Origin of the sequence: Halopseudomonas pertucinogena (genome assembly GCF_014646575.1) — a bacterium.
Taxonomy (GTDB): domain Bacteria; phylum Pseudomonadota; class Gammaproteobacteria; order Pseudomonadales; family Pseudomonadaceae; genus Halopseudomonas; species Halopseudomonas pertucinogena.
The window spans coordinates 113,786-169,828 of record NZ_BMNN01000004.1 but is presented as its reverse complement, the minus strand read 5'-3'; the positions used below and the strand labels follow the sequence as shown (position 1 = coordinate 169,828).

Below are 56,043 nucleotides of genomic sequence, written 5' to 3'. Positions count from 1 at the left end.
ATGAAGACCTGGTGGGATTCCTTGTCGGCAAACCGGTGGATCTTGTCCTCAATCGACGGGCAATAGCGCGGCCCGACCCCCTCGATCACCCCGGTATACATGGGCGAGCGGTCCAGGTTGTTGCGAATGATCTCGTGGGTGCGCTCGTTGGTATGGGTGATCCAGCAGTTGACCTGCTCGGGGTGCTCGTCGGCCCGACCCAGGAAGGACATCACCGGCACCGGGGTGTCGCCCGGCTGAGCCAGCATCTTCGAGAAATCCACGCTGCGTCCGTCGATCCGCGGAGGAGTGCCGGTCTTCAGCCGATCTACCCGCAGCGGCAGTTCGCGCAGGCGGTGAGCGAGCGCAATGGCTGGCGGATCACCGGCCCGGCCGCCGGAGAAATTGTCCAGGCCGATATGGATCTGCCCGCCGAGGAAGGTGCCGGCAGTCAGCACCACGTTGTCGGCAAGAAAACGCAGCCCCATCTGGGTCACCACACCGCGGACCTGATCCTGCTCGACCACCAGGTCATCGCAGGCCTGCTGGAATATCCACAGGTTCGGTTGATTCTCCAGCATGTAGCGGATCGCCGCCTTGTACAGCACCCGGTCGGCCTGCGCCCGTGTGGCCCGCACCGCCGGACCCTTGCGGCTGTTGAGCACGCGGAACTGGATGCCGGCACGATCCGTTGCCCGGGCCATGGCGCCGCCCAGTGCATCGATCTCCTTCACCAGATGGCTTTTGCCGATACCACCGATGGCCGGGTTGCAGCTCATCTGGCCCAGCGTTTCGACGTTATGGCTGAGCAGCAGGGTTTTGACTCCCATGCGCGCAGCCGCCAGCGCGGCTTCGGTACCCGCATGGCCGCCACCTACCACAATCACGTCAAAACGATCTGGAAATTCCACCGTACACCTCGTTGCCCGGCATCAGCCGGACGTTCGGGAAAAGGGGCTGATTATAGGGCCGGAGCAGAAAAATTGCAGCTGTGGCTGAACATTTTTTGATCAGCCGTGCCGGCGGTCATCCAGCTGATCATCATCAGAATAAAAGATAAGAAATATATAAAAGATAAATACTGATGTTATGTATGGGCAGGTGCTTTTCTGTGGATAACACAATAAAAGCTACATTCCACAATGGTTTACCGGAATGATAACTCTGTGGTCAGGCTGGGGCTGAATGGCTCCGCTTCCTCTGCACTTGCTGTGTATAACTGGTATGGTTATCCACAGGCAGGTTTCGCACACCCTTATCCATGGGGTTATGAGCAGGGCTCAGTGGTGGTTGTCCACAGGGCTCAGCGAAGCGACCACGCCTCCTTTCACAGCCCCAGTGGCTCATCCTTTCGATTTCATTGCTTCGGCAAACCATATTCAGACAGGAGGGACGAATATGCCCGGTTATGAAACCCGGAAACTCGACGTGCGCGTCGGCGCAAGGGAATACAGGCTCCGTGCGCTCAGTGATCATATGCAATACGCTGACCCGGACGGTGAAGCCAGGCGCGCGGGCATCTGTTCGGCGAGCTGGAGCCTGTTCGGTCAGCTCTGGCCTGCCAGCCGTGCACTGGCCCAGGCGGTCAAGCACATCGACATTGCCAATCGGCGGATCATCGAGCTGGGCTGCGGGCTGGCCTTGCCCAGCCTGCTGCTCAAATCCCGCGGCGCCGATGTCACTGCCAGTGACCATCATCCCCTCAGTGAACGTTTCCTGGACTACAACGCAGTGCTGAACAGTCTGCCCCCGATCCCCTACCGGGACCTGCCGTGGACGAAGAAGATCAGGAAACCGCGCCAGTACGACCTGATCGTTGGAAGTGACGTGCTGTATGAGCGCAACCACCCGGGCATGCTGGCACTGTTGATCGAACAACTGGCCGCCCCGGTGGCCAAGGTGATGATCACCTGCCCCGGTCGTGGCTACCGCAATCGGTTCAGCCGGCTGATGGAGGAGATGGGATTCGAACTGACGGCCACTCCCATGGCCTTCAGCGAAGACGAACCGGCCCCGTATCGCGGGCGGCTGCTGAGTTACAGGCGGGGTCTGTAACGGCGGTTACTTGCCGATACAGAAACTCGAGAAGATCCGCCCCAGCAGATCATCCGGGCTGAACTCCCCGGTAATCTCCGCCAGCGCCTGCTGTGCCATGCGCAGGTCTTCTGCAAGCAGTTCACCGGCCCCCAGCAAGGTCAGCTGCTGGTGGCCGTGATCGAGGAATCCCGCTGCCCGTTGCAGGGCGTCAAGGTGGCGGCGCCGGGCGCTGAACAGACCCTCGGCGGTCTGTTCGAAGCCCATGCAGGATTTCAGGTGCTCACGCAGCAGCGCTATACCGTCGCCGCTGCGGGCGCTGAGGTGAAGACTGGCACTGCCATCTGCGGCTTCGCGAATGCCCACCGGCTCGCCGCTGATGTCCACCTTGTTGTAGATGAGCGTGACCTTGCCGGGCTCGGGATGCCGATCAAGAAATTCCGGCCACAGCGCGTCGGGGTTGCCGGCTTCCGGCTGGCTGGCATCCACTACCAGCAGAATGCGATCAGCTTCGGCAATCACCGCTACCGCGCGCTCCACGCCGATCCGCTCGACCACATCATCGGTATCCCGCAGCCCAGCTGTGTCGATGATATGCAGTGGCATACCGTCGATATGGATATGCTCGCGCAGGATGTCCCGGGTGGTTCCGGCAATATCGGTGACAATGGCGCTTTCCTTGCCGGCCAGGGCATTCAGCAGGCTGGACTTGCCGGCGTTGGGCCGACCGGCGATCACCACGTTCATGCCGTCGCGCAGCAGCGCGCCCTGGCCGGCCTCCCTCTGAACCTGGCGCAGGTCGGCCTGCACCTGCTGCAGTTGCGCAAGAACGTGGCCGTCGGCGAGAAAGTCGATCTCCTCCTCGGGAAAGTCGATCGCGGCTTCGACATAGATGCGCAACTGGATGAGCGCTTCAGTCAGCGCCTGCACCCGGTGGGAGAAGGCGCCCTGCAGCGATTGCACCGCATTGCGCGCGGCCTGCTCCGAGCTCGCCTCGATCAGGTCGGCAATGGCCTCGGCCTGGGCCAGATCCAGCTTGTCGTTGAGAAACGCCCGCTCACTGAATTCCCCCGGCCTGGCCAACCGGGCACCGCAATCCAGGCACGCCTTGAGCAGCATATCCATGACCACCGGGCCGCCGTGACCGTGCAGCTCGAGCACATCTTCGCCGGTGAAGGAGTTCGGACCCGGGAAAAACAGGGTCAGGCCCTGATCGATGACCTGTCCTGCAGCGCTGAAGGCACCGTAATGGGCATATCGGGGGCGCGGAACGATGCCGCTGATCTGTTCAGCGACCCGCAGTGCCGCCGGTCCGGACACCCGCACGATCCCGACTCCCCCCTGCCCGGGCGGCGTGGCGATGGCGGCGATGGTGTCAGCGTGATATTGGCGGCTCATGGGGGCTCCTGTGGATCGGATCCTGGGCGGGCGTGGCGGGACATCGCGCCGCAGCGGCGCGTCTACAGCAGAACGCCCCGGAATCGGGGCGTTCTGTATTCAACATGCGGGGATCAGTCCTTCGCCGCAGCGCCTTCGATCTGGCGGGTAATGTACCACTGTTGCGCGATCGACAGGATATTGTTGACTACCCAGTACAGCACCAGACCGGCCGGGAACCACAGGAAGAAGAAGGTGAAGATGATCGGCAGCATCTTCATCACTTTGGCCTGCATCGGATCCGGCGGCGCTGGGTTCAGCTGCTGCTGGATGAACATGCTGACGCCCATCAGGATCGGCAGGATGAACAGCGGGTCCTTCAGCGACAGGTCGGTGATCCAGCCTATCCACGGCGCCTGACGCATCTCGACGCTTTCCATCAGGGTCCAGTACAGGGCGATGAACACCGGCATCTGTACCAGAATCGGCAGACAGCCGCCCAACGGATTGATCTTCTCCTTCTTGTACAGCTCCATCATGCCCTGGGACAGTTTCTGGCGATCATCACCATACTGTTCGCGCAGCGCCTGCATCTTCGGTGCGACCCGGCGCATGTTCGCCATCGAGCGGTAGCTGGTGGCCGACAGCGGGAAGAACGCCAGCTTGATCAGAATGGTCAGCAGGATGATGCTCCAGCCCCAGTTGCCCACCACGCTGTGGATCATGCTGAGAATCCAGAACAGCGGTTGGGCGATGAACCAGAGGAAGCCGTAATCCACGGTCAGATGCAGGCCGGGGGAGATCTCCTTCAGACGGTCCTGGATCTTCGGACCGGCATAGAACTGGGCACCGATGGTGGCCTGTTCACCGGCAGATACGCTGACGGACGGGCTGACAAAGCCGACCAGGTAGTTGCCCTGGCTGTCCTTGCGGGTCTGATATACATGCTGGCCGTCAGCGCTGGGAATCCAGGCGCTGACAAAATAGTGCTGCAGCCAGGCGGCCCAGCCGCCGGTGACGGTTTCCCGCAGATTGCTTCTGTCCATGTCCTTGGGCTTGAGCTTCTCGTAGGAACCGTCAGCGCTCCAGTAGGCGGCACCAAGGAAGGTCGCCATACCGGTGGCAGTGGAACTGGACGGGTCACCGCTGCCGTCGCGCTTGATCTGACCATAGAGACCGCCGTTCCAGGTCTCGCCGCTCTGGTTGTCGATCAGATAGTCGACCTTGATCAGATAATCGCCCCGCTCGAAGGTGAAGCGCTTGGTGTAATCGACGCCGTTTTCGCTGAACTGCAGGTCCACCGTCAGGCTGTCCTGCCCCTCGGCCAGTTGATAGCTGGTCTGTTCGGTCTGGTACAGCGGGCGGCCGTTGGCCCGGGCGTCCGGACCATTGCGACCGGCCAGACCGCTCTGGGCGACGTAGGTACGCTGACCGCTCTGCTCCAGCAGCTGGAAAGGAACATCAGGCCGCTTCTGGGAAACCGGATATTCCGGCAGGGACAGGGAGACGATATCGCCACCACGCGGGTCGATGGTCAACAGCAGCGTATCGGTCTGGACGCTGATCAGGCCGCCGGCGGTGGTGTTGAGCGCAGGCTGCGGGCTGGGAATATCGACACCTTCCGGATCCACCGCCTGTGGAACATCCCCGTTGCCGGCCAGCGCAGCCGGCTCACCAGTCGGTACCGAGGGTACGTCCGCAGACTGTACCTGCTGATTGCCGGTGGCCACGGAGTCCACGGTCGTATCGCCGTAGTCCCTGTTCCACTGCAGGATCATCAGGTAGGCGATGACGGCCAGCGCAGCGAGGAGGATGTTTCTTTGCATGTTCATGGTTTTTCAGCCATCTGAGACGAACAGTTGTTCTTTAGGGGTACAGGATCGTAGCCACCGGGGTTCCAGGGATGGCAGCGGGACAGCCGCCGGGCGCTGAGCAGGCCACCCTTGAGCAAGCCATGTTCTTCAATGGCTTCCTGGGCGTAGCAGGAACAGGACGGATAGAAACGACAATGACTGGCCATCAGCGGACTGATAGCGTAACGGTAAACCCTGATCAGTCCGAGCGCGATGCTACGCATTGGATGATGGTGGTCCGGAATTGCGGGAGCGGTTGTACTTGTCGGCGGCCTTGCTCAGGCGCCGCCACATGTCCTGGAAAAGGACATGCAGCGCGGCATTGTCAAGTTCACCCAGGCCCTTGCGGGCCAGGACGACGATGTCCAGATGGTCCAGATCAGCGCGATGGTGTCTGAAGGACTCCCGGGCTATGCGTTTGACCCTGTTTCGGTCTACGGCCCGCCGGACATTTTTCTTGGCAATGACCAGCCCCAACCGTGCATGTGCCTGGTCGTTGTGCCGGGACAGCAGCAGAAGGGTGGGACCTGAGGCCTTGCAGGTGGCTCCATCGAATACGTTCTTGAACTGTGCTGGCGTCAATAGCCGGTGTTCAGGACCGAACCCGAGATTCACCTGCAGATCCGGTCTTAAGCTGACAGCTTGTGACGGCCCTTGGCACGACGACGAGCCAGAACGGCGCGGCCGTTCTTGGTAGCCATACGAGCACGGAAACCGTGGTTGCGCTTGCGCTTCAGAACGCTGGGTTGGAAAGTTCTTTTCATCTTCAGATACCTGAGTAATTCACGACAGAGCCGCTAAGCCCTTTCAAGGGATCGGAGATTCTAGAGAAACAGGACCATAAGGTCAATTTGATTTGCAGGGCCGCGGTTAAATAAACAATACAGAGAATAGATTTTTAAAAGATAGAAGATGTTGATGTTAATGGGGCTTCACTTTTCTGTGGATAAACGTCTCCGACGCTGACCAACCGTTGCTTTCAGGGCAGGATGGATCGGTGAACAAGATGTTCGTCCAGCGTTGGGGAGCCTGTGTCAGGGTTGTGGATAAAAGACAAGGATATCCACAGGGGGATTTATCCCCGGTTCTGCGCCCTGGTTGCCAACAGCGCGGTACATATGTTGTCCACAGGGCTCCGGTCCCCTCGATCCCAGCGGCCTGCAGCCAGATCAGCGTCCGCTGCAGGTGGTTGGTATCCGCTTGCGCAGCGGGTTGACCAGGTCGCATCCACCCCATGTTCGTGTGGATAAGTGGGGGCCGAAGGGCTAGAATGCAGCATGTTCTGCGGGCCCGGTTCTCACCGGCTCGCGGCACCTTTTTTCATGGCCAGATCAAGCCGCACAGGCTTGGCGTCGGGGGAATTTAGTGTCTGTTGTACTCTGGCAGCAATGCATGGACTTCTTGCGCGATGAGCTTCCGTCCCAGCAGTTCAATACCTGGATTCGTCCGCTGCAGGTGGAGGATGGTCAGGGCGAGCTGCGCTTGTATGCACCGAATCGCTTTGTGATGGATTGGGTCAACGACAAGTACCTCAACCGGATCCAGGAGCTCATGGACGACCTGTCCCAGGGGCAGGCGCCGGTGGTATCCCTCCTTATAGGCAGTCGACGCGCTGCTGCACCGGCCGCAGCGGCGCCGGCACGTCAGCCGGCTCCCGAGCCTGCTGCTGCCGAACCGGCACGTCCCGCTGCGCCGGAGCCCGAAGCTGCCGGCAGCGCTGTCCGCAATCAGCGCGGACTCGGTTTTCAGCCGGAGCCGGCCAATCACCCCCGGGTCGAGGAGGATGAGCCGCAGCCGCCTCAGCGCGCCGATCAGGGCGGCGCTGTCATCAAGCACACCAGCTATCTGAACCGCAGCTTCACTTTCGAGAACTTTGTCGAGGGCAAGTCCAACCAACTGGCCCGTGCGGCGGCCTGGCAGGTGGCGGACAACCCCCGGCACGGCTACAACCCGCTGTTCCTGTATGGCGGTGTGGGTCTGGGCAAGACCCACCTGATGCATGCGGTGGGTAATCACCTGTTGAAGAAGAATCCGGCGGCGAAGATCGTCTACCTGCATTCAGAGCGCTTCGTGGCGGACATGGTCAAGGCGCTGCAGATGAACGCCATCAATGACTTCAAGCGCTATTACCGCTCGGTGGATGCTCTGCTGATCGATGATATTCAGTTCTTTGCCAAAAAAGAACGCTCCCAGGAGGAATTCTTCCATACTTTCAATGCGTTACTGGAAGGTGGTCAGCAGGTCATCCTCACCAGCGATCGCTACCCGAAGGAAATTGATGGTCTGGAAGAACGCCTCAAGTCCCGTTTCGGCTGGGGGTTGACCGTCGCGGTCGAGCCACCGGAGCTGGAGACCAGGGTGGCCATTCTCATGAAGAAGGCCGAGCAGTCGCGTATCGATCTGCCCCACGACGCCGCATTCTTCATCGCCCAGCGGATCCGTTCCAACGTCCGTGAGCTGGAGGGAGCCCTGAAGCGGGTCATCGCCAGCGCCCATTTCATGGGTCGCGATATCACCATCGAGCTGATCCGCGAGTCGCTCAAGGACCTGCTGGCCCTGCAGGACAAGCTGGTCAGTATCGACAACATCCAGCGCACGGTGGCGGAGTACTACAAGATCAAGGTGGCCGACATTCTCTCCAAGCGCCGCTCGCGCTCGGTTGCCCGGCCCCGTCAGGTAGCGATGGCGCTCTCCAAGGAGCTGACCAACCACAGCCTGCCGGAGATCGGCGATGCCTTTGGTGGACGGGATCACACTACGGTATTGCACGCCACCCGAAAGATCGCAGAATTGCGTGAAACTGACGCGGATATCCGCGAAGATTACAAGAACCTGCTGCGGACACTGACCACCTGAGTGTGTGCCAAGCAAAAACTGCCAACCTGCACGAGGTCGAAGGAAGACAATGCAATTTACCATCCAGCGCGAAGCCCTGTTGAAGCCCCTGCAACTGGTGGCGGGTGTCGTCGAACGCCGGCAGACCTTGCCGGTACTGTCCAATGTGCTCCTGGTGGTCAATGGAAATACGCTGTCACTGACCGGTACGGATCTTGAGGTCGAGCTGATCGGCCGGATCAATCTCGAAGAAGCTGCCGAAGACGGGGAAATCACCGTCCCGGCGCGCAAGCTCATGGATATCTGCAAATCGTTGCCGGATGAATCCAGCATCAATTTCCGCATCGAGGAAGGCAAGGCGATTGTTCGCGCCGGACGCAGCCGGTTCACGCTGGCCACCCTGCCGGCGGCCGACTTCCCGAATGTCGAGGACGGCGAGGGCTCGCTGAGCTTTGCGGTGAGTCAGAACAAGTTGCGCAGAATCATCGAACGCACCGGTTTTGCCATGGCGCAGCAGGACGTACGCTACTACCTGAACGGCATGCTGCTGGAGATCAATGCCGGCCAGCTCCGCGCCGTAGCGACCGACGGTCACCGTATGGCCATGTGTACGGTCGATGCCAACATCGACTACCAGGAAAAGTATCAACTGATCGTGCCGCGCAAGGGGATTCTCGAACTGGCGCGGTTGCTTGCCGAAGCGGACGATCTGATCAATGTCGTCCTGGGCTCGCACCACATCCGCGCTACTACCGGCGACTTCACCTTTACCTCCAAGCTGGTGGATGGCAAGTTTCCAGATTACGAGCGTGTATTACCCAGGGGCGGTGACAAGGTGGTAATAGCCGACCGGCAGGCTCTGCGCAACGCATTCAGTCGCACGGCGATTCTTTCGAACGAGAAATATCGGGGTATCAGACTGATGCTCAGTGATTCGCTGCTGAAGATTCAGGCCAATAACCCGGAGCAGGAAGAAGCCGAGGAAGATGCGGTAGTTGATTACTCGGGCAGCGCACTGGAAATCGGCTTCAACGTCAGCTATCTGCTGGATGTCATGAACGTATTGAACACCGAGCAGGTACGTATCACCCTGTCAGATGCGAACAGCAGTGCGCTCATCCAGGAAGCGGAGTCCGACGACAGTCTCTACGTTGTCATGCCCATGCGTCTCTGAGCCTATGCCGCTCAAGCGTCTTACCGTCACCGGCGTGCGCAACCTGCAGCCGGTGACGCTTCACCCCTCCCCCCGCATCAACATCATTCACGGCGCCAACGGCAGCGGCAAATCCAGCCTGCTTGAAGCCATCCACCTCCTCGGCCTGGCCAGATCATTTCGCAGTACTCGCCTGCAGCCGGTAATCCAGCGCGGACTGGATGCCTGCACGGTTTTTGGCGAGGTAATTCAGCCCAGTGGTGTGGTGAACTCCATTGGTATCACCCGCAGCAAACAGGCGGACTACCAGATCCGCATCGATGGTCAGACGGTTCGAAGTATTGCTGAGTTAGCTGAAACGTTACCGCTGCAACTGATTAATCCAGACAGCTTTCGGTTGCTGGAAGGCGCGCCCAAACAAAGGCGGCAGTATCTGGACTGGGGAGTGTTCCACGTGGAACATCAGTTCCTGCCGGTATGGCAGCGACTGCAAAAAGGCCTCAAGCAGAGAAATAGCCTGCTTCGACGTGGTAGAATACAACGTTCCCTGCTTGCCCCCTGGGAGTCAGAGGTGGTGAATGCTGCGGAGAAAGTCGACGAGTACCGCCGAGCCTACCTGCAGCAGCTCAAGCCGGTTTTCGAGGACATTCTGTCCCGGCTGGTTGAGCTGGATGATCTGACTCTCAGTTATTACCGTGGTTGGGACAAGGAAAAGCCGCTGAATCAGGTGCTGGATGAGCAGTTCGAGCGGGACAGTGTGCTGGGCTACACCCAGGCCGGCCCGCAGCGAGCGGACCTGCGGCTGCGCAGCGGAACGATGAACGCAGTGGATGTGCTCTCCCGAGGGCAGCAGAAACTCGTGGTATGCGCGCTCAAGATCGCCCAGGGTTCGCTGCTCAAGCGCCAGGGCGTACAGCAAGATTGTGTGTTTCTGGTGGATGATCTGCCATCCGAACTGGACGAATCTCACCGCCGAGCGCTTTGCACACTGCTAGAAGATCTCGAATGCCAGATATTCGTCAGCAGTGTTGAAGCCGAGCAGATGCGGGATTGCTGGAAGAACGATACACCTTTGTCGATGTTCCACGTGGAACATGGACGCATAGTGCAGACCGATTGACGTCTGGGAGTGAAAACAGAATGACCGAACAAAAAGCTTACGATTCATCAAGTATCAAGGTGCTGAAAGGCCTTGATGCGGTGCGTAAACGCCCCGGCATGTATATCGGCGACACGGACGACGGAACGGGTCTGCACCACATGGTATTCGAGGTGGTGGACAACTCGATCGACGAGGCGTTGGCCGGGCACTGCACCGACATTACCATTACCATCCATACCGATGAGTCGATCACCGTTCAGGACAACGGCCGCGGTATTCCGACCGATATTCACGAGGAAGGGGTGTCCGCTGCGGAAGTGATCATGACCGTGCTGCACGCCGGCGGCAAGTTCGATGACAACAGCTACAAGGTCTCCGGGGGTCTCCACGGTGTCGGAGTCTCCGTGGTCAATGCTCTTTCCGAGGAGCTGGTGATGACCATCCGCCGCGGCGGCAAGGTATGGGAGCAGACCTACCATCACGGCGTCCCGCAGGCGCCCTTGGCCATCGTCGGCGAAACCGAGACCAGTGGCACTCAGATTCACTTCAAGCCGTCCAAGGAGACGTTCTCCAGCATCAGCTTCAGCTGGGACATACTGGCCAAGCGGCTGCGGGAGCTGTCTTTCCTCAACTCCGGGGTAGGCATCAATCTGGTGGATGAGCGCACCGGAAAGCGTGAACTGTTCTGCTACGAAGGCGGGCTGAGCGCGTTTGTCGAGTACCTCAACGTCAACAAGACCACTGTGAACTCGATATTCCATTTCAATGTGCAACGTGACGACGGCATCGCCGTGGAAGTTGCGATGCAGTGGAACGACAGTTTCAATGAAAACCTGCTGTGCTTTACCAACAATATTCCCCAGCGCGACGGTGGTACCCACCTGGCTGGCTTCCGCGGCGCCCTCACCCGCAGCCTGAACAACTATATCGAGCAGGAAGGTCTGCTGAAGAAGCTCAAGGTCAGTACCTCCGGTGACGATGCTCGAGAAGGATTGACAGCGATCATCTCGGTCAAGGTACCCGATCCCAAGTTTTCCTCCCAGACGAAGGACAAGCTGGTTTCCTCTGAAGTGAAGACAGCGGTCGAACAGGAAATGAACAAGTTCTTCAGCGATTATCTGCTGGAGCGGCCCAACGAGGCCAAGGCGGTGGTGGGCAAGATGATCGATGCTGCCCGCGCCCGTGAAGCTGCACGCAAGGCTCGGGAGATGACCCGCCGCAAGGGCGCGCTGGACATCGCCGGCCTGCCCGGCAAGCTCGCCGACTGCCAGGAGAAGGACCCGGCCCTGTCGGAACTCTACATTGTGGAAGGTGACTCTGCGGGCGGTTCTGCGAAGCAGGGCCGCAACCGCAAGACCCAGGCCATCCTGCCGCTCAAGGGTAAGATCCTTAACGTTGAGAAGGCCCGGTTCGACCGCATGCTGTCGTCCCAGGAGGTCGGCACGCTGATTACCGCGCTCGGTTGCGGTATCGGCCGCGATGAATTCAATATCGACAAGCTGCGCTACCACAACATCATCATCATGACGGACGCCGACGTTGACGGTGCGCATATCCGCACCCTGCTGCTGACGTTCTTCTTCCGTCAGATGCCGGAGTTGATCGAAAAGGGGTACATCTACATCGCCCAGCCGCCGCTGTACAAGATCAAGCGCGGCAAGCAGGAGCAGTACCTCAAGGATGACGAGGCGCTGGAGGATTACCTCACCCAGTCGGCACTGGAGGATTCCTACCTGCATGTCAACGAACATGCTCCGGGGATTACCGGTGAACCACTGGAAAAGCTGGTCAACGAATACCGGGAAGTGATGAAGACCCTCAAGCGCGTCGGTCGGCTCTATCCGCAGGAGCTCATGGAGCACCTGATCTACCTGCCGCGCCTGTCCAGAGAGCTGCTGGCGGACAAGGAGTTTATGGATAACTGGTTGATTTCGTTCAATAAAATGGTTCAGGAAAACGCTCGTTCCGGCCAGGAGTATATCCTGAGTCTGCGCGAAGACAGGGAACGCCAGCTGTGGCTACCGGAAGTCGAGATCCTGAGCCATGGTCAGACCAGCTACGTCACCTTCAACCGCGACCTGTTCGCCAGTAACGACTACCGCGCGATGGCCGATCTGGGCGAAAAGCTGCAGAGTCTCCTGGAGGATGGCGCCTACATCCAACGTGGCGAGAAGCGGAAGCCGATCCGGTTCTTCAAGGAAGCGATGGAGTGGATGATGAACGAGACCGCCCGCCGCCATACCATCCAGCGCTACAAGGGACTGGGCGAGATGAACGCCGACCAGCTCTGGGAGACCACCATGGATCCGGAGAACCGTCGCATGTTGCAGGTCACCATCGATGACGCCATCGCCGCTGACCAGATCTTCAACACGCTGATGGGCGATCACGTGGAGCCACGTCGCGAATTCATCGAGCAGAATGCTCTGGCGGTATCCAATCTGGATGTTTAGATAGCAGTCGCCTTACATCCGCAATCAGAAAACCCGATAGGCAACTATCGGGTTTTCTTTATCTGCCGTGCGTGGGACGGCCGCTACCAACCAGTGAATACCCTTGCAGGGTAAACGTCATGTCTATATTCTTGGACGAATGGAAACGAGCCAGCTTACCGCCACCTTCGCCGCCCTTGCCCAGGACACCCGTCTTGAAGTCTTTCGCCTTCTGGTGCGTCATGAGCCGCAGGGGCTGGCGGCGGGAGAAATTGCCCGCCAGCTTGCGGTGCCTCACAACACCATGTCAGCGCACCTGGCGGTGCTGACACGGGCACAGCTGGCGGTTTCCCGAAGGCAGGGTCGCTCGATTATTTATCGAGCGAATCTTGACCACATGGAGAAGACGCTCCAGTTTCTGGTGCGCGATTGCTGCGCCGGCCATCCTGAGGTCTGCGAGCCTCTCATGAACACGCTCGCCGGCTGCGCTCCCTCTGAAGAGAACCGACAACGATGACCATTCAGATCTATCACAACCCGGCCTGCGGGACGTCCCGTAATACTCTCGCGATGATCCTCGCCTCGGGTGAAACTCCGGAAATCATCGAGTACCTGCGCACGCCACCGACTCGGGAGCGTCTGGTTGAGCTGATAAGCCGCCTGGGCGTTGGGCCGCGGGCGCTGTTGCGCGAAAAGGGAACGCCCTACCACGAGTTGCACCTGGACGACGCGACCCTCACCGATGATCAGCTGGTAGATGCCATGATGCTTCACCCCATTCTGATCAACAGGCCGATCGTGGTGAGCGACCGGGGTGTGAGGCTCTGCCGACCGTCCGAACTGGTACTGGATCTGCTGGAGCGTCCCGTAACAGAGTTCACCAAGGAGGATGGTGAGGTTGTGAAATACGGCGACCAGACAGCATGATCCCTGATAGCCGTTTCGAAGACATGCCCAATATCGACCCATCGCTGTTGCATCCGATCGACGTCGACATGCTTGCCCACCCGGATGACCCAAAGCACCCGCCTCGCATACTGGTGCTGTATGGGTCGCTGCGCGAGCGGTCGTTCTCGAGGCTGCTGTCCGAGGAAGCGTCCCGACTGCTCCGCTGGTACGGCTGCGAGGTACGTACCTTCAATCCGTCGGGCCTGCCCTTGCCGGACGACGCCGAGGCGGATCACCCGAAGGTCCGGGAGCTGCGCGAGCTTACCACCTGGTCGGAGGGCATGCTGTGGGTCAGTCCCGAGCGTCACGGGGCCATGACCGGCATCATGAAGATGCAGATCGACTGGATTCCCCTTGCGCTGGGCGGCGTGCGGCCGACCCAGGGCAAGACGCTGGCGGTCATGGAGGTCTCGGGCGGCAGCCAGAGTTTCAATGCGGTCAATCAGATGCGCATCCTCGGACGCTGGATGCGGATGCTCACCATACCCAACCAGTCATCCGTCCCCCGGGCCTTTACCGAGTTTGATGAGGCAGACCGCATGAAACCATCGCCACTCTACCTGCGCGTCGTGGATGTCTGTGAGGAGCTGGTGAAGTTCACCTGGCTTACCCGGGGGCGACAGGGCTATCTCACTGATCGTTACTCCGAGCGTGTTGAAACAGCCGAAGCCGTATCCCGCCGCGTCAATCAGGGCAGTCACTGACTCACAGGTTTGTTCATGCTGGCATCTGCTATTTTCGTAGTCACCCTCGTGCTTGTAATCTGGCAACCCCGAGGTCTGGGTATCGGCTGGAGCGCCCTCGGCGGGGCGCTGGTTGCGTTGCTGATGGGGGTGGTTCAGTGGACTGATCTGCAAGTGGTCTGGGACATCGTCTGGGACGCCACGTTCACCTTTGTCGCGCTGATCATCATTTCTCTGATACTGGATGCGGCCGGCTTCTTTGCCTGGGCCGCACTGCATGTCGCCCGCTGGGGCAATGGCAGGGGGCACCTGCTGTTTCCGCTGATCGTGGTGCTGGGCGCCTTTATCGCCGCCTTCTTCGCCAACGATGGAGCGGCTCTGCTGCTGACCCCCATCGTGATAGCGATTCTGCTGCGGCTGAACTTCTCTCCCCCGGCTGCCTTTGCCTTCATCATTGCCACCGGCTTTGTTGCTGATACCACCAGCCTGCCACTGGTGATATCCAACCTGGTGAACATCGTCAGCGCCAACTACTTTGATATCGGCTTCGACCGATACGCCGCGGTCATGGTGCCGGTCAATCTGGTCTCCCTGGCCGCCACCCTGCTGGTGCTCTGGCTTGTGTTTAGACGGCAGATACCGCAAAGCTATTCAGTCGCCGCGCTGGATCACCCCCACTCGGCGATCAGGGATCTGCTGGTGTTCCGTGCGGCCTTCCCCATCCTGCTGGTACTGCTCGTGGCCTATTTCCTCACCGCACCGCTGGGCGTGCCCATCTCGCTGGTGACAGGGACCGCAGCGCTGCTGTTGATGGCCGTTGCCGGGCGCTGGTGGAAGAAGGGTAACGGCGCTGTGGTCTCGGTACACAACGTCCTGCGTCACGCTCCATGGCAGATAGTGCTGTTCTCCATCGGCATGTACCTGGTGGTTTACGGCCTGGGTAATGCCGGGCTTGCCCAGCTGGGCGCGACGGCGCTCCAATGGCTGGCGCAGCAGGGCGATCTGGTGGCAACGGTAGGCACCGGCTTCCTGTCAGCCCTCGTGGCGTCAGTCATGAACAATATGCCGTCCACTCTTATAGGTGCACTGGCCATTGATCAGGCGCACCTTTCGGAGTCCACCCGCGAGCTGATGGTCTACGCCAACGTGATAGGCAATGATCTGGGCCCGAAATTCACCCCCATCGGCAGCCTGGCTACCCTGCTCTGGCTGCATGTGCTGGCGGAGAAGGGCTATCGGGTCAGCTGGGGACAGTACATGAAGATCGGCCTGCTGATCACCCCGCCGGTGCTGCTGGCGAGCCTGCTGGCCCTGGCCTGTTGGGTACCGGTGCTGGCCGGGTAGGACTCAGCGCTGCTGGATTTCCAGCATCGCCTGCTGCACCCAGGCTTCGGCCTGCTTGTGCGCCTCGACGATGGAGCGTGGATCCGAGCCTGCGGGGTGGATGGCCGGCCCGATGTGTATCTGTACCGTACCGGCGCGCTTGCCCCACCCCTTGCGCGGCCAGAACTCGCCGGCGTTGTGGGCGACCGGGACGATGGGCACGTTGTTGGCGCAGGCCAGCGCCGCACCGCCGCGGCTGAACCTGATCGGCTGGCCCGGCTCGACCCGCGTGCCTTCGGGGAAAACCAGCACCCAGAGGCCCTCACGCAGCCGCTGGCCACCGATGCGGTTGAGCTGCTGCAGCGAGCTGCGGGCCTTGCTGCGGTTGATGGCGATGGGTTTGAGCAGGGCGAAGGCCCAGCCGAAGAAGGGGACGTACAGCAGTTCCTTCTTGATCAGCTGTGTCTGCGGCTTGAAGATCAGCTGCAGGAAAAAGGTTTCCCAGGTGCTCTGGTGGTTGGCCACAATGACGCCGGGCTGTCCCGGAATGTTCTCGAGGCCGGTCACCCGATAATTGATGCCCACCAGGTGCTTCGCCAGCCATATCGCCATCCGGCACCACCACACCAGCACCACGTTGAACCGCATGCGATAGGGCATCAACGGCCCGATCAGCAGCATCGGAATGGACCAGAGGACGGCGGTGGTGGACAGGATCAGGTAGAAAAGCGTGACACGCAGGGCCATCAGGGACATGGTCAGTTTTCCAGCAGGTAGTCGGCTACGGCAGCCAGGTTGTCGAATACGCGGGTGCCTTCCGGCAGCGGTTTGCGTTCCGTCTGTGCACCCTTCCCGGTACGTACGAGATACGGCTGGCAGCCCAGCGCGGCGCCGGCCTGCAGGTCGCGCAGACTGTCGCCTACGGTAGGTACGCCATCCAGACTGAGGCCGTAATGTTCGGCTATCGAGCGGAACATGCCGGACAGCGGCTTGCGGCAGTCGCAGCCGTCATCCGGGCCATGGGGGCAGTGGCGGATCAGATCAACCTGCCCGCCCTGCTCCGCGACCAGTTCGCGCAGACGCCGGTGCATTGCTTCAAGGGTCTGCTCGCTGAAATAGCCCCTGGCAAGGCCGGACTGGTTGGTGGCCACCGCCACCGTCCAGCCGGCCTTGCACAGACGAGCTATCGCCTCGATGGATCCCGGCAGCGGAATCCATTCCTCGACCGACTTGACGAAGGCGTCGGAGTCCTCGTTGATGACTCCGTCGCGGTCCAGAATGATCAGTTTCATCCGATCAGCGAGATATCGGCCACGCCCAGGAACAGCCCGCGCAGGCGCGCCAGGAGGGCGTATCGATTGGTCTTGACCCGTTCGTCCTCGGCATTGACCAGCACCTGGTCGAAGAAGGCATCCACGGGCTCGCGCAGCGCCGCCAGACTGTTCAGCGTGGCGGTGTACTGGCGTTGTTGCGCCAGCGGCTTCACGGCGTCCTCAGCGGCGGCCACGGCCGTTGCCAGGGCCTGCTCGGCAGCCTCGGTCAGCAATTGCTGATCCACCGACCCGGGCAGCTCACCCTCGGCCTTGGCCAGGATATTGGCCACCCGCTTGTTGGCGGCGGCGAGCGCTTCGGCTTCCGGCAGGCGGCGGAAGGCCTGCACTGCCTGAACACGCTGATCGAAGTCCAGCGGTGAATCGGGATGGACCGCACGCACCGACTGGTATACGGCCACATCGATCCCCTCGTCCTCATAGCGGGCCCGCAGGCGGTCGAAGATGAAGTCCTGCACCTGATCAACCAGCCCTTCGCTCTTCACTGCGCTGCCGTACTGACTGATGGCGGTCTCGAGGGCTGCGTGCAGATCCAGCTCGAGTCTCTTCTCGATGAGGATGCGCAGCACGCCCAGCGCGGCGCGGCGCAGGGCGTAGGGGTCCTTGCTGCCGGTGGGCAGCATGCCGATGCCGAAGATGCCGGCCAGGGTATCCAGCTTGTCGGCCAGCGCCACGGCCGCCCCGGTCAGGGTGCTCGGCAGCTCTGCACCGGCACCACGGGGCATATACTGCTCATTCAGCGCCAGGGCCACCTCATCGGGCTCGCCATCGTGGCGGGCATAGTAGTAACCGGCAATGCCCTGCAGCTCCGGAAACTCCCCGACCATCTCGCTGGCCAGGTCGCACTTGCTCAGCAGACCGGCGCGGGCAGCGTTGGCCGCATCGCCCCCGATGCTGCCGGCGATGAAGGCCGCCAGGCTGGAGACCCGCAATGCCTTGTCATAGACGCTGCCCAATTCGGCTTGGAAGACCACATTGGCCAACCGTTCGTTGTTGTCCTGCAGCGGGTGCTTCAGGTCCTGCTGGTAGAAGAACTCGGCGTCGGTCAGGCGCGGACGCACGACCTTCTCGTTACCGGCAATGATCTGAGCCGGGTCCTTGCTGTCGATGTTCGACACGGTGATGAAGCGCGGCAGCAGGGTGCCCTTGCTGTCCAGCAGGCAGAAGTACTTCTGGTTGTCCTGCATGGTGGAGATCAGCGCTTCCTGGGGCACCTCGAGGAAGCGTTCCTCGAAGCTGCACACCAGCGGGACCGGCCATTCGACCAGTGCCGTCACCTCGTCGAGCAGGTCGTCCGGGACGATCGCACTGCCCTGCTGCTCGGCGGCCAGCTTGCTGACCCGATCACTGATCAGGGCGCGGCGCTCGGCAAAATCGGCAATCACATGCGCCTTGCGCAGATCGTCGGCATAGCTGGCCGGACTGCCTATCGCCACCGGATCGGGGTGGTGGAAGCGGTGACCGCGCGAGTCGCGGCCGGACTGCTGGGACAGGATCTGGCAGGGAACCACCTCATCGCCCAGCAACATGACCAGCCACTGGGTCGGGCGGACGAATTCGGTCTTGCCGGCTCCCCAGCGCATGCGCTTGGGGATCGGCAGGTCAGCCAGCGCCTGGTCGATGATGCCCGGCAGCAGTTCGCTGGCCGGCTGACCGGGAATATTCTGTACAAAGCGCAGGCGTGGACCGCTCTGGTCCAGCTCGCCCAGCTCGACCCCGCATTTGCGGGCAAAGCCCAGCGCGGCCTGGGTCGGGTTGCCGGCGGCATCGAACGCCGCCTTCAGCGGCGGACCGTCCATCTGCTGGGTGCGGTCGGGCTGTTCGGTGGCCAGCTGCTCGATCTGCACCGCCAGCCGGCGCGGTGCGGCGTAGTAACGGGCAGCCTGATAGGTGAGGCCGGCCTCGGCCAGACCCTTTTCCACACCGGTCAGGAAAGCTTCGGCGAGGGGCTTCAACGCCTTGGGGGGCAGCTCTTCGGTGCCCAGTTCAACCAGAAAGTCCTGAGCCTGCATCATTCGGCCTCCTTCAGTTTGGCCAGTACTTCATCACGCAGCTCCGGGGTGGCCATGGGGAAGCCGAGGCGGGCGCGCGCATGCAGATAGGCATGGGCAATGGCGCGGGCCAGGGTGCGCACGCGCAGAATGTAACGTTGACGCTCGGTCACCGAGATCGCCCGGCGGGCATCCAGCAGGTTGAAGGTGTGGGAGGCCTTCATCACCATTTCGTAGGCCGGCAGCGGCAGCTCGGCTTCGATAAGACGGTTGGCCTCGCTCTCGTAGAAGCTGAACAGCTCGAACAGTTTCTCGACATTGGCGTGTTCGAAGTTGTAGGTGGACTGTTCCACCTCGTTCTGGTGGAACACGTCGCCATAGGTGACCTTGCCGAACTGGCCGTCGGAGTAGACCAGGTCGTACACCGAGTCCACGCCCTGCAGGTACATGGCCAGGCGCTCCAGCCCGTAGGTGATCTCGCCGGTGACCGGGTAGCACTCGACCCCGCCGACCTGCTGGAAGTAGGTGAACTGGGTCACCTCCATGCCATTGAGCCAGACCTCCCAGCCCAGACCCCAGGCACCCAGCGTCGGCGATTCCCAGTTGTCCTCGACGAAGCGGATGTCGTGCACCAGCGGGTCGATCCCGATGTGGCGCAGGGAGTCCAGATACAGCTCCTGGATATTGTCCGGGTTCGGCTTGAGCACGACCTGGAACTGGTAGTAATGCTGCAACCGGTTGGGGTTCTCGCCGTAGCGGCCATCAGCGGGGCGGCGACTGGGCTGCACATAGGCGGCGTTCCAGATTTCCGGGCCGATGGAGCGCAGGAAGGTGGCGGTATGAAAGGTCCCCGCACCCACCTCCATGTCGTAGGGCTGCAGAATCACGCAGCCTTGCTCGGCCCAGAAGCTTTGCAGCGCAAGAATCAGGCCCTGGAAGGTCTGGGCGGCAGGGTTTGTCTGTGTCACGTTTTTCACCGGTCAACTGTGAAGAAAGGGCGAAGTATACAATGTGGCGGGGCGGCATACAGCATGGCGGGACATTTGTCGGCGGCGGGCGGCGGCATGGTTCCCTGCTCCGCCCCGCACCGCCTGTGGCCGGATGGCCTAGCTGACCACCCGGTAACAGGGTCGGTAGGCCTCGCCGTTGGGTATCTTCATCCGCTGCTGGTCGACGAAGGCCTGCAGCAGCGCGCCCAGCGGCTGCATGATCTGCGCGTCGCCGCGCAATTCGTACGGACCGTATTCCTCGATCAGACGGATACCGTGCTCCTTGACGTTGCCGGCGACGATACCGGAGAACGCACGGCGCAGGTTCGCCGCCAGCAGATGCGGCGGGGTGTCCCGGCGCAGTTCCAGCGCGGCCATGTTTTCATGGGTAGGGTCGAAGGGCAGCTGGAAGTCCTGCTCCACCCGCAGCAGCCAGTTGAAGTGGAATGCGTCGTTGCGTTCGCGACGGAAATGCTCGACCTCGGCCAGCCCCTGTTTCATCCGGCGGGCTACCCGCACCGGATCCTCGATGATGATCTCGTAACGGGTCTGCGCCTGCTCGCCCAGCGTGGCGCCGACGAACTCATGCAGCTGCTGGATATAATTGGCGGACGAGCGCGGCCCGGTGAGGATCAGCGGGAAGGGCAGCTCCGCGTTGTCGGGGTGCAGCAGGATACCCAGCAGATAGAGAAACTCCTCGGCGGTACCGGCGCCGCCGGGGAAGATGATGATGCCGTGACCGACCCGGATGAAGGCCTCCAGGCGCTTTTCGATGTCCGGCAGGATCACCAGCTCGTTGACGATCGGGTTGGGCGCCTCGGCGGCGATGATCCCCGGTTCGGTCAACCCCAGGTAACGGGCGTCGAGCACGCGCTGCTTGGCGTGGGCGATGGTGGCGCCCTTCATCGGCCCCTTCATCACGCCCGGTCCACAGCCGGTGCAGATGTTCAGATTGCGCAGCCCCAGCTCGTGACCGACTCGCTTGCTGTACTTGTATTCCTCCTCGTTGATCGAGTGGCCGCCCCAGCACACCACCATCTTCGGCTCGACGCCGGGGGTCAGGGTGCGGGCGTTGCGCAGCAGGTGGAACACATAGTCGGTGATGCCGCTGGACGTGCTCAGGTCGGCGCGGTTGTTGTGCAGTTCGCTCTCGGTGTAGACGATGTCGCGCAGGGCGCTGAACAGCATCTCGCGCACGCTGGAGATCATGTGGCCGTCGACGAAGGCATCCGCCGGCGCGTTGCGCAGGTCGAGCCGGACGCCGCGATCGAGCTGGCGGATTTCCACCTCGAAATCGGCGTAGGCCTCGAGGATGCTGCGGGCATCGTCAACCCGCGCGCCGGTGTTGAGAATGGCCAGGGCGCACTGGCGGAACAGCTGATAGGTGCTGCCGGAACCCACCTCACTGAGGTTGCGGACTTCACGCTGGGACAGGATTTCCATGCTGCCCCGGGGGGTAACTGAAACGTTTACTGTAGGTGCAGGCATTATATCTTCCGTTTGAATTTAAGCAGTTATCTTACGTCATAGCGGGGGTGGCTTGGCAAAGGCCCGCCGGGTGCGCAGTGCAGAGCGGCGCGCTAGCATAGGACAAACTTCAGCGCAGGATATCCGCCATGAATGCCAGCACGACGCCACTCGTTCGCTGCCAGTGGTGCAGCAGCGATCCGCTCTACCGGCAATACCACGATGAGGAATGGGGCGTACCCCACCGGGACGCCCGGCACCTGTTCGAGATGCTGATCCTGGAGGGCGTGCAGGCAGGACTCGCCTGGATCACCGTGCTGCGCAAGCGGGAACACTACCGCGAGGTCTATCGCAACTTCGATGCGCAGTTCATGGCGCGACAGACCGACGAGGACATCGAGCGGCTGGCCCGGGACCCGCGGATCATCCGCAATCGGCTGAAGCTGCGGGCGGCACGGCAGAATGCCCGGGCCTGGCTGCGGCTGACCGAACGGGAGGACCCGGTGGCGTGGCTCTGGCAGTTCGTCGATGGGCGGCCGCGGATCAACCATTTCAGCGCCGATGCACAGGTGCCGGCCATTACCGACGAGGCCCGGGCCATGAGCCGGGCGCTGAAGCAGGCCGGCTTCAGCTTTGTCGGACCCACCATCTGTTACGCATTCATGCAGGCAACCGGCATGGTTATGGACCATACTCAAGACTGCTTTCGTTATGCGGAGCTGGGCGGCGCTCCCGCCGCCACCGGATCAGAATAAACAACAATAACGCTGGAGATCACCCTATGGGACTTACCAGACGACTCGGCCTGCTGGCAGCTGCCGCGGCGCTGACCATAACCACTGCGGTATACGCAGCGCCCACCTATATCAACGTGCTGACCGGTGGTACCAGCGGGGTGTATTACCCGATTGGTGTGGCCATCTCCCAGCTTTACGGTCAGATTGATGGCGCCAGGCCCTCGGTACAGGCGACCAAGGCCTCGGTGGAAAATCTCAATCTCCTGCAGAACGGTCGGGGTGAGCTGGCCTTTGCGCTCGGGGATTCGGTTGCCGACGCCTGGAACGGTGTAGAAGAAGCCGGCTTCCGGACACCGCTGACCCGGTTGCGGGCGATTGCCGGCACCTACAATAACTACATCCAGGTGGTCGCCAGCGCCGAGTCCGGCATCAAGACGCTGGATGATCTGCGCGGCAAACGGATTTCCGTTGGTGCACCCAAATCAGGCACCGAGCTGAACGCACGGGCCATCTTTGCCGCCGCCGGGCTCAGCTATGGCGACATGCGCCGGGTCGAGTTCCTGCCCTACGCCGAATCCGTCGAGCTGATCAAGAACCGCCAGCTTGATGCCACCCTGCAGTCCTCGGGCCTGGGCATGGCAGCCATCCGTGATCTGGCCAGCACCATGCCCGTGACCTTCGTCGCGATTCCCGAAGACGTAGTGCAGAAGATCGGCAATCCGGCCTATCAGCCCGGCGTGATCCCGGCCGGAACCTATGACGGGCAGGACGAGGACGTGCCTACGGTGGCGATCACCAATATTCTGGTCAGCCATGAAAAGGTGGACGACGATATCGCCTACCAGATGACCAGGCTGATATTCGACAACCTGACGGCGCTGGGTAATGCCCATTCCGCTGCCAAGACCATCCGGCTGGAGACCGCCGCGGACAACCTGCCCATTCCGCTGCATCCGGGAGCCGAACGGTTCTACAGGGAAGCGGGCGTACTGCAGTAGAGTAGCGGCAGGAGCAGTCCATGAGCGAATATCAGGGGCTCCATGCGAGCCCCGCCGAGTGGCCTCGGACGCTGTTCCATGTGGCCCTGGCGTTCTCCACCTTCCAGATCATCACCGCCGCCTTTCATCCCCTATCGACTCAGGTGATGCGTGCCGGGCACGTCGGCTTCCTGCTGATGCTGGTCTATCTGAGCTACCCCCTGCGCGGTTCGGCCCGGCCATGGCAGCCGCTGGCCTGGGTACTGGCACTGGCCGGCATGGCTACCTTCTTCTACCAATGGTACTTCGAGGCGGACCTGATCCAGCGTTCGGGTGACCTGACGCCGCTGGACATGGCGGTGGGGCTGGTGCTCATCGCCCTGGTGTTCGAGGCGGCCCGGCGGGTAATGGGGATCGCCTTGCCGATCATTTGCGGACTTTTCCTCGCCTACGGGTTGTTCGGCAACTACCTGCCTGGCGATCTGGCGCACCGGGGCTATGGCCTGGACCAGATCGTTAACCAGCTGTCCTTTGGCACCGAAGGGCTGTACGGCACGCCGACCTACGTATCGGCAACCTATATCTTCCTGTTCATCCTGTTCGGCTCCTTCCTGGAGCAGGCGGGGATGATTCGCCTGTTCACCGACTTTGCCATGGGGCTGTTCGGCCATCGTTCCGGCGGGCCGGCCAAGGTATCGGTGGTGTCCTCGGCATTGATGGGGACCATCACCGGCTCCGGTGTCGCCAACGTGGTGACCACCGGCCAGTTCACCATCCCGCTGATGAAGCGCTTCGGCTACCGCGCGGCCTTCGCCGGAGGCGTCGAGGCGACCTCCAGCATGGGCAGCCAGATCATGCCGCCGGTGATGGGCGCAGTCGCCTTCATCATGGCCGAAACCATCAACGTGCCCTATGTGGAGGTGGCCAAGGCGGCGCTGATCCCGGCGCTGCTGTATTTCGGCTCGGTATTCTGGATGGTGCACCTGGAAGCCAGGCGCTCCAAGCTCCATGGCCTGCCGAAGGAAGAGTGCCCCAGCGCCTGGGAGGCAGTGCGCCAGCGCTGGTTCCTGCTGATCCCGCTGGTCGTGCTGGTCTGGCTGCTGTTTTCCGGACGCACGCCCATGTTCGCCGGCACCATCGGGCTGGCGCTGACGGCGATCGTGATTCTCGGCTCGGCGCTGATCCTGCGGCTGTCTTCCACCGCGCTGCGGGTCGCATTCTGGGTCGCCCTGGGGGTTCTCTGTGCCGGTTTCTTCCAGCTGGGCATCGGGGTAATCTTTGGCGTCATCGCCGCGCTGGTGGCCGCCTGCTGGTTCGTCAAGGGCGGGCGCGACACCCTGCGGATCTGCCTGCACGCGCTGGTAGAAGGCGCGCGGCATGCGGTACCGGTGGGGATCGCCTGTGTCCTGGTAGGGGTGATCATCGGTATCGTTTCGCTGACCGGCGTGGCCTCGACCTTCGCCGGCTACATCCTGGCCATCGGCCAGGACAATCTGTTCCTGTCGCTGTTGCTGACCATGCTCACCTGCCTGGTGCTGGGCATGGGTATCCCGACCATTCCCAACTACATCATCACCAGCTCCATCGCCGCACCGGCGCTGCTCGACCTGGGGGTGCCACTGATCGTCTCGCACATGTTCGTGTTCTATTTCGGCATCATGGCCGACCTGACCCCGCCGGTGGCGCTGGCCTGCTTCGCCGCCGCGCCCATCGCCCGGGAGAACGGCCTGCGGATCAGCATGTGGGCCATCCGCATTGCGGTCGCCGGCTTCGTGGTGCCCTTCATGGCGGTCTATAGCCCGGCGTTGATGATGCAGGGCGGGGACTGGACGGCGGTAGTCTACATGCTGGTCAAGGCCGCCTTCGCCATTGGTTTATGGGGTATCGTCTTTACCGGCTACTGTATGCGCCCGCTGGCCTGGTGGGAGAAGGGGCTGGGCTTTGCCGCCGGGGCGCTGATGATCCTGGCACTGCCGATCACTGATGAACTGGGGTTCGCCCTGGGCCTGCTCTTCATTGCCCAGCACTGGTGGCGGGCGCGGCGGGCAGCGCGCCTGGCATGAATGCGTTATGCCTGGGTCTCGCCGGGGTGGTGTGGGCGCAGGTGCCGCTGACCGAGTTCACCCTGGCCTGGCAGCACAGTGTGGAGAAAATCCGCTGGGAGGAAGATTACCGGCTCAGCCCTGCCGGTCTGGTGCTGGAGGCGGCCCGCGTGCGCGGCAGCGGCGCCGGTATGGAGATCCCCCACGATGCCGTATTGCGTGACGGCAGCTGGCATTACCGGCCGCAGCTGTCGCCACTCCAGCCGCTGCGTCTGGGGCGCAGCGGCGTCGGCGCGGTTGGCGATTACCAACTGTGCGGGAATCAGGGGTGCAGGCCGCTTGCTGACTGGCTTGGACCACCCGATGCGCGGCATCCGATGGTGGAATTGTGGAGCTGCATGCTGCCTGTGGGCTGACGCCGATGTGCAGGCTACAATGGCGCTTTTCGAGATCTGGAGTGCGCAGGTGGAAAAGCTCAAGGGCGCTGTTGCGGTGGGATCACTCAAGCTGTTTGCGCGGTTGCCGTTCGGTGCGGCGCAGCGGCTCGGCGCCGCCGTCGGCTGGCTGATGTGGAAACTGCCGAACCGCTCGCGGGAAGTGGTGCGGATCAACCTGCGTCATTGCTTCCCCGAACTGAGCGCCGAGCAGCGCGAGAGGCTGACCGGTGAAACCCTGGTGAACATCGGCCGCAGCTTTGCCGAGAGCGCCTGCGCCTGGATGTGGAGTCCGCAGAAGACGGTGGCGCTGATCAGGGAGGTGGAAGGCGAGCACCTGCTTGACGAGGCGCTGGCCGAAGGCAAGGGCGTGGTGGGCATCACCAGCCACCTGGGCAACTGGGAAGTGCTCAACCACTGGTACTGCCAGAAGTGTTCGCCGATCATCTTCTATCGGCCGCCGAAATTGAAGGCAGTGGATGAACTGCTGCAGGAAAAGCGCACCCAGCTGGGCAACAAGGTGGCCGCTTCCACCCGCGAGGGCATCATCAGCGTCATGCGTGAGGTGCGCCGCGGTGGCGCGGTGGGCATACCGGCCGATCCGGAGCCGTCAATGAAGAGCGGGGTGTTCGTGCCGTTCCTCGGCGCCACGGCACTGACCAGCAAATTCGTCCCCGGCCTGCTCAAGGGCAGTACTGCCAATGGCGTCTTCCTGCACTGCCTGCGCCTTGCCGATGGCAGCGGCTTCAAGGTGGTGGTCGAGCGTGCTCCGGAGGCGTTGTATAGTGACGATGATGCCACCGCAGTGGCGGCACTGAGTGCCACCCTGGGCAGCTATGTGCGGCGCTGGCCAAGCCAGTACATGTGGACCATGAAACGCTTCAAGAAGCGCCCCCCGGGCGAGAAGAAATGGTACTGAACAACAAGGACGTTCGGCATGAGTAACAAGCGCGTATACCCGCGGACCGTGATGAAGGCTCGCATCCGCATCAGTCATCCGGAACTCGGTGATGTATTCGGCCAGACCCGCGACCTGTCCGATGGCGGCGTGTTTGTCGAGAACGCCCAGCTTGCCAGCCTGGCTCCCGGTACCGAAGTGACCGGCCAGGTTCAGGACATGCCCTTCGAGGCGCCGGTGCTGCGCATGGTGATCCAGCGCGTGGTAGCCGGCGAGGGTGCCGGCATGGCCTTCCTCGACGAGGAATAGACCGGCGTCAGCGGCGCCAGAACATCGGCGTCAGCAGTACCAGCAGGGTGAATACTTCCAGCCGTCCGAGCAGCATGGCGAAGCTGAGCAGCCATTTCACCGTGGCGCTGAGCTCGCCGTAGTGCGCGGTGACGTCACCCAGGCCGGGACCGAGGTTGTTCATGCAGGCGGCCAGGGCAGAGAACGCGGTGACGAAATCCAGCCCCGTGCCGAGCAGCAGCAGAAACAGCACGGCGAAGGTGAAGACGTAGACCGAACAGAACCCCCATACCGCCTCCACCACCCGATCACCCACCGGTTGCTGCCCCAGCTTCACCGGAAATACACCGTTGGTATGCAGCAGCCGCTTGATCTCCCTCACCCCCTGCTTGAATACCAGCACCACCCGGATGATCTTCATGCCTCCACCGGTGGAGCCGGCGCAGGCGCCGGCGAAGCTGGCGTACAGCAGCAGGAAGGGCAGCACCGAAGGCCAGGCAGAGAAGTCGGTGATGGTGAAACCAGTGGTGGTGGCGATGGACACGGCCTGGAAGGCGGCGTAGCGCAGCGCCGACGCCGGATCGTAATACCGGTACCCGATCAGCAGGAGGGTACAGACAACCACCAGCCCGAGCAGGATCAGCAGATAACTGCGGCACTCCGGGTCCTGCCAGTAGCTGCGCACCGAGCGGTAGCGCCAAGCGGTGAAGTGCAGCGCAAAATTGATCCCCGACAGCACCATGAACAGCAGGCAGATGGTTTCGATGGCCGGGCTGTTGTAGTAGCCGATGCTGGCGTCGTGGGTAGAAAATCCACCGATGGCGATGGTCGAGAAACTGTGGCCGATGGCGTCGAACAGGGTCATGCCGGCCAGCCAGTAGGCACCGGCGCAGGCCAGGGTCAGACCGGTGTAGATGAACCACAGCACCTTGGCGGTTTCGGCGATGCGCGGGGTGAGCTTGTTGTCCTTGAGCGGACCGGGCATTTCCGCGCGATACAGCTGCATACCACCGACGCCGAGCAGCGGCAGGATCGCCACCGCCAGCACGATGATGCCCATGCCGCCGAACCACTGCAGCTGCTGGCGGTAGAACAGCAGCGCCCGTGGCAGGGTATCCAGCCCGGTGATCACGGTGGCGCCGGTGGTGGTCAGCCCGGAGAAGGATTCGAACACCGCATCGGCCACGCTCAGGTCGGGCAGCTCCAGCAGGTACAGGGGGATCGCGCCGAACAAACCGAGCACCAGCCAGAACAGCACGGTGATCAGATAGCCGTCCCGGGTGCGCAGTTCGTTGCGCTGGCGCCGCACCGGCAACCATACCAGCAGACCGACAGTCAGGGTGATGGCAAAGCCGATGATGAAGGACTGGGTAGCCTGTTCGTGGTGATACCAGCCAACCGCAGCGGCGGGCAGCATGCCGAGGGAGAACAGCATGAGCAGAATGCCGGTGATGCGCTGTATCTGGGAGTACTGCATGGCGCGCTACCTGTTGGCGGATATCAGAGGAAGGTCAGGCCGACCTGGAACAGCCGCTCGACATCGCGGATGTGCTTCTTGTCGATGACGAACAGGATGACGTGGTCGCCGGACTCTATCACCGTGCTGTCATGGGCGATGAGGACCTCCTCGTTGCGCACCACGGCACCGATGGTGGTGCCCGGCGGCAGTCGGATATCCCGGATGGCCCGACCCACCACCCGCGAGGAGCGCGTGTCGCCGTGGGCGATGATCTCGATCGCTTCAGCCGCGCCCCGGCGCAGGGAGTGAACATTGACGATATCACCGCGGCGGACATGGGCAAGAAGCGTCCCGATCGTCGCATGGGAAGGGGAAATGGCGATCTCGATCTGCCCGCCCTGTACCAGGTCGACATAGGCCGGGTTGTTGATCAGCGCCATCACCCGACGCGCGCCGAGGCGCTTGGCCAGCAGCGAGGACATGATGTTGGCCTCGTCGTCGTTGGTGACCGCGCAGAAAATGTCGACTTCCTCGATGTTTTCGTCGATCAGCAATTGTTTATCCGAGGCGCTGCCGTACAACACGATGGACTTGTCCAGATTCTGCGACAGGTAGTCGGCCCGGGCCCGGTTGTTTTCGATGATCTTCACCCGGTAGTGGGTCTCGATGGCTTCGGCCAGGCGCTCGCCGATATTGCCGCCGCCGGCGATCATCACTGTCCTGTTGCGTTTCTCCACGCGCCGCAGTTCACTCATCACCGCGCGGATGTCCCGCGAAGCCGCAATGAAGAACACCTCGTCATCGGCTTCGATGAGGGTGTCACCCTGGGGCGTTATCGGGCGGTCGCGGCGGAAGATTGCCGCCACCCGGGTGTCCACTCCGGGCATATGCTGACGCAGGTAGCGCAGCTCCTGACCGACCAGAGGGCCTCCATGGTAGGCCCGGACCGCCACCAGCTGCACCTTGCCATGGGCGAAGTCGACCACCTGGAGCGCGCCGGGATGCTGGATCAGCCGCTTGATATAGGTTGTAACCGCCTGTTCGGGGCTGATCACCACGTCCACCGGCAGATCGTCGTTGCCGAGGAGGCCGTTGCGCGTCAGATAGGCGGATTCGCGGATACGGGCGATCTTGGTGGGCGTACGGTACAGCGAATAGGCAACCTGGCAGGCGATCATGTTGGTCTCATCGCTGCTGGTGACGGCGATCAGCATGTCCGCATCGTCCGCACCGGCCTGGCGCAGCACTGTCGGCAGGGAGCCGCGGCCCCTGACCGTGCGGATGTCCAGGCGGTCGCCCAGCGCCCGCAGCTTCACCGCGTCGACGTCCACCACCGTGATGTCATTGGCCTCGCTGGCCAGCTCCGCTGCCAGACTGCCGCCCACCTGCCCGGCTCCGAGAATGATGATCTTCATGCGCCCGTCCTGTTATCCGACGATACGGCCCTTGTCCAGCTTCACCAGTTTCGCCAGATAGAATCCATCGTGTCTCTTGGGCTGCGGCAGCAACTGGCGACCGCAGGGTTGCTCCACACCGTATTCCGCAGTGATCGGTAGCTGGCGCGCACCGCCCTGGCGCGCAAGGAAGGCCTCGATCACTCGGGTGTTCTCCTCCGGCAGGACAGAACAGGTGGCGTATACCAGGATGCCGCCAACCTCCAGGGTTTGCCACAGTTGATCCAGCAGTTCGCCCTGCAGCGCCGCCAGCGCAGCGATGTCGTCCGCCTGCCGGGTGAGCTTGATATCCGGATGGCGGCGGATGACACCGGTGGCGCTGCAGGGGGCGTCCAGCAGGATGCGCTGGAACGGCTGGCCGTCCCACCAGCTGTCCAGCCGGCGGGCGTCGGCGGCCTTGAGTGTAGCCTCGAGCTGCAGCCGCTGCAGGTTCTCCTGCACGCGGGCCAGCCGGGCCGGCTCCAGATCCAGCGCGACCAGCTCCTGCAGGCCGGGTTCCAGCTCGAGAATATGGCAGGTCTTGCCGCCGGGGGCGCAGCAGGCGTCCAATACCCTGAGGCCGGGTCTGAGTTCCAGCAAGGGGGCCGCCAGCTGGGCCGCCTCGTCCTGAACGCTGACCGCGCCCTCGGCAAAGCCCGGCAACTGGTATACGTCCCTCGGTGCGGCCAGGGTGATGCCGTCGGCGCTGAAACCGCAGGCGCTGGCCTCAATACCCTCGTTGTTCAGGCGCGCAAGGTAGGCGTCACGCTCCCCCTGCAGCCGGTTGACCCGCAGGGTCATTGGCGGATGGAGATTATTGGCGGCGCAGATGGCTTCCCAGTGTTCCGGCCAATCGGCCTTCAGCCGCTTCTGCAGCCAGCGCGGATGGCTCACGCGGATCACCGGGTCATGCTCCAGCCCGGGCAGCAGCGCCGACCCTTCACGCTGGACGCGGCGCAGCACCGCGTTGAGCATCCCCTTGGCCCAGGGTTTCTTCAGCTTGACGGCAGCATCGACCGTCTCGGCAATGGCGGCATGGGCGGGAATCCGGGTGTACAGCAGCTGGTACATGCCGACCAGCAACAGAGCCTGAAGATCACGGTCGGCGGCACGCAGAGGCTTTTGCAACAGTTGATCGGCCAGCCCCTGAAGGCGGTGGAACCAGCGCGTTGTGCCCATCGCCAGCTCGCGGGCCAGTGCCTGGTCACGAGCTGGCACCCTGTCCAGCTGGGCCGGCAGGCTGCTGCCCAGCGAACCCTTGCCGGCCATGACCACCGCCAGCGCATGGGTTGCCGCCAGCCGCGGGCTCACCGGCCGTTGTCCAGCAGCTGGCCGGGGCTGAACTGATCGCGCCGGGCGTTGTAGAGGTCGCTGAACGGCAGCGGCTTGCCCCCCGGCAGCTGCAGGCGGGTCAGGCGCAGGGCCTGTTCACCGCAGGCCACCAGCAGGCCTTCCCTGCTGCAGTCGAGAATTTCCCCGGGGTGGCCGCTGCCCTCCTCGACCGTGGCGGCCCAGACCTTGAGGGGTTGATCCTGCCAGCCGGCATGGGCCAGCGGCCAGGGGTTAAAGGCGCGGATCATCAGCGCCAGCTCCCTTGCCGGCCGTGCCCAGTCGATGCGGGCCTCTGCCTTGCTCAGCTTGTGCGCGTAGGTGGCCAGGCTGTCATCCTGAACCTCGGTCTCGAGGGTGCCTGCTGCCAGCCCCTCTATCGCCTGAAGGACCGCCACCGGGCCGATCTCGGCCAGGCGGTCATGCAAGCTGCCGCCGGTTTCATCCATACCAATGGGGGTACGGCTCTTGAGCAGCATGGGGCCGGTATCCAGCCCTGCCTCCATCTGCATCACGGTGACGCCTGTCTCCCTGTCCCCGGCTTCGATGGCGCGCTGGATCGGCGCGGCACCGCGCCAGCGGGGCAGCAGCGACGCGTGACTGTTGATGCAGCCAAGCCGCGGCAGATCCAGCACCGCCTGGGGCAGAATCAGGCCGTAGGCAACTACCACCAGCAGGTCGGCCTCAAGGGCAGCCAGCTCGGCCTGGGCCTCGGGTGCGCGCAGGGTCTGCGGCTGGTACACCGGCAGACCATGCTGCAAGGCCAGCTTCTTGACAGCGCTGGGGGTCAGCTTCTGGCCCCGCCCGGCGGGTCGGTCCGGTTGGGTATATACCGCGACGATATTCAGTTTGGCATCCAGCAGCGCCTGGAGGTGGGCCGCGGCAAACTCGGGCGTTCCGGCAAAGACGATGCGCAGATCAGTGCTTTTCATCAGGACTACATCCAACCAGTAAAGAAAAAGGCTTGCCGCGGCAAGCCTTCAGGCAGGCGGGTTCAGGCGTTGGCCTGGGCCCTGTGCAGCTTCTCCAGCTTCTTGCGGATACGGTCCCGCTTGAGGTTGGACAGGTAATCCACGAACAGCTTGCCGTTCAGGTGATCGCACTCGTGCTGGATGCATACCGCCAGCAGGCCTTCGCAGACCATCTCGAAGGGTTCGCCGTCACGACCCAGCGCCTTGACCCGCACGCGGTCCGGGCGGGTCACCGTTTCGTAGAAACCGGGAACCGAGAGGCAGCCTTCCTGCATCTCGTCCAGCTCGTCGGTGAGCACTTCCAGCTCCGGGTTGATGAACACCAGCGGTTCGCTGTGATCTTCGGACAGATCGATGACGATCACCCGCTCATGCACGTTCACCTGGGTCGCGGCCAGACCAATGCCCGGCGCGGCGTACATGGTTTCGAACATGTCATCCACCAGCTGGCGGATGCGGTCGTCAACCACGGTGACCGGCTTCGCGATGGTGCGCAGTCGGGGATCGGGAAATTCGAGAATATTCAGTATGGCCATGTCGGTTTGTGATGCACTTGTAGAACTGGAATGAAAGGTGCTGCTAATATGCAGGCAGCTTGGAAGTATAGCTGGTCCGCATGCCGGTGTTGGCTGGGACCTGGGTGCTGACCTCTATAATAAAGGGATTCGTGTCATGAGGAAAACATTACTCGGCCTGGTGCTGCTCTCGTTGAGCATTCTTGTACAGGCGCAGGAGTCGGTGTTCAAGGATAATCACCCGCAACGGTATGAGGTAGTCAAGGGCGATACCCTGTGGGGCATCGCGGGCCGTTTTCTCAATCTGCCGTGGAAGTGGCCTGAAATCTGGCACGCCAACCCGCAGATCAACAACCCCCATCTCATCTACCCCGGCGACATCATCTCCCTGGTGTATATCGACGGGCAACCGCGCCTGACCGTCAACCGCGGGCAGGGTGGCACCATCAAGCTGTCCCCGAGCGTGCGTTCCACGCCGATGGCAGAAGCCATTCAGACCATCCCGCTGGAAGCGATCAACGCCTTCCTCAATGCCGGTCGCATCATGGATGACGCCGAGCAACTGGAGGCTGCGCCGTATGTGATCGGCGGCGAGGCGGAAAGCGTGGTGGCAGGGGCCGGCAACCGGGTCTATGCCCGTGGCGAGGTGGACCCGAACATCAATGCATATGGTCTGTACCGTCGCGGCAAGACCTATACCGACCCGCAGACCGGCGAGTTTCTCGGCATCCACGCCCAGGAAATCGGCAACGCCGAGGTGCTGAGCACCGAGCGCGACATCGCCACCCTGATGGTCAGCCGCAGCCGTCAGGAAGTACGCATCGGTGATCGGCTGCTGGAAACCGAAGAGCGTGCGGTGTCGTCTACCTTCTTCCCCAGTGATCCCGAGAACGACATCGACGGACTGATCCTCGACGTTCCCAACGGCGTGACCCAGATCGGCCAGTACGACGTGGTCATTCTCAACAAGGGTGCCCGGGACAACCTGAAGGAAGGCAACGTGCTGGCGATCTACAAGACCGGCGAGCTGGTGCGTGACCGCATCCAGAACGAGCGGGTGCGTCTGCCCGATGAGCGCGCCGGTCTGCTGATGGTGTTCCGTGTCTACGACCGCATGAGCTACGGTATCGTGCTCAACGCCCAGCGCCAGCTGGCGATCATGGACAAGGTCCGCAACCCCTGACCCATCCGGACGCCACCCTCCCGGGGTGGCGTCCTGCTTCCCCGCCTGCCCCGGATAACCTGCCATGTCCCTCGACCTGAACGATCGCCGTCAGGCCTGGCTGGCCCTGAGCCTGCTGGAGGGGCTGGGTCCGGCGTCCCGGCGTGAACTGCTCGAGCAGGTCGCCGATCCCGTTGCGTTGCTCGACAGTGATCTGCTTTCACTCAGTGCGCTGGGGGTGGGTGCACGCATCCAGCACGCTATCGTCAGGTGCCAGCAGGGCGACGAGCGCATCCAGCGCGGCATCGACCAGAGCCTGGCCTGGCTGGAGCAGCCCGGCTGTCACCTGTTGACGCTCGACAGCCCCCTCTACCCGGCATTGCTGAGACAGATCAGCGATCCGCCGCTGGTGCTCTTCGTTCAGGGTAACCCGGCGTTGCTGTCCGATCCGCAGATTGCCATGGTCGGCACCCGCCATCCCGGTCCCCATGGTGCGTCCACTGCCCGCGCCTTCGCCCGCAGCTTCACCGAGAACGGTCTGACGGTCACCAGCGGCATGGCGCTGGGCATTGACGGCGCGTGCCACCAGGGTGCGCTGGACGCCCACGGCCAGACCATCGCGGTATGGGGGACCGGGCTGGCCAACTGTTACCCGCGTCGCCACCGCAGGCTGGCGGACGACATCGTGGCGAACGGCGGCGCGCTGGTCTCCGAACAGCTGCCGCAGACCAGTCCCCACGCCGGTCTGTTCCCGCTGCGCAATCGCATCATCAGTGGGCTGAGCCTGGGCACCCTGGTGGTCGAAGCCAGCCTGAACAGCGGCTCGCTGATCACCGCGCGGCTGGCCATGGAGCAGAACCGCGAGGTATTCGCCATGCCCGGTTCGATACACAACCCCCAGGCCCGTGGCTGCCACCGGCTGTTGCGCGATGGTGCCACGCTGGTGGAAACGGTGCAGGACGTACTGCAGGCGCTCAGGCTGCCGCTCAAAGCCGCATTGCAGCAGACGGAGGAGCCGGCGAGCGCAGTGGTGAAGCACCCGCTGTGGCGCTGGCTCGGCTATGATCCGGTCACCGCCGACTGGCTGGCCAGTCAGGCTGATCTGCCGATCCATCAGGTATTGCAGGGGCTGATGGAGCTGGAACTGGATGGCCATGTACGACACACCCCGCAGGGTTATTGCAGAACTGTCGCAAACCCTGCTTGAGTGCCGGCGACGGCTCGGCTAATGTCGCCACTCGCGGATAAACGGGGGCAGCATGCTGGCAGACTGGCGTTTGGGACAGATTAGACGGGTGATCCATTCCGGTGGGGTGATCGCCTATCCCACCGAAGCGGTGTGGGGGCTGGGCTGCCACCCGCTGGATGCCGAGGCCGTGCAGCGCCTGCTGTGGCTCAAGCACAGGCCGATGGAAAAGGGGCTGATTCTGGTCGCGGCCGAAATTCAGCAGTTCGACTTCCTGTTATGGGACCTGCCCCAGGCGCAGTTCGCCAAGCTGCAGCTGTCCTGGCCCGGCCCCAACACCTGGCTGGTGCCGCACCAGGGCCGGCTGCCCCACTGGATCACCGGCAATCATGCCACCGTTGCCCTGCGGGTCAGCGCCCACCCCTTGGTGCGCCAGCTGTGCAGTGCCTGTGGTCCGCTGGTCTCGACCTCCGCCAACCCCGCCGGCCGGCCGGCGGCCCGCACCCGCCTGCGGGTGGAGCAGTACTTCCACGGCCAGCTGGACGCTATAGTGGGTGGATCTTTGGGTCCGCAGCGCAATCCCAGTATCATCCGGGATCTGCAGACCGATACCGTCATCCGCCCCGCCTGAGAGGTAACCGTGAACACCATACCCGCCGCCGACATCACCGCCGTCAAGGACTACCTGATGAACCTGCAGGACCGCATCTGCTCGGCCCTTGAGCAGGCGGATGGGCGCGCCCGGTTTGTCGAGGATGACTGGCAGCGGCCGGGCGGCGGCGGTGGGCGTTCGCGCATTCTGGAAAACGGCGCGCTGCTGGAAAAGGGCGGCGTCGGCTTCTCTCATGTATATGGCGAAGGCATGCCGCCCTCGGCCACTGCGCACCGCCCGGAGCTGGCCGGCCGTGGTTTCCAGGCAATGGGCGTGTCGCTGGTGATGCACCCGGACAATCCCCATGTGCCCACTTCCCACGCCAACGTGCGGTTCTTCGTTGCGGAAAAGGAAGGCGCCGATCCGGTCTGGTGGTTCGGCGGCGGTTTCGATCTGACGCCCTACTACGCCACCGAGGAAGACTGCATCCACTGGCATCGGGTCGCCCGGGACGCCTGCGCGCCCTTCGGCGACGACGTCTATCCCCGCTACAAGAAATGGTGCGACGACTATTTCTATCTCAGGCACCGCCAGGAAGCGCGGGGCGTCGGCGGACTGTTCTTCGATGACCTCAACGAGTGGGGCTTCGAACGCTGTTTTGCCTTCATGCGGGCGATCGGCGATGCCTATCTGGAAGCCTACCTGCCCATCGTCGAACGGCGCCGGGACACGCCCTGGGACGAGCGGCAGAAGGCGTTTCAGGAATATCGCCGCGGCCGCTATGTGGAGTTCAATCTGGTCTGGGACCGGGGCACCCTGTTCGGCCTGCAGTCCGGTGGGCGTACCGAATCCATTCTCATGTCCCTGCCGCCAACGGTGCGCTGGGGCTACAACTGGCAGCCGGAGCCCGGCAGTGCCGAGGCGCGACTGGTGGAGGAGTTCCTGCCGCCCCGTGACTGGTTGCAGGAGGAGCAGTAATGGACAGGTACGCCGTGATCGGCAATCCGATCAGCCACAGCAGATCCCCCTTGATTCATCGCATGTTTGCCGAGCAGACCGGTGAGCAGCTGACCTATGAAGCGCTGCTGGCACCGCTGGATGATTTTGCCGGCACGCTGCGCGGCTTTCTCGACCAGGGCTGCGGGGTCAATGTCACGGTACCCTTCAAGGAGCAGGCCTGGCAGCTGGTGGACAGCCGTACCGCCGCGGCAGAACTGGCCGGCGCGGTGAACACCGTACAACGTCTGGAAGACGGTCGGCTGCTGGGAGACAACACCGATGGCAAGGGGCTGGTCCGGGACATTCAGCACAACGCCGGCTTCGATCTGCGGGGCAAGCGCATCCTGCTGGTAGGCGCCGGCGGGGCCGCGCGGGGGGTGATCCAGCCGCTGCTGGAGGCGATGCCGGCCCAGTTGTGCGTGGTCAATCGCACCGTGGAGAAGGCCGAGCAGCTGGCCATGCTGTTCCGCGACCGGGGGCCGATCAGCGCTGCGGGGTTCGACTGGATAGAGGAGTCGGTGGACCTGATCATCAACGCCACCTCGGCCAGTCTTGATGGGGAGCTGCCGCCGTTGGCCCCGAGCCTGATCAGCACCGGCCATACCTGGTGCTACGACATGATGTACGGCAGCGAGGCCACCGTCTTCAACCGCTGGGCCGCCCGTCAGGGTGCGGCCCGCTGTCTGGACGGTCTGGGCATGCTGGTCGAGCAGGCCGCTGAAGCTTTCCTGCTGTGGCGCGGTGTGCGGCCTGATACCGCGCCGGTGCTGGCCGCGTTGCGCTGATCGGTGCTGCCCTAGAGGCTGTTGCTCAGGTGCCCGCCATCCACATTGATGATGGTCCCGGTGATGAATGATCCGGCCTCGCTGGCCAGCAACAACAGCGGCCCGTCCAGCTCTTCCAGCTGACCGAGGCGACGCATCGGAACCTTGCTGCGGATATAGTCCTGACCTTGCTGGGTGTCGAAGTAATCGGTGTTCATCTCGGTGCGGAAATAGCCCGGGGCAATGGCATTGACGCGGATGTCATTACGCGCCAGCTCCAGCGCCATGGCCTTGGTCAGCTGCACCACGCCGGCCTTGGCCACCGCATAATGGCTGAGCGCCGTGCCCACTCGCAGACCGAGTATCGAGGCGATGTTGACGATGCTGCCGCCCCGCCCGGCCCTGGCCATTGCCAGACTGGCGCGATGGGCGACCCGCCAGGCGCCATCCAGGTTGGTGGACAGCATGCTGCGCCAGTTGCCTTCGGTCATGTTGAGAAACATCACCGGGTCGCCGATTCCGGCGTTGTTGACGAGGATATCGATGATGCCCCACTGCTGCTCGGCCTGATCGAAGGCGGCGTTGACGCTGTCCGCCTCGGTCACGTCCATGGGAATGGCCAGCGCCTGACAGCCCCTCGCTTGCAGCTCACTGACCAGGGATTCGAGTCTGTCGATTCGGCGTGCGGTGACCACCACCCGCGCACCGGCGTCGGCCAGGGTACGGGCGAAATGGGCGCCCAGGCCGCTGGAGGCGCCGGTAACCAGGGCGGTGCGGCCGGTCAGATCGAAAGCGTGCGATGCCATACAGGGTCCCTCGTAATGAACGTCTGTCGAGTATCCCCGATCCGGCCGCCCCGCTCCAGTGAGCCGTGCCATTCTGGCCACCCCACAGCCGCTGGGGCTACACTGACAGATCGTTTGATGCCGGTGGCCAATAGCATTCGCAGTGGTATGGGGGTGACGAGAACAATGCTGATGATCGGGAAGCACGCATGAGGGACAACCCCCGATTACTGCCCCCCGGAGGGGATGGCTGGCTGGCCTGGCTGCGCAACTACCGGCTGGCGTGGCTGAGTGGTGACCTGGTGGCCGGCGTGGTCACCGCGATCATGATCATCCCCCAGAGCATGGCCTACGCCATGCTGGCCGGTCTGCCGGTGCAGATCGGACTGTACGCCAGTCTGCTGCCGCTGATCGGCTATGCCCTGTTCGGCAGCAGCATGAGCATGTCGGTGGGACCGGTGGCGGTCACTGCACTGATGACGGCTGCATTGCTGGCGCCGATGGCCAGCATCGGCAGTGCCGAATATCTGCAGCTGGCAATCTGGCTGGCGTTGATGTCCGGCGTGCTGCTGTTCGTGCTCGGGCTGCTGCGCATGGGCTTTCTGGCGAATTTTCTCAGCCACCCGGTAATCAGCGGGTTCATCAGTGGCGCCTCGCTGCTCATCCTGCTCAGCCAGTTGCCGCATCTCTTGGGCATGGACCGCATGCCGACCACGCCGGCACAGTTGGTCGAACAATGGCACCCCGGCAGTGGGCTGGCGCTCGCCATGGGGCTGCTGGCGCTGGCCTGGCTGCTGTATGCCCGCACGCGGCTGGCAGCCCACCTGCATTCCCTGGGGGTGAACCAGGCGGTGGCCGGGGTACTGGCGCGCCTGGCACCGATCCTGGTGGTCGCCGTCGGCATGCTGCTGACCGTGGGTTTCGATCTGGCCGAGCAGGGTGTACCGGTGGTTGGCAGCCTGCCCGCCGGCCTGCCCTCGCTGGTGTGGAACACGCCGCAGCTGGAGACCCTCGGCATGCTTATGCTGCCGGCTGCCCTGATCAGCCTGGTGAGCTTTGTCGAGAGCGTTTCCATCGCCCAGTCCCTGGCCCGACGCAAGCGCCAGAGCATCGACCCGGATCGCGAACTGCTGGGGCTGGGTACCGCCAACATCGGCGCCGCACTGACCGGCGGGTTTGCCGTCTGCGGCGGATTTTCCCGTTCGGGAGTGAATATCGAGGCGGGAGCAAATACCCCGCTGGCGGGGGTCGTGTCGGCGGCGGTGCTGGCGCTGATCCTGATGACCATTGCGCCGGTCTTCGCCTCCCTGCCGCTGGTGGTACTGGCGGTGGTCATTCTGGTTGCTGTCGCGCCGCTGATTGATGTGGCCGGGCTGCGGCGGACCTGGCGATATGACCGCCGCGAGGGCGCTACACTGGTCGCCACGGCGGCCGGGGTGGTACTGCTGGGTATCGAAGGGGGCATAGTACTGGGCGTCGGCCTGTCCATCGTCACCCAGCTCTGGCGTGGCAGCCGGCCGCATGTGGCAGTGGTGGGACGGGTTCCCGGCACCCAGTATTTCCGCAATACCCGGCGCCACCTGGTGGAGATCGAGCCGCAGCTGCTGGCGGTGCGCATTGACGAGAACATCTTCTTCGCCAATACCCGTGCCATCGAGCGGGCCATCTTCCAGGCGCTGTGCGATTACCCGGACACTCGCCACCTGTTGCTTATCCTGTCGGCCGTCAATCATATCGACAGTACCGGGCTGGACATGCTCGGCGAGCTGAGTCTGGGGCTCCACGAAAAGGGCATCGATGTGCACCTGGCGGAGGTGAAGGGCCCGGTGATGGATCAGCTTGCCGATACGGACTGGCTGCGCACGCTGGTGGTCAATGTCTTTCCCAGTACCCATATCGCCTTCAACACCCTCAGCGAAGCGGCTCCGGTCGCTGTGGCGAGCGCAGAGTAACACCCTGCTACCATTGGTCACTGGTCTTTTCCGGTGCTGCCCGCTATACCAGTGGCCGGCAGCGCTGCGCTGCCGGATATCCACAAGACAAGGAGCACTTCAAGTGATGAGATCCGTATTGGCCGGAGCGCTGGCCGTTGCTGTGGCTGCCGTCAGTTTCACCGCCCAGGCGGCGGTGTCCCCGGAAGACCAGATCAAGCTGCGCAAGGCGGGCTACAGCTACATGTCCTGGAACATGGGCAAGATCAAGGCCCAGGTAATCGACCAGAGCGTTGCCTACGACCAGCAGCAGATCCTGGCTGCAGCCAACACCCTGAACGCCATTGCCAACTCGGGCATGGGCGCCCTCTACGGGCCGGGCACCGACAGGCAGGTCGGCTCGCAGACCACCCGGGTCAAACCGGAGATGTTCGACAATTTCGATGACGTCGCGAAGCTTTCGGGTGATCTGAGCAGGGCCACCGGTGAGCTGGTAGCCGCGGCCGAAGCGGATGATCAGGGTGCCATCCGGACTGCCTTTGCCGCAGTAGGACAGAGCTGCAAGGGCTGCCACGACAAGTACCGCATGGACTGATGCGTAGCGGTGCGGGCCGTGCCCGCACCTGCGTTACCAGGCTGGAGCCGGGGCCGGTGGCGGCACCGGAATCCAGCTGCCGTTGGCCAGCCACACAGCGGCCGCGGCAATGCCCACCGCAATGATGAAAGCCAGCACACCGCCCCCGCGGGGCTGGGGTACCGTCTGATCCACCTCCTTCCGGCCATGAATCATCGGCCCGACCAGCTTTATGCCGCGCAGCCGGTACACGATTATCGACAGCACATGCAACCCCAGCAGCAGGTAAAGCCACCACTCGGTCTGACGGTGGAGCCGGCTCAGGGTGGCGACCAGATCGCTCGATACCGCACGGGTAAGCGGGCCGCTGAAAGCTATCTCATCGGTGGTGAACAGTCCGCTCACGGCCTGGAAGCCGAACAGCCCGAGCATCGCATAGACAGACAGTGCGCCCAACGGGTTATGACCCGGCTGCCGCCAGTGGCCGCGGACGTAGGAAGCAACTGCGCTGGGCGTGGGAACAAAGCTGGCGAAACGCGAATGGGTCGAGCCGACCACACCCCACACCAACCTGAATGCAATGAGGCCGACCACGGCCAGGCCGAACCGAGCGTGCCATTCGATCCAGCTCACACCGAGATTGATGGTAATCAGCGCACCGGCAACGGCTGCTGCCAGCAACCAGTGAAACAAACGCAGGGGCAGGTCCCAGACGGTAATCCTCACGATGCCACTCCTGGAGAACGGGCTGCCAAGCCTAAACGCTGCGGGTTGATGCGGGCAAGTGACTCAAGGTCGCAGCCATAACGGAAAACGCCCTATCTGCCATCTGGGATGGCGGATAGGGCGTTGTCTATTGCCGATGAGCGTCAGAGTCGCGGACGGCGTCCCATGACGAAGGACACGATGAACAGCACCAGGAACACGACGAACAGTATCTTTGCGATACCCGTGGCGGTGCCGGCGATACCACCAAAGCCCAGAACCGCAGCGATGATGGCAATGATCAGGAAGGTAATGGCCCAGCTCAGCATGGTGGTTCTCCTCGGTTGTCAGAAATCGGAATGTGTCGATTGTCAGCTTTCGGTTCCGCTGATCCGCAGGTTGTCCGCATTGACGGTGCGTACCCCGCGGATGTTCTCGGCGATCTCCACGGCCAGTGATTTCTCCGCGTCGTTGTCGACCTGACCGCTGAGGGTCACCTGTCCCTCCTTGGTATCGACCGAGATGTCCAGGCCGTCCAGGCTGCTGTTGAACAGGAAACTGGATTTCACCTTGCTGGTGATCCAGGCATCGCTGATCGCCCCGCCCGCATCATCTACCCGATCCCGGGCCTTGTCCGCGGTGCCGCCTTCAGCGCTGACCGTAAGGTTGTTCTCCACTCGGCGCACGCCTTCGGTATTGCGGGCCAGGCGCTCTGCCAGCTCGCTGGCGGCCTCACTGCCGGCGCGTCCCTCCAGGGTGACAATGCCGTTGCGGGTGCTGACCTTGATATCGAGACCCTCGGTATTGCGGTTCCACAGCAGTTTGGACTTCACCGTTGCGGTAGTAGTTGCATCGTTGAAGCGATCCGAGAAAGTGCGGTCGCCGTCAGCGGTGCGCTGGGCGCCTTCACCGCTGACTCGCAGCTGGTTGTCCACTTCGTTCACGCCCTCGACGCCGAGGGCGACCTGTTCGGCCAGATCCCGTTCGACATCCGACTCGACCTCGCCGGTGAGCGTGGCGACACCGTTTTCTATATCAACGTCAATGGCGAAGGGACTGAGATGCCGGTTGAGGGCGAAGGCGGTCCATACCGAGCCTTCCTGGCGGGCTTCGGTCAGCTGGCGGCTCATGTCGCCGTCGGCGGCATAAACGGACATCGACCCCAGCGTGAGGGCGCTGACGGTTGCGGTGGCTAGGGCGATCTTCTTCACTGTTCGCATCTGGGCTGACTCCTTTGTTCTTTGTCGTTATCCACCGCCGCTGATATCTCCCCTTATGGCCTCCGCACGCGGCGGTTACCATAGAACCAACATTTATCAGGGCAGTCTGATGTCATAGACCGCCATATTTCGCAGAGGTTGCCATGTTTCGTTTATCGATGTTGTTGTCCGTGGTGCTGTTCCTCGGCGCATGTCAGACCACCGGACCGCGGGCGGATTTCGACCTCAACCGGGATTTCGGCCAATACCAGACCTGGGCCTGGGCGACACCCTCGGTCACCTATGCGCCCGATGATCCGCGACTGGTGAGCGACCTGACCACCCAGCGGGTCGAGGAGGCGGTAGCCGCCCAGCTGGACGTGCGTGGTCTGCGGCCGGCGACGGACCCGGCTGCGGCGGACCTGCAGGTGCGGGCGTCGGTGGTGGTCGAAATGCGCCGGGATAACATCACTACCCACCATGGCGGCGCCTGGGGGTATTGGGGGCCCTACTGGGGCGGACCGGGCTACACCCAGACCCGCACGGTGGATTACCAGGTAATGACGGTACAGCTGGACCTCATGGATAGGCGCGATGGCCGCCTGGTATGGCGGGGCAGCGACAGTCAGCGGGTCGACGACCGCATGTCACCCATCGAACGGAGCCGGGAGATGCATGAGCGGATGGCGCGGATTCTCGGCAACTATCCACCGAACTACTGACGCGGCGTCCTATCAGAAATTGGCCGGTGTGGTTGCGCTCACCAGCTCACAGGGCTCGTTGAAGGGATTGTTGAAACGGTGCGGCAGGCTGCTCTCGAAGTAATAGCTGTCGCCGGTATCGAGAATGTGTACTTCCTCACCGACGGTGAGCTCCAGGCGGCCGCGCACGACGAGCCCGGCCTCTTCCCCCTCGTGGCAGAGCATATCCGGCCCGGCATCGGCCTCCGGCGGATAGACTTCGCGCAGGAAGGACAGCTGACGACGGGGATGATCCTTGCCGATCAGTTGCATGATCACCTTGTTGCTACCGATATCCAGCAATTCGTCGGCACGGTAGATGACCTTGCGCTGGCGGGCCTGCGGAGTATCGAGGGAAAAGAATTCCACCAGCGACATGGGAATGCCTCCCAGCACCTTCTTCAGTGAGCTCACCGAAGGGCTGACGCTGTTCTTTTCGATCATGGAAATCGTGCTGTTGGTGACGCCTGCGCGCTTGGCCAACTCGCGCTGGGACAGGCCCTTGAGCTTGCGTATGGTTTTCAGTCGGGCACCAACATCCAAGGTCGGGGTCCTCCGGGAGGTCAACTGAACGGATCAGGGCGAACGGGTGACGATATTGTTGCACGGCCGTTCGTTATCTTCAACGCTGCGTCAGAGGGCGCTACGCCGTCCTTTTCGGGAAGACTGTCAGTCACTCCTGATAATGGCGTGGCACCCGGTTGAGGTTGCAGAACAGCTGGTAGGAAATGGTGCCGGCGTGGCTGGCCACCTCCCCTGCATCAAGGCCGGTGCCCCACAGCCGTACATGGCTGCCCAGGCCACTGGCCGGCAGGTCGGTCAGATCCACCGTCAGCATATCCATGGATACCCGGCCGACCAGGGCGGTACGTTGACCGTCTACCAGGACCGGCGTGCCGTCCACGGCGTGCCTGGGGTACCCATCGGCATACCCCATGGCCACCAGACCCAGGCGGCTGGCCCGGCGGGTGGTGAAGCGCGACCCGTAACCGACGGGCTCGCCGGGGCCGATCTGGTGCACCGCGATCACCCGGGAGTCCAGCTGCATCACCGGTCTGAGGTCTGCCGCCTGTGGCTGCGCGAAGGCGAACGGGGTAGCGCCGTACAGCATGATGCCGGGGCGCACCCAGTTCCCATGTGCCTGGGGCCAGGCCAGCACGCCGGCGGAATTGCACAGGCTGGTATTGCCCTGCAGCCCTGAGGTGGCCTGACGAAAGACGTCCAGCTGTTGTTCGGTACGCCCGGTTTCCGGTTCATCTGCGCGGGAAAAGTGAGTGATGCTGGTCAGCTCTGCCACCTTGGCGCTGGCCTGCAGCTGGCGCCAGATGTGCGGATATTCGGCAGGGCTGAATCCGGTACGGTGCATGCCGCTGTCCAGTTTGAGCCAGACATGAAGAGGGCGGGCGATATCAGCCTGCTCAAGGTCCTGCAGTTGTCCGTGGTGATGTATCACCGGCCAGAGATCATGGCGGCAGATCAACCCAAGTTCACTGGCCTCGAACCAGCCTTCGAGCAACACGATCGGCTGGCGGTGACCCGCTTCGCGCAGCTCCAGCGCTTCCTCGATGGCGGATACGGCAAAACCGTCTGCCTCGTCGGCCAGCGCGGCTGCGCATTCCAGAGCACCATGGCCATAGGCGTTGGCCTTGACCACGGCCAGCGCCCGGCACCCGGACAGGCGCTTGGCCAGGCGGTAGTTATGACGAAGGGCGGACAGATCAATCAGGGCACGGGCTGGGCGCATGGACAGTTCACAGGAATGGCAATGAAAAAAGGAAAAATCCGGGATGGCGGAATGCCGGCGCCAAGTATATCAGATTCTGCCCAGCGGGGCGGTGGACATTGGTCGACAGGTTACCCACCGGGCCGGTCCGGTGAGGGCTTCTTCCTGCCCTCGAATGCCGTTATTCTGCGCTCTGAATTTTCTGCCGCGAGTAGCCCGATGTCACGCCTGGCGATACATACCGACGATTACCCCGATTCCTGGTACGTGGCCTCCTGCAACCGGAGGCTTGAGGCTGGCCAGCTGCAGGGCGACATGCAGGCTGACGTCTGCGTCGTGGGCGGCGGCTTCACTGGCCTGAATACCGCCATCGAACTGGCTCAGCGCGGGTTGCAGGTCGTGCTGCTGGAGGCCCGGCGGATCGGCTGGGGTGCCAGCGGACGGAACGGTGGGCAACTGATCCGCGGTGTCGGTCACAATCTCGAACAGTTCACCGATGTGATCGGTGCCGACGGCGTTCGCGACCTCAAGCTCATGGGTCTGGAGGCGGTGGAGCTGGTACGCCGGCGGATCGAGCAATTCCAGATCGACTGCGACCTGACCTGGGGTTTCTGCGATCTCGCCAACAAGCCCCGGCACATGGACGATTTCAAGGCTGATCGCGATGATCTGCTGTCGCTGGGCTATCGTCACGAACTGACGCTGGTCGAGCGGGAGCAGATCCACACCGTGGTCGGCTCAGATCGCTATGTCGGCGGCATGATCGACATGGGCTCGGGACACCTGCATCCGCTGAATCTGGCGTTGGGCGAGGCCGCCGCGGCGCAGTCGCTCGGCGTCCGGTTATATGAACGCTCGGCCGTCACCCGGATCGAATACGGATCGCGGATAACGGTGCACACCGGCCGGGGTCGGGTATTCGCGGACCAGCTGGTGCTGGCGTGCAATGGTTACCACAGCGGTATCGAGAAGCAGCTGGCGAGCCGGGTGATTCCCGCCGGCAGCTACCTGATTGCCACCGAACCGCTGTCCGCCGAGCTGGCCCGGGAGCTCAATCCGAGAAATCTGGCCATGTGCGACCAGCGCGTGGCGCTTGATTACTATCGGCTGTCCCCCGACCGCCGTCTGCTGTTCGGCGGGGCCTGCCACTATTCCGGGCGTGATCCGTCGGACATCACCGCCTACATGCGGCCGAAGATGCTCAAGGTATTTCCTCAGCTGGAGCAGGTGCGCATCGACTACCAGTGGGGCGGCATGATCGGCATCGGCGCCAACCGCCTTCCGCAGATCGGCCGTCTGCCTGACCAGCCCAATGTCTTCTACGCACAGGCCTACTCCGGCCACGGTCTCAACGCTACCCATCTGGCCGCCAGAATTCTCGGCGAGGCCATCACAGGCCAGGCCAGCCGGGGCTTCGACCTGTTCAGTCAGGTCCCGCATATGGCCTTTCCCGGCGGCGACCGGCTGCGTGCCCCGTTGCTGGCGCTGGGAATGCTCTGGCAGAAGATCAGGGAAAGCGTCTAACGCTCCACTTCCAGCAGCCCCCAGGGCAGTTCGGCGACCCGGGCTGGCTGGTTGCTCAGGTCGATCAGTTCGCCGTTGCGCGGTACCAGCCCGCCGATGCCCAGTGTCCGGGCAAAGGTCATGTGCGCCTGCTGGTGATGGTCCTCGCCGTGCACCGGCAGCAGGTGGCGCGGCCGTAACCAGCCATACAGCTGGCGCAGGTCTTCCTGCGGTGGGTGCCCGGAAGCGTGGATGGGCGCCATGTCGTCATCGATGATGTGCACGCCCTGCACCTTCAGGCTGTGCTTGATGCGACCCAGGGCCTCTTCGTTGCCGGGAATGAGCCGTGATGAAAACACCACGGTGTCGCCCGGATCCAGTGTCAGCTGCGGGTGGTTGCCGGCGGCCAGGCGGCCCAGTGCCGCTGCCGGCTCGCCCTGACTGCCGGTACAGATCCAGAGTTGCTGCTCCCGCGGCAGAAAGCCCAGCTCCCAGGGGCCGATGAAGCCGGGACTGCTGCGCAGGTAACCGTGGGCACGGCCGTGGCTCTGCATGCGCACCAGGCTGCGGCCGAGCAACCCGGCGTAGCGGCCGCAGTCCATGGCGATCTCCGCCAGACTGTGCAGACGTGCCAGGTTGCTGGCGAAGCAGGTGACAATGACCCGTCCACGGCGGGGCCTGATCACATCCGACAGCCCGTCCTGTACAGCGGCTTCCGAGCGGCTGGCGCCGGGGCTGGGCGCGTTGGTCGAGTCACCGATGAGCACGTCCACTCCTTCTCTGCCCAGGCTGCGCAGCCGTCCTTCGGCGGTCAGCTCACCCACCAGCGGCTGCGGATCCAGCTTCCAGTCACCGCTGTGGTAAAGGCGTTTGCCCGCCGCCTGCAGCAGAATGCCGTGGGACTCCGGAATCGAGTGGGTTACCGGGACCCACTCGACCTGGAAGTTGCCCAGGCCGATCGGCTGCAGGGGCCTGATCTCCTTCAGCAGTGGCCAGGTCAGTTCCGGAGCCAGCCGGCTGCGGATCAACTGGGCGGTGAACGGGCTGGCATACAGCGGGCAGGCAAGTTCTCGCCAGACGTAGGGGATGGCCCCGATATGGTCCTCGTGACCATGGGTGATCAGCAGCGCACTGAGCTGGATATCGTACTTGCGCAGCGCCTCCAGACTGGGCACCGAGACCCGGTTGTCACCGCTGGGAGTGGGTTCCAGCGCCAGGCCGCAGTCGATGCCGATCCACTGTCCGCCGGAGCCGTAGAGATACAGGTTCGCGCCGAACATCCCCGCTCCGCCGAGGGCGAGGAAGAAGGGACCGGGCTGGCGGTGCAACTGATCGAAACGCGGGGCAAGCATGCAACAATTCCGTCATGGGCTTGAACCCAGCTTAGCAGCCGCGGCGCGCGCCTTCAGCCAAAGAACCAATAGCAGACCGCGATGGCCGTCAGCATCCCGGCCAGGTCGGACACCAGCGCGCAGCCGAGTCCGTGGCGGATGCGGGTGATGCCCACCGCGCCGAAATACACTGCCAGCACATAGAAAGTGGTTTCGGTGCTGCCCTGGAAAGTGGCCGCCAGCAGCGCCGGGAAGCTGTCCACGCCGAAGTTGTTCATGGTCTCGATCATCATCGCCCGGGCGCCGCTGCCGGACAGCGGTTTCATGAAGGCGGTGGGCAGGGCATCGATGAAGCGGGTGTCCCAGCCTGCCCCCTCGACCAGCCAGCGGATGCCCTGCAGCCCGGCGTCCAGCACCCCGCTGGCGCGCAACACCCCGATGGCCACCAGCATGGCAATCAGATAGGGCAGCAGCGAGATGGTGAAGCTGAAGCCCTCTTTTGCTCCGGCGATGAAGGTGTCGTAGACGGGAACCCTGCGCAGCGCCGCCACGCCGATGAACAGGATGACGATGCCGAACAGGGTCAGATTTCCGATCAGCGACGACGTGGCCGCCAGCGCCTGGGCGGACATGCCGGCCAGCGCGGTCAGCAGCAGACCCAGGCCCAGCGCGCCGGCCAGCATGTAGGCCAGCACCACCGGATCATGCAGGCGCAGCCGCTGCATCAGGGCTACCGCCAGCAGACCGACCAGGCTTGAGGCGGTGGTGGCCAGCAGGATGGGCAGAAACACCAGCGTGGGATCATCGGCACCCTGCTGGGCCCGGTACATGAAGATGGTCACCGGCAACAGCGTCAGCGACGAACTGTTGAGCACCAGAAACAGGATCTGCGCATTGGTCGCGGTGTCCTTCCGGGGATTGAGTTCCTGCAGCGAATGCATGGCCTTGATGCCGATGGGCGTAGCGGCGTTATCCAGGCCGAGGATGTTGGCGGCAAAGTTCATGCTGATGTGTCCGAACGCCGGGTGGCCGCTGGGTACGCCGGGCATCAGCCGGCGGAACAGCGGGTCCAGCAGCCGGGCCAGCATGCGGATGAGGCCGGCCTTTTCAGCGATGGCCAGCAGCCCGAGCCACAAGGTCATGGTGCCGACCAGCACCAGCACGATATCCACGCTCAGGCGTGCCATATCGAAGAGCGCCGCCACCAGGCGAGCGAAGACCTCGCTGTCGCCCATGCCCAGCCATTGCCAGAGCGCGGCGGCGAAGGCCGCCATGAAGAAACTCAGCCAGATTCCATTGAGCATGCGATGGGGCAGTCCCTGATCAAGGTGCGTTGTTGTCGAATGTCATTTCGTGGAGCTCGCCGAACCGCCCGATCTCGTCGAAGCTGCCGGGCACCAGCGCAGCAAGGATGGCAGCGGTCTGAGGGTCCGGCTCGCCATCATGTCGGGCTGGTCGGAAGCGCATCTGGAAGGCTGCGATCACGTTGCGCAGCGCCTGGGGCTGATCCGCCCGGCCGGTGATGTCATAGCCGAAGCGCTGGAGCGTAGCCTCGAACCACGCGAGCGGTGGCGTCAGGCTGCCCAGCAGGTGCTGATAATGGACCACCCTGGCCTCGTCCGGCCAGATCGCCACACCGGCTTCGGCGAGCTGCTGCCAGGGGAACAGCGGGCCGGGATCGAGTTTGCGCTGCGGCGCTATATCGCTGTGGCCCAGCACGCGGTCCGGGGGCAGATCGTGGCGCTGCAGGATGTCCTGCAGCAGCAGGATGAGCTGATCGATCTGCTGGGGGTTCCAGTGATACCACTGCCTGCCCGCGTCCGTGTCCCGATAGCCCGGATGAACGATTTCAATGCCGATGGAGCTGGCGTTGAGCCAGGTGCGGCCCTGCCAGCTGCTGTCGCCGGCATGCCAGGCGCGGCGATCCTCGTCGACCAGGCGGTAGATGGTGGGAGGAACGTCGTTGATCAGGTAATGGCTGCTGACTTCACCACGGGTCAGGGTATTCATCGCCCGCTCGGCGTTGGACGAGGTGTAGTGCACTATCACGTACTGCACCCTGCTGTCCTGACCCCTTGCGCTGTGACTGGTATCGATCTTCAGCCCGCCCGCACAGCCGGCCAGCAGGGCAGCTGCCAGCAGCCAGGCGTGGCGCAGCGGAAGCAGCCAGCGTCGCGGCATCAGCGCACTGCAGGATGGTTGTCGGGTATGCGGCACACGCTGGGGGGCAGACGAATGTGCATGGCCACCGGCAGATGGTCGGAAATCGCCTGTGGCAGCACGTCCACCTGCTCGATATCGAGGCTGGGGCTGAGCAGGATATGGTCCAGTACCCGCGCCGGCTTCCAGCTCGGATAGGTGCCGGGGAGGCTCGCCGTATGCAGGTTGCTGCCCTTGAGCGGCGAGCGCTCGAGCAGATCTTCGGCGTGGGTGTTCATGTCGCCCATCAGCACCACATGGCTGTGATCGGCGATCCGTTCGCGGATATAGGCCAGCTGGCTGGCCCGGGTGCGGGTACTCAGTGCCAGATGCATCATCACCACCAGCAGACTGTCGGGGCCCTGACCGAAGCTGGTGAGAATGGCGCCGCGGCCGGGCAGCATGCCGGGCAGCTTGTGGTCCTCCAGCAACTGGGGCTGATAGCGGCTGAGGAACCCGTTGGAATGCTGGGCGAAGCGGCCCAGGTTGCGGTTCAGCTGCTGGTACCAGAAGGGGAACTGGCTTTCGCGGGCGAGGTGTTCGACCTGGTTGACGAAGCCGGAACGGATGCTGCCGCCATCCACTTCCTGCAGGGCAACCACATCGAAATCACTCAGCAGCTGGGCAATCTGACCCAGCGTCTGCTGGCGCCGGGCGTGGGGCAGCAGGTGCTGCCAGCCACGGGTCAGGTAGTGATGATAACGCTGGGTATTGATTCCAACCTGGATGTTGAAGCTGAGGAGTTTGAGCACCTCAGGCAGCACGGGCGCCTCGTCGCTGCACGCCCAGTTGGGGTTGGTCTGCAAACAGGCCGGCGCCATTGAGCCCTGGGTAGAGCGCCGCCATGGAATATTACCTGCTGCAATCATTACTGCATCCTCGGTCAGGGACGTTCCTGTTCCACAAGATAATCAGCGATTTTCAACATGTTTTCAAAGCTGCCGGCCATGCCGCCTTCGATGCGGTACTTGCCATTGACGATCAGCGTCGGTACGCCTGTGGCACGGTAGGCCTTTGCCAGCCGCTTGGCCTGGTTGATCTTGAGCTTCACCCCCGGGGAGGCCCAGGTCTTGCGGAACTCGTCTTCATCGACACCGTACTGCTTCAGCAGCCTGACCATGGCATCCACATCAGCCAGACGCTCGCCCTGATTGTGCATGGCCTGGAAGATCGCGGTGTGGGTCTCTTCGAGCTTGCCCATGCTTTCCAGAGTGTAGAACAGCTGGCCATGGGTATCCCATGGGCCACCGAAGAAGGCAGGGACCGGTCGGAAGTACGCATGCTCGGGAAGATCCTTCTTCCATTCGCTGATCAGCGGCTCGAAGGTGAAGCAGTGACCGCAACCGTACCAGAACAGCTCAGCTACCTCGACCCTGTCCGGTTCCTGTGTCGGTGCCGGGCTGGGCAGTTCGACATAATCGACGCCCGCCTGGAATTGAGTGCCCTGGGCCTGAGCCAGTGACAGGCTGCCCAGCAACCAGACCAATCCGATAGTCAACAACTTGCGCATGTGGTTCTCCACGTTTCAAAGGTGTCCTGGCTGTCCATCAGGCCATGGTGATGGGGGAAAGGTTCCCGTGGACCTCTGCCGTCGGGTTCTAAACAGTCGCAAAAAAGGGTGGCCTTGGCCACCCTTTTTTTACCACCAGCCGTTACAGGTCGGCGCCCGAGCGCAGACCCTGAATGTACTGGGACACCGCCTGGATATCCTTGTTGCTCAGGCGCTCGGCAATGGTACGCATGACCATGGCATCACCATCGTTGGTGCGATTGCCTTCGCGGAAGTCGGTGAGCTGCTTGGCGGTGTAGTCAGCATGCTGACCAGCCAGCTGCGGGTAGCCAGCCGGGTCGTTGCCCTGGCCGGTAGGCGAGTGGCAGCCGGTGCAGGCGGGCAGGCCGGTCTTCAGGTTGCCGCCACGGTAGATGGCTTCGCCGCGCTCGACCAGTTCGGGATCGGCGACGCCGCCGACCAGAGTCTGCGAGGAATAGTGCGCCGCGATGTCAGCCAGATCCTGTTCGTTCAGGTTGTCCAGCATGCCGGTCATTTCCGGCACCACCCGGGCGCCCGACTTGATATCCATCAGCTGCTTGAGCAGGTAGCGCTCGCCCTGGCCAGCCAGCTTGGGCCAGTTCGGCATCATACTGTTACCATCTGCACCATGACAGGCTGTACAGATAGCCACTTTCCCTTCACCGGCAGCGGCATCACCCTGCAGTGCATGGGCCGAACCGGCCACACCGAGGGATAACACCAGACTTACAAGTAATTTATTCATCGGCTAATCCAATTACGGCTAAAAAATATCAGGGCTGGTCTGCGTCCGGTCTTGTCAACCGCGTTCTGGGCAGCCACCTCGTATGCTCGGACAGAATCCAGCCAGCCGGCACAGACAAGCGCCCATGCTATCGACCGCCGCAAGCCAGCGCAATGGCCATTCTGTCGCACTGTACTGTCACGATATAAAACTGCCGCATTATATACTAAGCTTGCGGCTTGCGTGAATGCGTCAAGCCACCGAAGCGGATATTCCATGCCCCAAGTGACCCCCCTGGCGATCCTCTGCCAGACTGCAAATTTCATCAAGAGCGCCAGTCAGGTTGACCAGTGTCCCGCCGATCAGGGCCTGGAAGTGGCCTTTGCCGGACGTTCGAACGCGGGCAAGTCCAGCGCCCTGAATACGCTCACCCATGCGCGCCTGGCGCGGACCTCGAAGACCCCGGGGCGCACCCAGCTGATCAACTTCTTCGGGCTGGACGAGCAGCGCCGACTGGTCGACCTGCCCGGGTATGGTTATGCCAAGGTGCCGCTCGAACTGAAGGAGCACTGGAAACAACATCTGGATGCCTATCTCACGAGCCGCCAGTCGCTGGTCGGTGTGGTGCTGGTGATGGATATCCGCCATCCGCTCTCGCCATTCGACTGCATGATGCTGGAATGGGCAGACAGGACCGGCCTGCCGGTGCACATACTGCTGAGCAAGGCGGACAAGCTGTCCTTCGGTGCCGCCAAGGGCGAGTTGCTCAAGGTGCAGAACCGGATCCGCCGCGAATTCGGCAACCGGGCCACCGTGCAGCTGTTCTCTTCGCCGAAGCGGCTGGGCGTGGAAGAAGCCCACGCGGTGCTGGAGGAATGGCTGTTTCCCGATGCTCCGCAGGGGTCTGACGAGCAGCCATAAAAAAACCCCGAACTTCTATGGGGAGGGAAGATTCGGGGTTCAACGACCGGGCTGTGCTAGGAAGGACACCCGGTATTCTGCCAACACTAAATCACATCCAAGGAGCATGAAGGGCTTGACGAGCCATTCAGAGCTTCTGACCTGCGGCCAGGGATTGAAGTTCCCGCGTCTGCCGGAAAACTTTCAGCGATCGCCGCCCACGGCGAAATTCGGCAGGCTGTTCACCGGCTGGGCAAATTCAAATGGGATGGATACGGTATTGAGCCCGACATTTTTCTGCACCACGAAATGCAGATGCGGGCCGGTGCTGTTGCCGGTATTGCCGGATTTGGCGAGCAGGTCCCCTGCCCTCACCCGCTGACCTTCGCGGACCTGCACCGAGCCCTGCTTGAGATGCAGATACACGCCCATGGTGCCGTCGTCATGCATGATGCGCACGAAGTTGCCGGCCGGATTGGTGCCACGGCCGGACTGGCTGTTCTCGGTGCGTATGACCACCCCGCCCCGCGCGGCGACAATCGGCGTGCCCACCGGCATGGCAATGTCCACGGCGTAACGCCCCTTCGGGCCGGTGTGACTGTAGCGACCGCCCGGCCCCTGGGTCATGCGGAACGGGCCGCCCCGCCAGGGCAGTGGATAACGCTCGGCCAGATGCCGGGAACGTGGATCACCCAACGCGTAACGCAGCCGGTGTTCGTAGCGGGGGGTACCGGTACCGTCAGGGGCCAGGGTCAGCAGTCGGATCTCCTGCCTGGGCGGCAGAACCCAGCGGATGGGTTTGGCGGGGGCGCCGAGCACATGCTCCGCGCGGGTGATCTCCAGTTCGATCTCGACCGGTGCGTACAGGTCGTTCTTCACTATCAGCGTATCGCCACCCGCATGCTTGCGGGTGGTCACGTACACCTGACGGTCGTTGTCCTCGACCATGTTGTCGTTGAACACGAATACCCGGGCGCCGGGTACGCGCTGGTCGGTGTAGGTGACTACGCCATTGGCGTCAGTGTATTTGTAGATGGTCGAGCCGAGCGTGGCGGTACTGGCCAGCAGCAGGGCAATCCCGATGAGATAGGTACGCATCCATTGCAACCCTTCAGCGCCTGACAGAAGCGCAAGGATAAACCCTGCCTGTGCATAAAGCGACCCGCCGGAAAGGGTTACTCCGACCGCTGGTCAGCGGTCGGGTGTAACCCTCCAGATGGTATTGGACAGGTCGTCGGCAACGATCAGCGCCCCTGCAGGGTCGACCGTCACACCCACCGGGCGGCCCCGGGTCTTGCCGTCCTCGCCGCGGAAGTTGTACACGAAGTCAATCGGATCGCCGGCCGGCCGGCCGTTGCTGAAGGGCACGAAGACCACCTTGTAACCCACCGGCTCCTTGCGGTTCCAGCTGCCATGCTCACCGACAAAGGCGCCGTCGGCAAAGTCGGGGCCCATTTCCGGGATCGAGAAATCCAGGCCGAGCGCCGCCACGTGGGAACCCAGGCTGTAGTCCGGAGTAATCGAGGCGGCGACCTTGTCCGGGTCCTGCGGGCGTACCCGAGGATCCTCATGCTGACCCCAGTAGGCATAGGGCCAGCCGTAGAAGCCGCCCTCGCGCACCGATGTCAGGTAATCAGGCACCAGGTCCTCGCCCAGCTCGTCGCGCTCGTTGACCGCTGCCCAGAGCGTTCCGGTGCCGGGCTGCACCGCCAGGGCACTGGGGTTGCGCAGGCCGGTTGCGTAGGGCTTGTAATGTCCGGTCTCGACATCGATTTCCCACACCATGGCGCGGTTGACCTCGGCATCCATGCCGCGCTCGGTGATGTTGCTGTTGGAGCCGATGCCGACATAGAGATAGCGGCCATCCGCACTGGCGGCCATTGCCTTGGTCCAGTGGTGGTTGATCTCGGAAGGCAGGTCGACCAGTTTTTCCGGCGGGCCGGAGGCGATGGTCTGACCCTCTTCATAATTGAAACGCACTACCGCGTCCTGATTGGCCACGTAGAGATCGTTGCCGATCAGTGCCAGCCCATAGGGCGCGTTGAGATCTTCAGCGTAAACGGTCTGCAGTTCGTAAACGCCGTCGCCATCGGCATCGCGCAGCAGCGTCAGGCGATTGCCGCTCTGCACGTTGGTGTTGCCCTTGGCCTTGATGTATCCGGCAATCACATCCTTGGGCTTGAGCCGGGGCGCACCGCCGCCGCGGCCTTCGGCGACCAGAATGTCCCCGTTGGGCAGCACCAGCGTCTGGCGCGGGATCAGCAGATCCGTGGCAATGGCAGTGATACTGTAGCCCTCCGGCACCTGCGGCTGCTGATCACCCCATTCCGCGGGGCTGGCTACCTTCATGCTCGGCAGCAGGCCGCGTTTGCCCTCTGGCAGATCAGGGTTGGCGCCGTAGAGCTGGCGATCATCGGAATCACCACCGCAGGCAACCAGCAGGGTGGACAGGGCGGTCATCCCCAGTAGACGGAAATATTTCATTGCACACCTCCGCGGCGCAGTCCGAAGAAGCCGATCCAGGTGGCGACCAGCACGAGCAGGGTAACTATCACCGACAGTACCAGAGCGGATGGCATGATCGCCCAGGCGTCCTTGGCGTGAACCAGCGCATTGATGAAACCGAGGATCCAGCCTGCCAGCAGCACCAGGAAATAGATGAGTGCCAGGCCATGGCGGCGATCACTGCGGAACAGGCCGATCAACGCGCAGAGCAGGGCGAGGCCGGCGAAGACCAACGCACCAGCCAGCAACCAGGAGGCGAAATTGCTCCACTGGATGTGATAGCTGTTGTAGTAGGTGATATCGCAGAGCAGCGCGCCGAGAAACAGCGGCAGACTTCCCGCCAGCAGAATGGCGTGCAACGGATGCAGAGGACTGTAATAGGTACGGATGGTGGTTGAACTGGTCACAGG

56 protein-coding genes (1 of these 56 running past the window's edge) are annotated in these 56,043 nt (G+C 62.9%); 25 read left to right on the top strand and 31 right to left on the bottom strand.

Annotated features, from left to right (window positions below; translation table 11 throughout):
- Positions 1–890 carry the start of a tRNA uridine-5-carboxymethylaminomethyl(34) synthesis enzyme MnmG gene (gene mnmG / locus IEW63_RS10250; protein WP_188636523.1) on the bottom strand. Its footprint begins 1,009 nt before the window's first position, so the window shows 890 of its 1,899 coding nt (coding positions 1–890); the start codon lies at positions 888–890; its stop codon lies beyond the left edge, outside the window.
- A gap of 487 nt (positions 891–1,377) precedes the next feature.
- Between mnmG and IEW63_RS10245 the strand changes: the two genes are divergently transcribed.
- Positions 1,378–2,034: a class I SAM-dependent methyltransferase gene (locus IEW63_RS10245; protein ID WP_188636522.1), complete on the top strand. Its 657-nt coding sequence runs from the start codon at positions 1,378–1,380 to the stop codon at positions 2,032–2,034.
- A 6-nt stretch (positions 2,035–2,040) separates the two neighbouring features.
- On the opposite strand, the gene mnmE is transcribed toward IEW63_RS10245, so the two are convergent.
- The 5 genes from mnmE to rpmH all read right to left on the bottom strand — a co-directional run bounded on the left by mnmE (position 2,041) and on the right by rpmH (position 6,007).
- On the bottom strand, positions 2,041–3,411 hold the full coding sequence (gene mnmE / locus IEW63_RS10240; protein ID WP_188636521.1) for a tRNA uridine-5-carboxymethylaminomethyl(34) synthesis GTPase MnmE: 1,371 nt from the start codon (positions 3,409–3,411) through the stop codon (positions 2,041–2,043).
- A 113-nt stretch (positions 3,412–3,524) separates the two neighbouring features.
- A complete protein-coding gene (gene yidC, locus IEW63_RS10235) occupies positions 3,525–5,222 on the bottom strand; it encodes a membrane protein insertase YidC (RefSeq protein ID WP_188636520.1) in 1,698 nt (565 codons plus the stop codon).
- A complete protein-coding gene (gene yidD, locus IEW63_RS10230) occupies positions 5,219–5,467 on the bottom strand; it encodes a membrane protein insertion efficiency factor YidD (protein WP_188636519.1) in 249 nt (82 codons plus the stop codon). The genes yidC and yidD overlap by 4 nt, the downstream gene beginning before the upstream one ends.
- Positions 5,460–5,858, bottom strand: a complete 399-nt coding sequence (rnpA, locus tag IEW63_RS10225) for a ribonuclease P protein component (protein WP_188636518.1) — start codon at positions 5,856–5,858, stop codon at positions 5,460–5,462. The genes yidD and rnpA overlap by 8 nt, the downstream gene beginning before the upstream one ends.
- Positions 5,859–5,872: 14 nt before the next feature.
- Positions 5,873–6,007, bottom strand: a complete 135-nt coding sequence (gene rpmH / locus IEW63_RS10220; protein ID WP_074779021.1) for a 50S ribosomal protein L34 — start codon at positions 6,005–6,007, stop codon at positions 5,873–5,875.
- Positions 6,008–6,635: 628 nt separating this feature from the next.
- Between rpmH and dnaA the strand changes: the two genes are divergently transcribed.
- From dnaA to IEW63_RS10180, 8 genes are all read left to right on the top strand, one after another.
- Positions 6,636–8,099, top strand: coding sequence for a chromosomal replication initiator protein DnaA (gene dnaA / locus IEW63_RS10215; protein ID WP_373288223.1), 1,464 nt, complete (start codon positions 6,636–6,638; stop codon positions 8,097–8,099).
- A gap of 49 nt (positions 8,100–8,148) precedes the next feature.
- Positions 8,149–9,252 (top strand): DNA polymerase III subunit beta, encoded by a 1,104-nt coding sequence (dnaN, locus tag IEW63_RS10210; RefSeq protein ID WP_188636516.1) that lies wholly within the window; start codon positions 8,149–8,151, stop codon positions 9,250–9,252.
- 4 nt (positions 9,253–9,256) lie between these two features.
- On the top strand, positions 9,257–10,351 hold the full coding sequence (gene recF, locus IEW63_RS10205) for a DNA replication/repair protein RecF (protein WP_188636515.1): 1,095 nt from the start codon (positions 9,257–9,259) through the stop codon (positions 10,349–10,351).
- 20 nt (positions 10,352–10,371) lie between these two features.
- Positions 10,372–12,786 carry a DNA topoisomerase (ATP-hydrolyzing) subunit B gene (gene gyrB, locus IEW63_RS10200; RefSeq protein ID WP_188636514.1) on the top strand — a complete coding sequence of 805 codons (2,415 nt, stop codon included), beginning with the start codon at positions 10,372–10,374 and terminating at the stop codon, positions 12,784–12,786.
- A 103-nt stretch (positions 12,787–12,889) separates the two neighbouring features.
- Positions 12,890–13,282, top strand: coding sequence for an ArsR/SmtB family transcription factor (locus IEW63_RS10195; RefSeq protein ID WP_229710445.1), 393 nt, complete (start codon positions 12,890–12,892; stop codon positions 13,280–13,282).
- The gene (gene arsC, locus IEW63_RS10190; protein ID WP_188636513.1) at positions 13,279–13,692 is read left to right on the top strand and encodes an arsenate reductase (glutaredoxin); all 414 of its coding nucleotides are present in this window, start codon (positions 13,279–13,281) and stop codon (positions 13,690–13,692) included. The genes IEW63_RS10195 and arsC overlap by 4 nt, the downstream gene beginning before the upstream one ends.
- The gene (arsH, locus tag IEW63_RS10185; protein ID WP_272872591.1) at positions 13,689–14,417 is read left to right on the top strand and encodes an arsenical resistance protein ArsH; all 729 of its coding nucleotides are present in this window, start codon (positions 13,689–13,691) and stop codon (positions 14,415–14,417) included. The genes arsC and arsH overlap by 4 nt, the downstream gene beginning before the upstream one ends.
- Before the next feature lie 15 nt (positions 14,418–14,432).
- Positions 14,433–15,740 (top strand): arsenic transporter, encoded by a 1,308-nt coding sequence (locus IEW63_RS10180; RefSeq protein WP_188636512.1) that lies wholly within the window; start codon positions 14,433–14,435, stop codon positions 15,738–15,740.
- A gap of 3 nt (positions 15,741–15,743) precedes the next feature.
- Here IEW63_RS10180 and IEW63_RS10175 read toward each other — a convergent pair whose 3' ends face one another.
- The 5 genes from IEW63_RS10175 to ppnN all read right to left on the bottom strand — a co-directional run bounded on the left by IEW63_RS10175 (position 15,744) and on the right by ppnN (position 21,518).
- The gene (locus tag IEW63_RS10175; RefSeq protein WP_188636511.1) at positions 15,744–16,475 is read right to left on the bottom strand and encodes a lysophospholipid acyltransferase family protein; all 732 of its coding nucleotides are present in this window, start codon (positions 16,473–16,475) and stop codon (positions 15,744–15,746) included.
- Positions 16,476–16,477: 2 nt separating this feature from the next.
- Complete coding sequence (gene gmhB / locus IEW63_RS10170; protein WP_188636510.1) at positions 16,478–17,011, bottom strand: D-glycero-beta-D-manno-heptose 1,7-bisphosphate 7-phosphatase; 534 nt, start codon at positions 17,009–17,011, stop codon at positions 16,478–16,480.
- The gene (gene glyS / locus IEW63_RS10165; RefSeq protein WP_188636669.1) at positions 17,008–19,062 is read right to left on the bottom strand and encodes a glycine--tRNA ligase subunit beta; all 2,055 of its coding nucleotides are present in this window, start codon (positions 19,060–19,062) and stop codon (positions 17,008–17,010) included. The genes gmhB and glyS overlap by 4 nt, the downstream gene beginning before the upstream one ends.
- Complete coding sequence (gene glyQ / locus IEW63_RS10160; protein WP_188636509.1) at positions 19,062–20,009, bottom strand: glycine--tRNA ligase subunit alpha; 948 nt, start codon at positions 20,007–20,009, stop codon at positions 19,062–19,064. The genes glyS and glyQ overlap by 1 nt, the downstream gene beginning before the upstream one ends.
- A 138-nt stretch (positions 20,010–20,147) precedes the next feature.
- Positions 20,148–21,518: a nucleotide 5'-monophosphate nucleosidase PpnN gene (ppnN, locus tag IEW63_RS10155; RefSeq protein WP_236995772.1), complete on the bottom strand. Its 1,371-nt coding sequence runs from the start codon at positions 21,516–21,518 to the stop codon at positions 20,148–20,150.
- Positions 21,519–21,646: 128 nt separating this feature from the next.
- On the opposite strand from ppnN, the gene IEW63_RS10150 reads away from it, so the two are divergent.
- The 6 genes from IEW63_RS10150 to IEW63_RS10125 are packed head-to-tail and all read left to right on the top strand — an operon-like array spanning position 21,647 to position 26,894.
- Positions 21,647–22,252: a DNA-3-methyladenine glycosylase I gene (locus tag IEW63_RS10150; RefSeq protein WP_188636508.1), complete on the top strand. Its 606-nt coding sequence runs from the start codon at positions 21,647–21,649 to the stop codon at positions 22,250–22,252.
- Positions 22,253–22,278: 26 nt separating this feature from the next.
- Complete coding sequence (locus tag IEW63_RS10145) at positions 22,279–23,232, top strand: TAXI family TRAP transporter solute-binding subunit (protein WP_188636507.1); 954 nt, start codon at positions 22,279–22,281, stop codon at positions 23,230–23,232.
- A gap of 20 nt (positions 23,233–23,252) precedes the next feature.
- Positions 23,253–25,274, top strand: a complete 2,022-nt coding sequence (locus IEW63_RS10140) for a TRAP transporter permease (protein WP_188636506.1) — start codon at positions 23,253–23,255, stop codon at positions 25,272–25,274.
- A complete protein-coding gene (locus IEW63_RS10135) occupies positions 25,271–25,669 on the top strand; it encodes a DUF1850 domain-containing protein (protein WP_188636505.1) in 399 nt (132 codons plus the stop codon). The genes IEW63_RS10140 and IEW63_RS10135 overlap by 4 nt, the downstream gene beginning before the upstream one ends.
- Before the next feature lie 49 nt (positions 25,670–25,718).
- Positions 25,719–26,606 carry a lysophospholipid acyltransferase gene (locus IEW63_RS10130; protein ID WP_188636667.1) on the top strand — a complete coding sequence of 296 codons (888 nt, stop codon included), beginning with the start codon at positions 25,719–25,721 and terminating at the stop codon, positions 26,604–26,606.
- Between the two features lie 18 nt (positions 26,607–26,624).
- On the top strand, positions 26,625–26,894 hold the full coding sequence (locus IEW63_RS10125) for a PilZ domain-containing protein (RefSeq protein WP_188636504.1): 270 nt from the start codon (positions 26,625–26,627) through the stop codon (positions 26,892–26,894).
- Positions 26,895–26,901: 7 nt separating this feature from the next.
- On the opposite strand, the gene IEW63_RS10120 is transcribed toward IEW63_RS10125, so the two are convergent.
- The 5 genes from IEW63_RS10120 to def form a co-directional block, all read right to left on the bottom strand.
- On the bottom strand, positions 26,902–28,350 hold the full coding sequence (locus IEW63_RS10120; protein ID WP_188636503.1) for a TrkH family potassium uptake protein: 1,449 nt from the start codon (positions 28,348–28,350) through the stop codon (positions 26,902–26,904).
- A 23-nt stretch (positions 28,351–28,373) separates the two neighbouring features.
- Positions 28,374–29,747, bottom strand: coding sequence for a Trk system potassium transporter TrkA (gene trkA, locus IEW63_RS10115; protein WP_188636502.1), 1,374 nt, complete (start codon positions 29,745–29,747; stop codon positions 28,374–28,376).
- Between the two features lie 12 nt (positions 29,748–29,759).
- On the bottom strand, positions 29,760–31,076 hold the full coding sequence (gene rsmB, locus IEW63_RS10110) for a 16S rRNA (cytosine(967)-C(5))-methyltransferase RsmB (protein WP_188636501.1): 1,317 nt from the start codon (positions 31,074–31,076) through the stop codon (positions 29,760–29,762).
- Entirely contained in the window at positions 31,073–32,026 is a 954-nt protein-coding gene (gene fmt, locus IEW63_RS10105; RefSeq protein ID WP_188636500.1) for a methionyl-tRNA formyltransferase, read from the bottom strand. Before fmt ends, rsmB begins: the two co-directional genes overlap by 4 nt.
- A gap of 62 nt (positions 32,027–32,088) precedes the next feature.
- On the bottom strand, positions 32,089–32,601 hold the full coding sequence (def, locus tag IEW63_RS10100; protein ID WP_188636499.1) for a peptide deformylase: 513 nt from the start codon (positions 32,599–32,601) through the stop codon (positions 32,089–32,091).
- A 136-nt stretch (positions 32,602–32,737) separates the two neighbouring features.
- Between def and IEW63_RS10095 the strand changes: the two genes are divergently transcribed.
- The 5 genes from IEW63_RS10095 to aroE all read left to right on the top strand — a co-directional run bounded on the left by IEW63_RS10095 (position 32,738) and on the right by aroE (position 37,304).
- On the top strand, positions 32,738–33,763 hold the full coding sequence (locus tag IEW63_RS10095) for a LysM peptidoglycan-binding domain-containing protein (protein ID WP_188636498.1): 1,026 nt from the start codon (positions 32,738–32,740) through the stop codon (positions 33,761–33,763).
- A 64-nt stretch (positions 33,764–33,827) separates the two neighbouring features.
- Entirely contained in the window at positions 33,828–34,949 is a 1,122-nt protein-coding gene (gene dprA / locus IEW63_RS10090) for a DNA-processing protein DprA (protein WP_188636497.1), read from the top strand.
- Positions 34,950–35,001: 52 nt separating this feature from the next.
- Entirely contained in the window at positions 35,002–35,559 is a 558-nt protein-coding gene (gene tsaC, locus IEW63_RS10085) for an L-threonylcarbamoyladenylate synthase type 1 TsaC (protein WP_188636496.1), read from the top strand.
- A 33-nt stretch (positions 35,560–35,592) separates the two neighbouring features.
- A complete protein-coding gene (hemF, locus tag IEW63_RS10080; protein WP_272872595.1) occupies positions 35,593–36,498 on the top strand; it encodes an oxygen-dependent coproporphyrinogen oxidase in 906 nt (301 codons plus the stop codon).
- Positions 36,498–37,304, top strand: coding sequence for a shikimate dehydrogenase (gene aroE / locus IEW63_RS10075; RefSeq protein ID WP_188636494.1), 807 nt, complete (start codon positions 36,498–36,500; stop codon positions 37,302–37,304). The genes hemF and aroE overlap by 1 nt, the downstream gene beginning before the upstream one ends.
- Before the next feature lie 11 nt (positions 37,305–37,315).
- Here the strand turns inward: aroE and IEW63_RS10070 are convergent, their stop codons facing one another.
- Entirely contained in the window at positions 37,316–38,089 is a 774-nt protein-coding gene (locus tag IEW63_RS10070) for an SDR family NAD(P)-dependent oxidoreductase (RefSeq protein WP_188636493.1), read from the bottom strand.
- Between the two features lie 188 nt (positions 38,090–38,277).
- Between IEW63_RS10070 and IEW63_RS10065 the strand changes: the two genes are divergently transcribed.
- Positions 38,278–40,020 carry a SulP family inorganic anion transporter gene (locus tag IEW63_RS10065; protein ID WP_188636492.1) on the top strand — a complete coding sequence of 581 codons (1,743 nt, stop codon included), beginning with the start codon at positions 38,278–38,280 and terminating at the stop codon, positions 40,018–40,020.
- A 106-nt stretch (positions 40,021–40,126) separates the two neighbouring features.
- Positions 40,127–40,594, top strand: a complete 468-nt coding sequence (locus IEW63_RS10060; protein WP_188636491.1) for a c-type cytochrome — start codon at positions 40,127–40,129, stop codon at positions 40,592–40,594.
- Positions 40,595–40,627: 33 nt separating this feature from the next.
- Here the strand turns inward: IEW63_RS10060 and IEW63_RS10055 are convergent, their stop codons facing one another.
- From IEW63_RS10055 to IEW63_RS10045, 3 genes are all read right to left on the bottom strand, one after another.
- The gene (locus IEW63_RS10055) at positions 40,628–41,299 is read right to left on the bottom strand and encodes a cytochrome b/b6 domain-containing protein (protein ID WP_229710443.1); all 672 of its coding nucleotides are present in this window, start codon (positions 41,297–41,299) and stop codon (positions 40,628–40,630) included.
- 143 nt (positions 41,300–41,442) lie between these two features.
- Positions 41,443–41,607: a DUF1328 domain-containing protein gene (locus tag IEW63_RS10050; protein ID WP_188636490.1), complete on the bottom strand. Its 165-nt coding sequence runs from the start codon at positions 41,605–41,607 to the stop codon at positions 41,443–41,445.
- Between the two features lie 42 nt (positions 41,608–41,649).
- Positions 41,650–42,498, bottom strand: coding sequence for a BON domain-containing protein (locus IEW63_RS10045; protein WP_188636489.1), 849 nt, complete (start codon positions 42,496–42,498; stop codon positions 41,650–41,652).
- Positions 42,499–42,641: 143 nt separating this feature from the next.
- On the opposite strand from IEW63_RS10045, the gene IEW63_RS10040 reads away from it, so the two are divergent.
- Positions 42,642–43,199: a DUF4136 domain-containing protein gene (locus IEW63_RS10040; RefSeq protein WP_188636488.1), complete on the top strand. Its 558-nt coding sequence runs from the start codon at positions 42,642–42,644 to the stop codon at positions 43,197–43,199.
- A gap of 12 nt (positions 43,200–43,211) precedes the next feature.
- Here the strand turns inward: IEW63_RS10040 and IEW63_RS10035 are convergent, their stop codons facing one another.
- Positions 43,212–43,760, bottom strand: coding sequence for a cupin domain-containing protein (locus tag IEW63_RS10035; protein WP_188636487.1), 549 nt, complete (start codon positions 43,758–43,760; stop codon positions 43,212–43,214).
- Positions 43,761–43,890: 130 nt separating this feature from the next.
- Positions 43,891–44,961, bottom strand: a complete 1,071-nt coding sequence (gene alr / locus IEW63_RS10030; protein ID WP_188636486.1) for an alanine racemase — start codon at positions 44,959–44,961, stop codon at positions 43,891–43,893.
- A gap of 198 nt (positions 44,962–45,159) precedes the next feature.
- On the opposite strand from alr, the gene IEW63_RS10025 reads away from it, so the two are divergent.
- Positions 45,160–46,464 carry an NAD(P)/FAD-dependent oxidoreductase gene (locus IEW63_RS10025; RefSeq protein WP_188636485.1) on the top strand — a complete coding sequence of 435 codons (1,305 nt, stop codon included), beginning with the start codon at positions 45,160–45,162 and terminating at the stop codon, positions 46,462–46,464.
- Here IEW63_RS10025 and IEW63_RS10020 read toward each other — a convergent pair.
- From IEW63_RS10020 to IEW63_RS09995, 6 genes are all read right to left on the bottom strand, one after another.
- The gene (locus IEW63_RS10020) at positions 46,461–47,795 is read right to left on the bottom strand and encodes a ribonuclease J (RefSeq protein WP_188636484.1); all 1,335 of its coding nucleotides are present in this window, start codon (positions 47,793–47,795) and stop codon (positions 46,461–46,463) included. The genes IEW63_RS10025 and IEW63_RS10020 overlap by 4 nt on opposite strands.
- Positions 47,796–47,848: 53 nt before the next feature.
- On the bottom strand, positions 47,849–49,078 hold the full coding sequence (locus IEW63_RS10015; RefSeq protein ID WP_188636483.1) for a spore maturation protein: 1,230 nt from the start codon (positions 49,076–49,078) through the stop codon (positions 47,849–47,851).
- A gap of 19 nt (positions 49,079–49,097) precedes the next feature.
- A complete protein-coding gene (locus IEW63_RS10010; protein WP_188636482.1) occupies positions 49,098–49,955 on the bottom strand; it encodes an N-acetylmuramoyl-L-alanine amidase in 858 nt (285 codons plus the stop codon).
- Complete coding sequence (locus IEW63_RS10005; RefSeq protein ID WP_373288222.1) at positions 49,955–50,842, bottom strand: endonuclease/exonuclease/phosphatase family protein; 888 nt, start codon at positions 50,840–50,842, stop codon at positions 49,955–49,957. Before IEW63_RS10005 ends, IEW63_RS10010 begins: the two co-directional genes overlap by 1 nt.
- Positions 50,843–50,856: 14 nt before the next feature.
- On the bottom strand, positions 50,857–51,483 hold the full coding sequence (locus tag IEW63_RS10000; protein WP_188636481.1) for a thiol:disulfide interchange protein DsbA/DsbL: 627 nt from the start codon (positions 51,481–51,483) through the stop codon (positions 50,857–50,859).
- Between the two features lie 142 nt (positions 51,484–51,625).
- The gene (locus IEW63_RS09995; RefSeq protein WP_188636480.1) at positions 51,626–52,249 is read right to left on the bottom strand and encodes a c-type cytochrome; all 624 of its coding nucleotides are present in this window, start codon (positions 52,247–52,249) and stop codon (positions 51,626–51,628) included.
- A gap of 255 nt (positions 52,250–52,504) precedes the next feature.
- On the opposite strand from IEW63_RS09995, the gene yihA reads away from it, so the two are divergent.
- The gene (gene yihA, locus IEW63_RS09990) at positions 52,505–53,149 is read left to right on the top strand and encodes a ribosome biogenesis GTP-binding protein YihA/YsxC (RefSeq protein ID WP_188636479.1); all 645 of its coding nucleotides are present in this window, start codon (positions 52,505–52,507) and stop codon (positions 53,147–53,149) included.
- Between the two features lie 183 nt (positions 53,150–53,332).
- Here the strand turns inward: yihA and IEW63_RS09985 are convergent, their stop codons facing one another.
- The 3 genes from IEW63_RS09985 to IEW63_RS09975 all read right to left on the bottom strand — a co-directional run bounded on the left by IEW63_RS09985 (position 53,333) and on the right by IEW63_RS09975 (position 56,040).
- Positions 53,333–54,226, bottom strand: coding sequence for a peptidoglycan DD-metalloendopeptidase family protein (locus IEW63_RS09985; protein ID WP_188636478.1), 894 nt, complete (start codon positions 54,224–54,226; stop codon positions 53,333–53,335).
- Between the two features lie 93 nt (positions 54,227–54,319).
- On the bottom strand, positions 54,320–55,612 hold the full coding sequence (locus IEW63_RS09980; protein WP_188636477.1) for a PQQ-dependent sugar dehydrogenase: 1,293 nt from the start codon (positions 55,610–55,612) through the stop codon (positions 54,320–54,322).
- The gene (locus IEW63_RS09975) at positions 55,609–56,040 is read right to left on the bottom strand and encodes a DUF2231 domain-containing protein (RefSeq protein ID WP_188636476.1); all 432 of its coding nucleotides are present in this window, start codon (positions 56,038–56,040) and stop codon (positions 55,609–55,611) included. Before IEW63_RS09975 ends, IEW63_RS09980 begins: the two co-directional genes overlap by 4 nt.
- Positions 56,041–56,043 lie beyond the last annotated feature (3 nt).

Bases quoted from the DNA above. Each gene is read 5' to 3' on its own strand.
- IEW63_RS10245 (WP_188636522.1), top strand. From the start codon at position 1,378: ATGCCCGGTTATGAAACCCGGAAACTCGACGTGCGCGTCGGCGCAAGG.
- mnmE (WP_188636521.1), bottom strand. From the start codon at position 3,411: ATGAGCCGCCAATATCACGCTGACACCATCGCCGCCATCGCCACGCCG.
- yidC (WP_188636520.1), bottom strand. From the start codon at position 5,222: ATGAACATGCAAAGAAACATCCTCCTCGCTGCGCTGGCCGTCATCGCC.
- yidD (WP_188636519.1), bottom strand. From the start codon at position 5,467: ATGCGTAGCATCGCGCTCGGACTGATCAGGGTTTACCGTTACGCTATC.
- rpmH (WP_074779021.1), bottom strand. From the start codon at position 6,007: ATGAAAAGAACTTTCCAACCCAGCGTTCTGAAGCGCAAGCGCAACCAC.
- dnaA (WP_373288223.1), top strand. From the start codon at position 6,636: ATGGACTTCTTGCGCGATGAGCTTCCGTCCCAGCAGTTCAATACCTGG.
- dnaN (WP_188636516.1), top strand. From the start codon at position 8,149: ATGCAATTTACCATCCAGCGCGAAGCCCTGTTGAAGCCCCTGCAACTG.
- recF (WP_188636515.1), top strand. From the start codon at position 9,257: ATGCCGCTCAAGCGTCTTACCGTCACCGGCGTGCGCAACCTGCAGCCG.
- gyrB (WP_188636514.1), top strand. From the start codon at position 10,372: ATGACCGAACAAAAAGCTTACGATTCATCAAGTATCAAGGTGCTGAAA.
- arsC (WP_188636513.1), top strand. From the start codon at position 13,279: ATGACCATTCAGATCTATCACAACCCGGCCTGCGGGACGTCCCGTAAT.
- arsH (WP_272872591.1), top strand. From the start codon at position 13,689: ATGATCCCTGATAGCCGTTTCGAAGACATGCCCAATATCGACCCATCG.
- IEW63_RS10180 (WP_188636512.1), top strand. From the start codon at position 14,433: ATGCTGGCATCTGCTATTTTCGTAGTCACCCTCGTGCTTGTAATCTGG.
- IEW63_RS10175 (WP_188636511.1), bottom strand. From the start codon at position 16,475: ATGTCCCTGATGGCCCTGCGTGTCACGCTTTTCTACCTGATCCTGTCC.
- gmhB (WP_188636510.1), bottom strand. From the start codon at position 17,011: ATGAAACTGATCATTCTGGACCGCGACGGAGTCATCAACGAGGACTCC.
- glyS (WP_188636669.1), bottom strand. From the start codon at position 19,062: ATGCAGGCTCAGGACTTTCTGGTTGAACTGGGCACCGAAGAGCTGCCC.
- ppnN (WP_236995772.1), bottom strand. From the start codon at position 21,518: ATGCCTGCACCTACAGTAAACGTTTCAGTTACCCCCCGGGGCAGCATG.
- IEW63_RS10150 (WP_188636508.1), top strand. From the start codon at position 21,647: ATGAATGCCAGCACGACGCCACTCGTTCGCTGCCAGTGGTGCAGCAGC.
- IEW63_RS10145 (WP_188636507.1), top strand. From the start codon at position 22,279: ATGGGACTTACCAGACGACTCGGCCTGCTGGCAGCTGCCGCGGCGCTG.
- IEW63_RS10140 (WP_188636506.1), top strand. From the start codon at position 23,253: ATGAGCGAATATCAGGGGCTCCATGCGAGCCCCGCCGAGTGGCCTCGG.
- IEW63_RS10135 (WP_188636505.1), top strand. From the start codon at position 25,271: ATGAATGCGTTATGCCTGGGTCTCGCCGGGGTGGTGTGGGCGCAGGTG.
- IEW63_RS10125 (WP_188636504.1), top strand. From the start codon at position 26,625: ATGAGTAACAAGCGCGTATACCCGCGGACCGTGATGAAGGCTCGCATC.
- IEW63_RS10120 (WP_188636503.1), bottom strand. From the start codon at position 28,350: ATGCAGTACTCCCAGATACAGCGCATCACCGGCATTCTGCTCATGCTG.
- trkA (WP_188636502.1), bottom strand. From the start codon at position 29,747: ATGAAGATCATCATTCTCGGAGCCGGGCAGGTGGGCGGCAGTCTGGCA.
- fmt (WP_188636500.1), bottom strand. From the start codon at position 32,026: ATGAAAAGCACTGATCTGCGCATCGTCTTTGCCGGAACGCCCGAGTTT.
- def (WP_188636499.1), bottom strand. From the start codon at position 32,601: ATGGCCATACTGAATATTCTCGAATTTCCCGATCCCCGACTGCGCACC.
- IEW63_RS10095 (WP_188636498.1), top strand. From the start codon at position 32,738: ATGAGGAAAACATTACTCGGCCTGGTGCTGCTCTCGTTGAGCATTCTT.
- dprA (WP_188636497.1), top strand. From the start codon at position 33,828: ATGTCCCTCGACCTGAACGATCGCCGTCAGGCCTGGCTGGCCCTGAGC.
- tsaC (WP_188636496.1), top strand. From the start codon at position 35,002: ATGCTGGCAGACTGGCGTTTGGGACAGATTAGACGGGTGATCCATTCC.
- aroE (WP_188636494.1), top strand. From the start codon at position 36,498: ATGGACAGGTACGCCGTGATCGGCAATCCGATCAGCCACAGCAGATCC.
- IEW63_RS10070 (WP_188636493.1), bottom strand. From the start codon at position 38,089: ATGGCATCGCACGCTTTCGATCTGACCGGCCGCACCGCCCTGGTTACC.
- IEW63_RS10065 (WP_188636492.1), top strand. From the start codon at position 38,278: ATGAGGGACAACCCCCGATTACTGCCCCCCGGAGGGGATGGCTGGCTG.
- IEW63_RS10060 (WP_188636491.1), top strand. From the start codon at position 40,127: ATGAGATCCGTATTGGCCGGAGCGCTGGCCGTTGCTGTGGCTGCCGTC.
- IEW63_RS10050 (WP_188636490.1), bottom strand. From the start codon at position 41,607: ATGCTGAGCTGGGCCATTACCTTCCTGATCATTGCCATCATCGCTGCG.
- IEW63_RS10045 (WP_188636489.1), bottom strand. From the start codon at position 42,498: ATGCGAACAGTGAAGAAGATCGCCCTAGCCACCGCAACCGTCAGCGCC.
- IEW63_RS10040 (WP_188636488.1), top strand. From the start codon at position 42,642: ATGTTTCGTTTATCGATGTTGTTGTCCGTGGTGCTGTTCCTCGGCGCA.
- alr (WP_188636486.1), bottom strand. From the start codon at position 44,961: ATGCGCCCAGCCCGTGCCCTGATTGATCTGTCCGCCCTTCGTCATAAC.
- IEW63_RS10025 (WP_188636485.1), top strand. From the start codon at position 45,160: ATGTCACGCCTGGCGATACATACCGACGATTACCCCGATTCCTGGTAC.
- IEW63_RS10020 (WP_188636484.1), bottom strand. From the start codon at position 47,795: ATGCTTGCCCCGCGTTTCGATCAGTTGCACCGCCAGCCCGGTCCCTTC.
- IEW63_RS10015 (WP_188636483.1), bottom strand. From the start codon at position 49,078: ATGCTCAATGGAATCTGGCTGAGTTTCTTCATGGCGGCCTTCGCCGCC.
- IEW63_RS10010 (WP_188636482.1), bottom strand. From the start codon at position 49,955: ATGCCGCGACGCTGGCTGCTTCCGCTGCGCCACGCCTGGCTGCTGGCA.
- IEW63_RS10005 (WP_373288222.1), bottom strand. From the start codon at position 50,842: ATGATTGCAGCAGGTAATATTCCATGGCGGCGCTCTACCCAGGGCTCA.
- IEW63_RS10000 (WP_188636481.1), bottom strand. From the start codon at position 51,483: ATGCGCAAGTTGTTGACTATCGGATTGGTCTGGTTGCTGGGCAGCCTG.
- IEW63_RS09995 (WP_188636480.1), bottom strand. From the start codon at position 52,249: ATGAATAAATTACTTGTAAGTCTGGTGTTATCCCTCGGTGTGGCCGGT.
- yihA (WP_188636479.1), top strand. From the start codon at position 52,505: ATGCCCCAAGTGACCCCCCTGGCGATCCTCTGCCAGACTGCAAATTTC.
- IEW63_RS09985 (WP_188636478.1), bottom strand. From the start codon at position 54,226: ATGCGTACCTATCTCATCGGGATTGCCCTGCTGCTGGCCAGTACCGCC.
- IEW63_RS09980 (WP_188636477.1), bottom strand. From the start codon at position 55,612: ATGAAATATTTCCGTCTACTGGGGATGACCGCCCTGTCCACCCTGCTG.